The organism is Granulicatella elegans ATCC 700633, assembly GCF_000162475.2.
GTDB classification, from domain to species: Bacteria; Bacillota; Bacilli; order Lactobacillales; family Aerococcaceae; genus Granulicatella; species Granulicatella elegans.
Genome location: NZ_KI391971.1, coordinates 480,725 through 538,395, shown reverse-complemented (window position 1 = coordinate 538,395; position 57,671 = coordinate 480,725). Strand labels below are relative to the sequence as shown.

General features: G+C 33.0%; 51 protein-coding genes and 1 pseudogene (1 of these 52 cut by a window edge). 7 read left to right on the top strand and 45 right to left on the bottom strand.

Features of this window, described 5'->3' with window-relative positions:
• The 7 genes from HMPREF0446_RS02485 to HMPREF0446_RS02455 form a co-directional block, all read right to left on the bottom strand.
• Positions 1-255 carry the beginning of a nucleotidyl transferase AbiEii/AbiGii toxin family protein gene (locus tag HMPREF0446_RS02485; RefSeq protein ID WP_006702985.1) on the bottom strand. The gene continues 579 nt to the left of window position 1, outside the view, so the window shows 255 of its 834 coding nt (coding positions 1-255); the start codon lies at positions 253-255; its stop codon lies beyond the left edge, outside the window.
• Positions 248-844 (bottom strand): type IV toxin-antitoxin system AbiEi family antitoxin domain-containing protein, encoded by a 597-nt coding sequence (locus tag HMPREF0446_RS02480; RefSeq protein WP_040507458.1) that lies wholly within the window; start codon positions 842-844, stop codon positions 248-250. The genes HMPREF0446_RS02485 and HMPREF0446_RS02480 overlap by 8 nt, the downstream gene beginning before the upstream one ends.
• Positions 845-1,263: 419 nt before the next feature.
• Positions 1,264-3,684 carry a phenylalanine--tRNA ligase subunit beta gene (gene pheT, locus HMPREF0446_RS02475; protein ID WP_006702987.1) on the bottom strand — a complete coding sequence of 807 codons (2,421 nt, stop codon included), beginning with the start codon at positions 3,682-3,684 and terminating at the stop codon, positions 1,264-1,266.
• Positions 3,685-3,696: 12 nt separating this feature from the next.
• Positions 3,697-4,746 carry a phenylalanine--tRNA ligase subunit alpha gene (gene pheS / locus HMPREF0446_RS02470; RefSeq protein ID WP_006702988.1) on the bottom strand — a complete coding sequence of 350 codons (1,050 nt, stop codon included), beginning with the start codon at positions 4,744-4,746 and terminating at the stop codon, positions 3,697-3,699.
• 360 nt (positions 4,747-5,106) lie between these two features.
• Positions 5,107-5,316, bottom strand: a complete 210-nt coding sequence (locus HMPREF0446_RS02465; RefSeq protein ID WP_006702989.1) for a hypothetical protein — start codon at positions 5,314-5,316, stop codon at positions 5,107-5,109.
• Positions 5,317-5,324: 8 nt separating this feature from the next.
• Positions 5,325-5,864, bottom strand: coding sequence for an NUDIX hydrolase (locus tag HMPREF0446_RS02460; RefSeq protein ID WP_020991295.1), 540 nt, complete (start codon positions 5,862-5,864; stop codon positions 5,325-5,327).
• Positions 5,865-5,953: 89 nt separating this feature from the next.
• On the bottom strand, positions 5,954-8,194 hold the full coding sequence (locus HMPREF0446_RS02455) for a peptidoglycan D,D-transpeptidase FtsI family protein (RefSeq protein ID WP_006702991.1): 2,241 nt from the start codon (positions 8,192-8,194) through the stop codon (positions 5,954-5,956).
• A gap of 205 nt (positions 8,195-8,399) precedes the next feature.
• Here HMPREF0446_RS02455 and HMPREF0446_RS02450 point away from each other — a divergent pair, with 205 nt between their 5' ends.
• Entirely contained in the window at positions 8,400-9,302 is a 903-nt protein-coding gene (locus tag HMPREF0446_RS02450) for a TDT family transporter (protein WP_006702992.1), read from the top strand.
• 53 nt (positions 9,303-9,355) lie between these two features.
• Here the strand turns inward: HMPREF0446_RS02450 and HMPREF0446_RS02445 are convergent, their stop codons facing one another.
• The 4 genes from HMPREF0446_RS02445 to HMPREF0446_RS02430 form a co-directional block, all read right to left on the bottom strand.
• Positions 9,356-9,802: an endolytic transglycosylase MltG gene (locus HMPREF0446_RS02445; protein WP_006702993.1), complete on the bottom strand. Its 447-nt coding sequence runs from the start codon at positions 9,800-9,802 to the stop codon at positions 9,356-9,358.
• A gap of 11 nt (positions 9,803-9,813) precedes the next feature.
• Positions 9,814-10,332, bottom strand: coding sequence for a helix-turn-helix domain-containing protein (locus tag HMPREF0446_RS02440; RefSeq protein WP_006702994.1), 519 nt, complete (start codon positions 10,330-10,332; stop codon positions 9,814-9,816).
• Positions 10,333-10,475: 143 nt separating this feature from the next.
• A complete protein-coding gene (locus HMPREF0446_RS02435) occupies positions 10,476-11,669 on the bottom strand; it encodes a toxic anion resistance protein (RefSeq protein WP_006702995.1) in 1,194 nt (397 codons plus the stop codon).
• Between the two features lie 12 nt (positions 11,670-11,681).
• A complete protein-coding gene (locus HMPREF0446_RS02430) occupies positions 11,682-12,365 on the bottom strand; it encodes a 5-bromo-4-chloroindolyl phosphate hydrolysis family protein (RefSeq protein WP_006702996.1) in 684 nt (227 codons plus the stop codon).
• 341 nt (positions 12,366-12,706) lie between these two features.
• Between HMPREF0446_RS02430 and HMPREF0446_RS02425 the strand changes: the two genes are divergently transcribed.
• From HMPREF0446_RS02425 to HMPREF0446_RS08120, 3 genes are all read left to right on the top strand, one after another.
• Entirely contained in the window at positions 12,707-13,339 is a 633-nt protein-coding gene (locus HMPREF0446_RS02425) for a thioredoxin family protein (protein ID WP_006702997.1), read from the top strand.
• A 267-nt stretch (positions 13,340-13,606) separates the two neighbouring features.
• Positions 13,607-14,026 carry a thioredoxin family protein gene (locus HMPREF0446_RS02420; RefSeq protein ID WP_244875063.1) on the top strand — a complete coding sequence of 140 codons (420 nt, stop codon included), beginning with the start codon at positions 13,607-13,609 and terminating at the stop codon, positions 14,024-14,026.
• Between the two features lie 480 nt (positions 14,027-14,506).
• Positions 14,507-14,977, top strand: a complete 471-nt coding sequence (locus HMPREF0446_RS08120; RefSeq protein ID WP_006702999.1) for a thioredoxin family protein — start codon at positions 14,507-14,509, stop codon at positions 14,975-14,977.
• A gap of 302 nt (positions 14,978-15,279) precedes the next feature.
• Here HMPREF0446_RS08120 and HMPREF0446_RS02405 read toward each other — a convergent pair whose 3' ends face one another.
• The 7 genes from HMPREF0446_RS02405 to HMPREF0446_RS02375 all read right to left on the bottom strand — a co-directional run bounded on the left by HMPREF0446_RS02405 (position 15,280) and on the right by HMPREF0446_RS02375 (position 23,395).
• Complete coding sequence (locus tag HMPREF0446_RS02405; protein ID WP_006703000.1) at positions 15,280-17,901, bottom strand: YfhO family protein; 2,622 nt, start codon at positions 17,899-17,901, stop codon at positions 15,280-15,282.
• Entirely contained in the window at positions 17,894-18,835 is a 942-nt protein-coding gene (pgfS, locus tag HMPREF0446_RS02400) for a glycosyltransferase PgfS (RefSeq protein WP_006703001.1), read from the bottom strand. Before pgfS ends, HMPREF0446_RS02405 begins: the two co-directional genes overlap by 8 nt.
• A gap of 137 nt (positions 18,836-18,972) precedes the next feature.
• On the bottom strand, positions 18,973-19,602 hold the full coding sequence (locus HMPREF0446_RS02395) for a TIGR01906 family membrane protein (protein ID WP_006703002.1): 630 nt from the start codon (positions 19,600-19,602) through the stop codon (positions 18,973-18,975).
• A gap of 2 nt (positions 19,603-19,604) precedes the next feature.
• Entirely contained in the window at positions 19,605-20,384 is a 780-nt protein-coding gene (locus HMPREF0446_RS02390) for a TIGR01457 family HAD-type hydrolase (protein ID WP_006703003.1), read from the bottom strand.
• 2 nt (positions 20,385-20,386) lie between these two features.
• Positions 20,387-21,178, bottom strand: a complete 792-nt coding sequence (locus HMPREF0446_RS08115; protein WP_006703004.1) for a YutD family protein — start codon at positions 21,176-21,178, stop codon at positions 20,387-20,389.
• A gap of 16 nt (positions 21,179-21,194) precedes the next feature.
• Positions 21,195-21,683 (bottom strand): Cys-tRNA(Pro) deacylase, encoded by a 489-nt coding sequence (gene ybaK, locus HMPREF0446_RS02380; RefSeq protein ID WP_006703005.1) that lies wholly within the window; start codon positions 21,681-21,683, stop codon positions 21,195-21,197.
• Positions 21,684-21,817: 134 nt separating this feature from the next.
• The gene (locus HMPREF0446_RS02375; protein ID WP_006703006.1) at positions 21,818-23,395 is read right to left on the bottom strand and encodes a peptide chain release factor 3; all 1,578 of its coding nucleotides are present in this window, start codon (positions 23,393-23,395) and stop codon (positions 21,818-21,820) included.
• A gap of 192 nt (positions 23,396-23,587) precedes the next feature.
• Here HMPREF0446_RS02375 and nrdI point away from each other — a divergent pair, with 192 nt between their 5' ends.
• Positions 23,588-24,052: a class Ib ribonucleoside-diphosphate reductase assembly flavoprotein NrdI gene (gene nrdI / locus HMPREF0446_RS02370; protein ID WP_006703007.1), complete on the top strand. Its 465-nt coding sequence runs from the start codon at positions 23,588-23,590 to the stop codon at positions 24,050-24,052.
• Positions 24,053-24,089: 37 nt separating this feature from the next.
• On the opposite strand, the gene HMPREF0446_RS02365 is transcribed toward nrdI, so the two are convergent.
• From HMPREF0446_RS02365 to pta, 9 genes are all read right to left on the bottom strand, one after another.
• On the bottom strand, positions 24,090-24,773 hold the full coding sequence (locus HMPREF0446_RS02365; RefSeq protein ID WP_006703008.1) for a hypothetical protein: 684 nt from the start codon (positions 24,771-24,773) through the stop codon (positions 24,090-24,092).
• A 145-nt stretch (positions 24,774-24,918) separates the two neighbouring features.
• A complete protein-coding gene (locus tag HMPREF0446_RS08610) occupies positions 24,919-26,109 on the bottom strand; it encodes a DUF1542 domain-containing protein (protein WP_020991293.1) in 1,191 nt (396 codons plus the stop codon).
• Positions 26,110-26,174: 65 nt separating this feature from the next.
• Complete coding sequence (locus HMPREF0446_RS02355; protein WP_020991292.1) at positions 26,175-29,561, bottom strand: DUF1542 domain-containing protein; 3,387 nt, start codon at positions 29,559-29,561, stop codon at positions 26,175-26,177.
• Between the two features lie 162 nt (positions 29,562-29,723).
• Positions 29,724-31,574 carry a translational GTPase TypA gene (gene typA / locus HMPREF0446_RS02350; RefSeq protein WP_020991291.1) on the bottom strand — a complete coding sequence of 617 codons (1,851 nt, stop codon included), beginning with the start codon at positions 31,572-31,574 and terminating at the stop codon, positions 29,724-29,726.
• Between the two features lie 193 nt (positions 31,575-31,767).
• A complete protein-coding gene (proC, locus tag HMPREF0446_RS02345; RefSeq protein ID WP_006703012.1) occupies positions 31,768-32,565 on the bottom strand; it encodes a pyrroline-5-carboxylate reductase in 798 nt (265 codons plus the stop codon).
• 1 nt (position 32,566) lies between these two features.
• Complete coding sequence (locus tag HMPREF0446_RS02340) at positions 32,567-33,814, bottom strand: glutamate-5-semialdehyde dehydrogenase (protein WP_040507451.1); 1,248 nt, start codon at positions 33,812-33,814, stop codon at positions 32,567-32,569.
• A 10-nt stretch (positions 33,815-33,824) separates the two neighbouring features.
• Positions 33,825-34,931, bottom strand: coding sequence for a glutamate 5-kinase (gene proB / locus HMPREF0446_RS02335; protein WP_006703014.1), 1,107 nt, complete (start codon positions 34,929-34,931; stop codon positions 33,825-33,827).
• A gap of 20 nt (positions 34,932-34,951) precedes the next feature.
• Complete coding sequence (gene polA, locus HMPREF0446_RS02330; RefSeq protein WP_040507448.1) at positions 34,952-37,606, bottom strand: DNA polymerase I; 2,655 nt, start codon at positions 37,604-37,606, stop codon at positions 34,952-34,954.
• A 689-nt stretch (positions 37,607-38,295) separates the two neighbouring features.
• Positions 38,296-39,279: a phosphate acetyltransferase gene (gene pta, locus HMPREF0446_RS02320; protein ID WP_006703016.1), complete on the bottom strand. Its 984-nt coding sequence runs from the start codon at positions 39,277-39,279 to the stop codon at positions 38,296-38,298.
• A gap of 203 nt (positions 39,280-39,482) precedes the next feature.
• Here pta and HMPREF0446_RS02315 point away from each other — a divergent pair, with 203 nt between their 5' ends.
• Both HMPREF0446_RS02315 and HMPREF0446_RS02310 read left to right on the top strand, forming a co-directional pair.
• The gene (locus HMPREF0446_RS02315) at positions 39,483-40,253 is read left to right on the top strand and encodes a threonine/serine exporter family protein (protein ID WP_006703017.1); all 771 of its coding nucleotides are present in this window, start codon (positions 39,483-39,485) and stop codon (positions 40,251-40,253) included.
• Positions 40,250-40,687: a threonine/serine exporter family protein gene (locus tag HMPREF0446_RS02310; RefSeq protein ID WP_006703018.1), complete on the top strand. Its 438-nt coding sequence runs from the start codon at positions 40,250-40,252 to the stop codon at positions 40,685-40,687. Before HMPREF0446_RS02315 ends, HMPREF0446_RS02310 begins: the two co-directional genes overlap by 4 nt.
• 26 nt (positions 40,688-40,713) lie before the next feature.
• Here HMPREF0446_RS02310 and HMPREF0446_RS02305 read toward each other — a convergent pair whose 3' ends face one another.
• From HMPREF0446_RS02305 to HMPREF0446_RS08545, 18 genes and pseudogenes are all read right to left on the bottom strand, one after another.
• Positions 40,714-41,361, bottom strand: a complete 648-nt coding sequence (locus HMPREF0446_RS02305) for a DivIVA domain-containing protein (RefSeq protein ID WP_006703019.1) — start codon at positions 41,359-41,361, stop codon at positions 40,714-40,716.
• 14 nt (positions 41,362-41,375) lie between these two features.
• Positions 41,376-42,164: a YlmH family RNA-binding protein gene (locus tag HMPREF0446_RS02300; RefSeq protein ID WP_006703020.1), complete on the bottom strand. Its 789-nt coding sequence runs from the start codon at positions 42,162-42,164 to the stop codon at positions 41,376-41,378.
• Between the two features lie 12 nt (positions 42,165-42,176).
• Positions 42,177-42,440 (bottom strand): YggT family protein, encoded by a 264-nt coding sequence (locus HMPREF0446_RS02295; protein ID WP_006703021.1) that lies wholly within the window; start codon positions 42,438-42,440, stop codon positions 42,177-42,179.
• A gap of 35 nt (positions 42,441-42,475) precedes the next feature.
• Positions 42,476-42,904, bottom strand: a complete 429-nt coding sequence (locus HMPREF0446_RS02290) for a cell division protein SepF (protein WP_020991290.1) — start codon at positions 42,902-42,904, stop codon at positions 42,476-42,478.
• A 10-nt stretch (positions 42,905-42,914) separates the two neighbouring features.
• Positions 42,915-43,568, bottom strand: a complete 654-nt coding sequence (locus tag HMPREF0446_RS02285) for a YggS family pyridoxal phosphate-dependent enzyme (RefSeq protein WP_040507792.1) — start codon at positions 43,566-43,568, stop codon at positions 42,915-42,917.
• A gap of 5 nt (positions 43,569-43,573) precedes the next feature.
• Entirely contained in the window at positions 43,574-44,863 is a 1,290-nt protein-coding gene (gene ftsZ / locus HMPREF0446_RS02280; RefSeq protein WP_006703024.1) for a cell division protein FtsZ, read from the bottom strand.
• A 23-nt stretch (positions 44,864-44,886) separates the two neighbouring features.
• The gene (gene ftsA, locus HMPREF0446_RS02275) at positions 44,887-46,212 is read right to left on the bottom strand and encodes a cell division protein FtsA (protein ID WP_006703025.1); all 1,326 of its coding nucleotides are present in this window, start codon (positions 46,210-46,212) and stop codon (positions 44,887-44,889) included.
• 126 nt (positions 46,213-46,338) lie between these two features.
• Positions 46,339-47,133, bottom strand: coding sequence for a cell division protein FtsQ/DivIB (locus HMPREF0446_RS02270; protein WP_006703026.1), 795 nt, complete (start codon positions 47,131-47,133; stop codon positions 46,339-46,341).
• 20 nt (positions 47,134-47,153) lie between these two features.
• Positions 47,154-48,251 carry an undecaprenyldiphospho-muramoylpentapeptide beta-N-acetylglucosaminyltransferase gene (gene murG, locus HMPREF0446_RS02265; RefSeq protein ID WP_006703027.1) on the bottom strand — a complete coding sequence of 366 codons (1,098 nt, stop codon included), beginning with the start codon at positions 48,249-48,251 and terminating at the stop codon, positions 47,154-47,156.
• 17 nt (positions 48,252-48,268) lie between these two features.
• Complete coding sequence (gene murD / locus HMPREF0446_RS02260; protein WP_006703028.1) at positions 48,269-49,630, bottom strand: UDP-N-acetylmuramoyl-L-alanine--D-glutamate ligase; 1,362 nt, start codon at positions 49,628-49,630, stop codon at positions 48,269-48,271.
• 84 nt (positions 49,631-49,714) lie between these two features.
• Positions 49,715-50,677 (bottom strand): phospho-N-acetylmuramoyl-pentapeptide-transferase, encoded by a 963-nt coding sequence (gene mraY / locus HMPREF0446_RS02255; RefSeq protein WP_006703029.1) that lies wholly within the window; start codon positions 50,675-50,677, stop codon positions 49,715-49,717.
• 10 nt (positions 50,678-50,687) lie between these two features.
• Positions 50,688-52,175 (bottom strand): UDP-N-acetylmuramoyl-L-alanyl-D-glutamate--2,6-diaminopimelate ligase, encoded by a 1,488-nt coding sequence (locus HMPREF0446_RS02250; protein WP_006703030.1) that lies wholly within the window; start codon positions 52,173-52,175, stop codon positions 50,688-50,690.
• Between the two features lie 17 nt (positions 52,176-52,192).
• A complete protein-coding gene (locus HMPREF0446_RS02245; RefSeq protein WP_006703031.1) occupies positions 52,193-53,983 on the bottom strand; it encodes a peptidoglycan D,D-transpeptidase FtsI family protein in 1,791 nt (596 codons plus the stop codon).
• Positions 53,980-54,354, bottom strand: coding sequence for a cell division protein FtsL (ftsL, locus tag HMPREF0446_RS02240; RefSeq protein WP_006703032.1), 375 nt, complete (start codon positions 54,352-54,354; stop codon positions 53,980-53,982). The genes HMPREF0446_RS02245 and ftsL overlap by 4 nt, the downstream gene beginning before the upstream one ends.
• Before the next feature lie 22 nt (positions 54,355-54,376).
• Entirely contained in the window at positions 54,377-55,318 is a 942-nt protein-coding gene (gene rsmH, locus HMPREF0446_RS02235; protein WP_006703033.1) for a 16S rRNA (cytosine(1402)-N(4))-methyltransferase RsmH, read from the bottom strand.
• Positions 55,319-55,336: 18 nt separating this feature from the next.
• Positions 55,337-55,768 (bottom strand): division/cell wall cluster transcriptional repressor MraZ, encoded by a 432-nt coding sequence (gene mraZ, locus HMPREF0446_RS02230; protein WP_006703034.1) that lies wholly within the window; start codon positions 55,766-55,768, stop codon positions 55,337-55,339.
• A gap of 279 nt (positions 55,769-56,047) precedes the next feature.
• A complete protein-coding gene (locus HMPREF0446_RS02225; RefSeq protein ID WP_006703035.1) occupies positions 56,048-56,428 on the bottom strand; it encodes a DUF3397 family protein in 381 nt (126 codons plus the stop codon).
• Between the two features lie 207 nt (positions 56,429-56,635).
• A pseudogene (locus HMPREF0446_RS08545) lies at positions 56,636-57,671 on the bottom strand (DUF1542 domain-containing protein); the annotation flags it as partial.

The following is a 57,671-nucleotide window of genomic DNA, read 5'->3' as shown; positions in this document are numbered from 1 at the left end:
AATTCGTTTTAATTCTACAGTTTCTATAGTAAATCCCTTAACTAAAAAATCAATATCTTGTGTAGATCTATTTTGAACACCTAAAGAATAAGTTAATAACATACCACCTTTAAGCATAAAATTTTCTCTATGTATACTAATAGAAATTAACTTTAAAAATTCATCAAAGAAAAATTTACTTAATACCAAATTGTAATTTAAATCAAGTTCCTTTGCTTTATTCCTTAATTTTTGAGTTATACTTTCTTTATTCATATACAATCACCTCAAGTATGTCCTCTATTTTTTTTGATATTCCTAAATTCTGAGCATATTTCCTCAGTTTCCATACATCTTTAGAATCATTCTTAATATATAGATTCCAAGCTTTTGAAAATATCTCTGGATCCTGATTTTTTCTATCTCTTACTAAGTCGCAAATCGTCCTCTCCATATCATACGCACACACAATATTTCCCATATCCGTTTTAATTTCAGCTTTACCTAGCTCATACCATTCTTTTTTCACTTGATGAACAATAACCGAATTTTTAATGCGCCATGCATTGTAACCTTGCTTTACTGTTACTTCGTTAGAAAATGGCAATCTATCTGTTAGTCTATGCAAATATAGTGCTGTTTGATAGGAATAAATGCAAGCCTTATTTTGAAGTTGAAAGAAATAAAGTTCATCATAATTATCAAAATTTGGATCAAAGTAAACACCTCTTGTTACTCTTTCTAGCTCTCCTTTTTTCACCAAATTCGTAAGATACCATGAATCAATTTTATTATCTGTTAATTCCTTTGCCGTTATGATTCCCTTGTTCTGTTTTATTAATTCTCTTATTTTATATTCATTCACTGCTACCACTTCCTTTTGTGCTTTATTATATTCAAAGTAACGCACAAAAACAAGTTTAAATGTTTTAAATTTTTATTTAATTAACCTTGTATAGAGTATACTTTTCGATTATTTCATTATATTCGTACCTTCATATTATTTCGTCCTCTCTCTATTTTTTGAAATTACATTTCACTCTTTATATACGAAAAAAGGCCGAAAAATATTTTTTATTCAAGAAATTTTTTTGTTTTTAACGTTACAAGCGGAGGAATAAAAGAACTTTTCTTAATAGCAAACACAAAAAAATCCAGTTAAAACTGGATTTTTTTGTTTTAGGAAAATTCGAGACCTAGGCTCGAATTTTAGCCATGAGACTCGCAGAGCGAGGCTGCTGGCGTCCTTGCTATTCAAGAAAAGTTCTTTTATTCCGTAGCGCCTTATCGAATAGTTACATCATCCAATGCAACTAAGGCTGTTTGGATACGATCCATTGCTTGTTTAATTTCTTCCTCTTGTAAAGTAGCTTCTTTATTTAAGAAACGAATCGAATAAGCTAATGATTGATACCCTTCTTGTACATGCTCTCCTTTATAAACGTCGAATAAAGTAACTGATTGTAAATATTGACCAGCCTGTTCTTTAATGACTGCTTCTAATGTTGCATGCGCCATTGATACAGGAACTAATAACGCAATATCACGTGTCATTGATGGGAATTTTGGTACAGATTGAATCACACGTTCTTGTAATCCTTCTGCTAATAAAGGTTCCACTAATAATTCAAATACAAATGTATCTGATAAATCTAATTCTTTTTGAATCACTGGATGAATTTTTCCAATAAATCCAATTAATTCTTCGCCTAAATAAATATAAGCTGTTTGACCTGGATGTAATTGCCCAATCGCATCTGTTGCAACAAAACGAATACGATCACTACAGTTTAATTCTGCAAAATAAGCTTCTAATACTCCTTTTAATGCGAAGAAATCAACAGGTTGTGCTGGTGATTGCCATGAAGCATGACCCCATTCTCCTGTTACTGCAGCTCCAATCACTTCTCTTTCCTGGAAATCTTCAGAACCGTCTTTACCAATAGAGAATACTTTCCCTACTTCAAATAAACGAACATTTTGTTGTGAACGAGCGACATTATATTGTAATGCTTCCAATAAACTTGGTAACATTGACTGTCTTAATTCACTTCTTTCTTCACTCATCGGTAAGTCTAAACGAATACTTGGTCTTTCTTCTACTGTAAACCAATGAGATTTTTCAGGAGTTGTTAACGCATAAGAGTACGATTGAGATAAGCCTGCTCCTTGCATAAATTGACGAGTCCAACGAACAAAGCGTTGTTTCTCAGTTAATCCACCTTGTGTACTTGCAGTTGTTGGTAATGTAGAAGGAATTTTATCATATCCATAAATACGTCCTACTTCTTCCACTAAATCTGCTTCAATTGAAATATCAAATCTCCAAGCAGGAACTGTCACATGGAATACTCCTTCTTCTTCTTTTGTAGGATAAGCTAATTGTTTAAATACTTGTAATACTTCTTCTGTTGAAAGGCTAGTTCCTAAAACATGATTTAAGCGTTCTAATGAAATTGAAACAACTGGTAACTCTAATGTTAGTGATTGCGCAGAAGCAACTCCTTCAACTACTTCACCATCTCCTAATTCAGCAATTAATGCTGCAGCTCTCTTACCAGCTTGTAAAATTGTCGCTTTATTAATTCCTTTTTCAAAACGGCTACTTGATTCACTTCTTAAATTATGTTTTTGAGAAGCTAAACGAATCGCTTTTGGCTCAAATAATGCTGATTCTAATGCAACAGTCGTTGTAGTTTCAATAATTTCTGAATCTAATCCACCCATTACACCAGCTAAGGCAACTGGTTTTTCTCCATCTGTAATGACAATTTCATTACTTAATGTACGTTCAACACCATCTAATGTTACTAATGTTTCGCACTCTTTTGCACGACGAACATGAATTTGTTTTGAATTTAAACGATCATAATCAAATGCATGTAATGGTTGTCCATATTCCATTAAAACATAGTTTGTAACGTCAACGATATTATTAATTGGACGAACACCTGCTGCAATTAATCGATTTTGCATCCATTGTGGACTTGGTTTTACGGTCACATTTTTAATAATTTGTAAGTGATAAGCTGGAGTATCTACTTCATCTTCAACCGATACTGTCATCCATGGATCTAATGAAGACGAACCTCCTTCTAAAAATTCATCTGGTGTTAATGTATTTTCTAAATTATAAATAGCACCAATTTCATGAACAGAACCTCTTATACTTAAAGCATCTGCACGGTTAGCTGTAATATCTAATTCCACAATCGCACTATCTAATGCTAATGCTTTAACAGCATCCATTCCAACTTCAATCGCATCATCTTCAAATACATAAATGCCTTGCTCATATTCTTTTGGTACTAATGAAGAAGGTAATCCTAACTCTTGAAGAGAACAAATCATCCCTTGAGATACGACTCCTCTTAATTTTCCACGCTTAATTTTATGACCACCAGCAATACGTGCTCCATGAGTTGCTACGATAATTTTTTGTCCTTTAGCAATATTTGGTGCACCACAAACAATTTGTAATGGTTCTTCTTCAGCAACATCTACGGTTACGACATGTAAATGATCTGAATCTGGATGATCCACTACTTCTAATGCACGACCTACGACTAAACCACTTAGTCCTTCACCTGGAACAGATACACTATCTACCTCAATCCCAGTACGTGACATTTTTTCCCCTAATTCTTGAGGAGTAATTGAACTTAAATCTAAATATTCATTTAACCATTCATACGATAATTTCATATTCTCTTCTCCTTACTTCGTAAATTGATTTAAGAAACGAACATCATTCGTATAAAGTGAACGAATATCTTCGATTCCATATTTCAACATTGCAATACGGTCTTGTCCTAATCCAAAGGCAAATCCACCATAAACGCTTGAATCCACTCCAGCAGCTTCTAATACATTCGGGTGAACCATTCCAGAACCTAAAATTTCAATCCAACCTGTTCCTTTACAAATTGAACAACCTTGTCCACCACATTTGAAACAGGTAATATCTACTTCTAAAGAAGGCTCCGTAAATGGGAAGTAACTTGGACGTAGGCGAACTTCACGCTCTTGACCAAATAACTCTTTGGCAAATGCAGCTAATGTTCCTTTTAAGTCTGCCATTGTAATATGTTTATCAATTACTAATCCTTCGATTTGATAGAATTGATGGGAGTGAGTTGCATCATCATTATCACGTCTAAATACACGCCCTGGACTAATCATTTTTAATGGTCCTTTAGAGAAATCATGTTTTTCCATCGTTCTTGCTTGAACTGGTGAAGTTTGCGTACGTAATAAATACTCAGGTGTAATATAAAATGTATCTTGCATATCACGAGCAGGATGATCTTTTGGTAAGTTCATCATTTCGAAGTTATAGTGATCTGATTCTACTTCTGGACCTTCTACTACTTGATATCCTAATCCAATGAAAAAATCTTCCACTTCATCACTAACGTGACTTAATACGTGTTTTGTACCGACTGTCATTGGACGACCTGGCATAGTAACATCGATTGTTTCTTTACGTAAAGATTCTACTAATGCTTTTGCTTCTAAGTCTGCTTTAATACTAGCAATTTTTTCTTCAATCACACTACGTAATTCGTTTGCTAAAGCTCCTACTTGTGGACGTTCTTCAGGAACGATATTTTTAATATTTTTTAAAACTTCCGTAATAGGTCCTTTTTTTCCTAATTGTTGCACACGAATTTGTTCAACTTCTTTTAAAGTTTGAACGGTTTCTAATGCAGCTAATACATCTTGACGAATCGCATCAAATTGTTGTTTCATTTCTGCTAAATTCATTTTGTTTCCTCCTATAAATCATTTTAATAAACAAAAAGTCCCTTACAATTCCTAAAAATTGTAAGGGACGAACTTTATCGCGGTACCACCCTCATTCCTGCATTGCAGGCACTCGGCGTTATTAACGGTAACGAACCGATCCATTATTCATCTTATCGAATCCCAATGGCGACTTCGGAAGTGAAAAGTTGTAGATTTTCATGAAAGGCTTTCAGTCGCTGACCTTTCTCCCTAATAATGAAATTTTCTAAAACCCTTTTCCATCAATGTCTTTAAATATATGTGTTATTTTATCAAAGCTCTTATAAATTGTCTAGCCTTAAATGATGTTCTAAATTAGAATCTAATATTTCCATCATTTTATAAGAAGATTTGAACTCCGATTGCTACAATAATCAGTACAATCATCGCAATCATCCAAATCGTTAAAAAGCGATTATATCTTTCTAAAAAAGGCTTTTTAGGAACTGGTGAATCATTCCATTCAATCTCTTCACTATTTTGAGACCTTTTTTGCTCTACTACATGTTCTCTCAAAGCTTTTCGCGTTAATAATGGTTCTTTCGACATATTTTCTCCTATTGATGCAATGCTGCATATTGAACAGCAATAATCGTTTTGGCATCCGTGATTTCTCCATTATGGATTTTCTGAATCACTTCTTCCACTGGAATCCACTCAATTGAAACAAATTCATCTTCATCTAATGGTGCTGCATTTTCTAAATGCTGAATTCCTTTTGCTTCATAAAGATGAATTTTTTCATTACAATATCCAGGAGTTGGTACTAAATCAACTACTTTTTTCCATTCATTTGCACTTAATTGCGCTTCTTCTTCTAACTCTCTTTTTGCGGCTTCTAATGGGCTTTCTCCATCGTGGTCTAATTTACCTGCTGGAATTTCTAATGTATGAGCTTCAATAGCTTTGCGATATTGACGTACTAATAAAATCTTTCCCACATGAACAACAAGAACTGCTACTGCTCCATTATGTAATACGATGTCTCTCGTTGATTGTTTTCCATTTGGAAGAGAGACTACATGGTGTTCAACTGTAAAAATACCACCTTTGTACTTCACTTCTTTTTGTACGGTTACTTCTGTAAAATCATTCATAATCACGCCTCCTTAATAGTATTATATCTTGTCTATTCATTTTATCAATAAAAAAAGGCTTTTGAAAACTCAAAAACCTTTTTTATTGATTATTGTCCTTGTCTTCTTACTGGAGCTACAGGAACAGTCGTATTTTGTTGTTGTCGTACTGTTGCAGCTTGAGTATTTTGTTGGACTTGTGCATTCGCTGCTTGTTGTGCTGGACGATTTCCTGCTTGAGTATTTGTTTGTCCATTAGCAGTTGTAGAATTTGTTGATGAAGTTGAACTTTCTTGGTGGAAGTATGCATCATACACTTGTTTTGTAATTCCAGCTGCAAAGTCTCCAGGAATTCCATTTGAAAAATATGGTGCAACTACTGATACAACAATTTCAGGATTATCAGAAGGAGCATAAGAAGCAAATGTAGAGTTCTCTACTTCCTTTTGTTTAAATTGTGGTAATGGTCCATCGTAGAACGCTTCTACTGTACCTGTTTTACCAGAAACAGAAGGCGTATAATTTCTAAATGTATAAGCTGAAGTTCCGTTTGCTCCATGCGTTACACGATATAATCCCTCTTTAATATGATCAATTAATCCTGCTTCTACTTGGAGAGAATTCATAATTTTTGTTGGAACAACTGTCTCTAAATCACCAATTCCTCCATCTTTACCTGTTGAATGAATTTCTTTTACTAAACGAGGTGCAATACGTGTTCCTCCATTGGCAATAGTAGCCATATATTGAGCTAATTGTAATGGCGTATATAAGTCAAACTGACCGAACGCAAAGTCCAGTGCAGAGAAGGCAGCACCTGTACCACCATTATATCCTTTTCCTTCATTAGGTAAGTCAATTCCTGTACGAACCCCTAAACCAAATTGGGCATAATACTCACGTAATTTATCAAATACGTTAAGATTAATATTTAATTTTCCACCTTTTTTATACTCATATTGTCCACCCATTCTCATGGCTAACTTAATCATATAAACGTTAGAAGAACGCTCAATCGCATCTAAATCTGTTACAGGAATACTACCATTACGGTTGAATACAGAACTTTTCGGTTTAGAAGCTTCAAACTCAATTGGTTCATCGACAATCGTATTATCTTCTCTTGTAATAACTCCATCCATATATCCAGAAATAACTGTTGCCGCTTTTACAGCTGACCCCATCCCAAAGGCACCATTAATAGCTCCTAAGGCATCATCTTCAATTCCAGTTACTTGATAATTTTCATTATATTTTTTCTTTTTACCAGTAATTCCTAAAACATCTCCGGATTTTGGATTCATTGCAACAACATACACTCGGTCTGCAGTGGCATCTGATAATCCTTCTACAGCTTTAGTAACAATATCTTCCAATTTCTTTTGAAAATCCGTATCAATTGTCATCACTAAATTGGAACCAGCTTTTCCACCATAACGTTCTTCGTGGTTAACCACTTCTCCACGATTATTCGTTTGGCTTTGAACCACTGTTTCTGTTCCACTTAAAACTGATTCATATTGTTCTTCTAAATAACTTGTACCTACACGATCATTTAATGAATACCCTAGAGTTAATAAAGAACGCACTCTATCAGAAGGTAAACCTGTTGTTTCAGAAGATACAGAACCTAGAATTGTCTTCAACATATCTCCCATTGGGTATTCACGATCCCAATCTGAATCAATGTCAATCCCTTTTAACTCTCCAAGACGTTCACTAATACGAGCAACTTCTTGTTCTGTTACAGAATCATTTTTAATCGTAACGGTTGATAAGGCATAGGCACTATTCATCTTCGTAAAAATAGCAATTGCTTGTTTTTCACTATCAGAATAATTGATTTGTTCTTCTGTAATATGATCTAACTGCATCTCATAAGTCTTACTATTCGATAAGCCTTCTTTGGATGCTTTCTTTTTCTCTTCTGCTGTTAATAGCTTACTAGCTTCCTCCGGATGAGTTGCAAACCAATAATCTTTTAAATCTCTCTCTCTTAATTTACTAGTATCTACTGTAATAAACTCCGTTAATTTTTTAGCGGTTTCCAACATACTTGCTGTTGTAGCATCTGACGAACGTGTATAGTTCACTGCTAATTTTGGTTTATTTCCTACTAAAACTTTTCCTTTACTATCATAAATAGAACCCCTTGGAACTGCTTTTTTTGCAGTAGAAGTTTCTGTACGTTTCACTAAGGCGATGAAATCATCCCCTTTGACTAATTGAACATACGCTAATCGTCCGATTAATGCCATAAAAGAAAAAAACACAATAAAAAATAATAAATTTAATCGAAATGGAATATGTGATTTTTTCTTTATAGGACGATTTTTTCTTTTGTTAATCATGTATTCACATCCATCTTTTAATATTCACTGCTCCATTATAGCATAATTTAGAATTGGTTTAATAATAAATCTATCAGATTTTAAAATAATTTAACGAAATAAAATGGATTTTTAATCACTCTCTTTTTAAGAAAGTTACAAATTTAAATGTTCCTGCATTCTATTTTGTGATATACTTTTCATAAAAAGTTTATTGGAGGATGTTATGAAAAAGTTACCTTTAGCCTTTTCTGGTTGCCTTCTTGGGTTAGCTGGCGCTGGAAATCTTATATCCGACTCAATCCCTGAGTTATCTCATACATTAAGTATCATGGGACTAGTCTTATGGATTTATTTTCTTGTTACACATTTACTAGATTGGAAAGAAGCCCAACAAGAATTAAAGAAACCACCTGTTTTATCAGGAATGGCTACTTTCCCTATGGCAGGAATGATTTTAGCTACTTATGTTCTACGTACAGTTCCAAGTGTATCTCTATTAGCACAAGTTCTTTGGTGGTTCTCATTCCTATTAGATATTGGACTAATTACTTATTTTACAATTCAATTATTAACTTCAAAAGAAAAAATTTATGCTACGCCATCTTGGACCGTTTTATATGTCGGAATTGCTGTTGCTGCTTTAACCTATCCAGTTGTAGGAATTATTCAAATAGCCTATGCAACGATTCTATTTGGATTTCTCTTAACCTTTTATTTATACCCACGTATTTATAAAGATTTAAAGCAAAAGCCACTTCCTACAATATTATTAGGACAAGAAGGAATCTATTGTGCTCCTTTTTCCTTATTACTAGCATCATTAGTCCGTGTATGGGGACAACAGTTGCCAACATGGGGATTAATCATGATGATGATCGCATCTCAGGTATTTTTCTTATTTGTTTTAAGTCGTTTACCTTATATCTTAAAACATGGATTTCAACCTGCATTTTCAGCTTTAACATTCCCAACCATTGTTACTGCAACTTCCCTAAAAATGGCTCAAGGAATAATACAAAATTCCCTATTGAATTTATTTGTTACTGTCGAAATTCTCATTAGCTTAACCATTTTAATTTTTGTCTTATTTAGTTATCTAATCTGGGCGAAAAAATCTTCAATATAAAACAAGAAAAGAGGTAAACACTATTTTAAGTGTCTACCTCTTATTTTTATAAATTAACGTAAAGCTCCAATTGTCCGAGCAATTTCTTCAAAACTACTATTTGGTTGGATTTCAAATGTTCCTGCCAAAATATTTTCTGCAATATTATTTTCTAATAAATAATCTACAAATGCTTTAGAATCAGTGATAACTCCTGCTTCTTGTAATTTACGAGCAACATCACTTGAAACTTCTCCACTTTCAACTGTAATTGTTACAGGTTTATCTGCAACTTTAGCAGTTGTTTTAGTAGTTGTTTCAGTTGTTTGTGTAGCTTGCGTTGTAGCTGCAGTTGTTTCTTCAGTCGTTTTAACAGTATCTGTTACTAATGGTAAATGAACACTATCTAATTGACTTTTCAATGATTCAGGAACAAATGGCCATGCCACAGTTGCTAAAGCTAAGAAAATTGCTGATAAAAGGAAACCTACACCTAAAGAGCGAAATTTTGTTTTACTCATATTACCCCTCCTTAATGTGATCCTGATTCAAAATAGCTATCAATTACTAATTGAACAGTTGAAACTGGAACATTTAATTGTTCGGCAATTTCTTCATAAGAAGCACCATGACTAAATAGAGTCAAGATATGTTTACGAGTGATACTATGTAACTCTTCTTCCTCTTCTTCATGTTGTGAAAAAGTTGGTTCAGTAAATGTTGGTGTTGGTTCAAATACTGGTTGAACTTCCTCTTCTTTTTCTTCAAATCTTGGAGTGAAAGTTGGTTCTGGCTCAACTACTGGTTGTGGAATAAATGTAAATTCTGGTTCAGGTTGAGGAGTATGCTCAACAGGAGCACGATAAATAGGTGTTCCTTCCAACTCTTGAATTTTTTTCTTTAAAGAATACACTTCTCGATTTAATTCTAATAAGCCTTCACTTAATTCATCTAATTCATCTTCATATTGATTGTCTTTTAAGAACAATGAAATGAATAAGAAAAATACTGCTAAAGCTAATAATGCTACTACTACGATCCAAACGTGCATTTTCTCACCTCATTAAAAAATTTATTTATCTCTATTGTAAATAATGTTTGAAAAAATCGCAAGTTTATTTTATTACAAGCAGATTACAACTTTACTACTGAATCGTAATTTAAACTTGTAACTCTATCTAGCATTCCATTCTATTAATCTTGATGAATTTGTTTTTCTTTATGACTTAATACTAATAATTTTTGTCTTAAATCTTCTTCCATATTTGTTAATTCGACTTCCGCTTTTCTTCTTCTTGCTCTACCTTCTTGTTGAATCTTCAACGTTTCTTCTAATGTTTCAATTAAATCTTTTTGAGTTTTTTGTAATGTTTCTAAATCAATAATGCCTCGTTCATTTTCACGAGCAGTTTCAATTGTAGAAATTTTCAACATTTCTGAATTTTTTTGAATTAATTGATTTGTTGTTTCTGACACTTGTCTTTGTGCCGTTACGGCATCTTTTTGGCGTAATAATGTCATCGCAATTGCAATTTGGTTTTTCCATAATGGAATGGTTGTTGTAATCGATGATTGAATTTTTTCAGCTAATGCTTGGTTTGTATTTTGAATTAAACGAATTTGTGGTGCTTGTTGAATCGTCATTTGTCTCGTTAATTTCAAGTCATGATTTCTTTTTTCTAAGCGGTCTAGGAATTGTTCTAAGTCATTTACGACTTGTACATCCATTTGGTCTCCTGTTACACGTGCTTTTTCTAAAGCTTCAGGAATTAATGTCTCTTGTAATTCAACTAATTTTAATTCTCCCGCTGCAATATAAATATTTAAAGCATCAAAGAAATCTTTATTGCGTTGATATAATTGTTCCAATGATAAATTATCATTTAATAATCCATTTTTTTCATGGTCTAAACGAATCGCAATTTTATCGACTTGTGAGCCCACTTCTTGATATTTGGCTTGCATTTCATAAATACTCTTCTTAATTTTTCCAAAGAATTTTTGGAAGAATCCTTGATTTTCAGCTACTAAATCATTTGGGTCTGTTTCATTTAAACGCTCCATTAAGTCATTTAAAATATCCCCAATTTCTCCTGTATCTTTTGCTTGCACATGAGAAAGCATTTGATGAGAAAATTCCCCTAATTGTTTTTGAGCTGCAGCTCCATAACTAATAATCGCTTGTAAATTTGTTTCATCAATCTGCTTTGCTAATGCACGAGCTTGTTCTTGATGTTTTTCATCCAATGTATCGATTAATTTCTTTGGACTTGCTTCTGTTTGTGTTGCTGGAAAATCGTGAGACACTTCTGATAATGGAGTTACACTCACTTGTTCTCCAAATGGATTTTGAATTAAATCTTCTACTGTTGTTTGTTTTTCTGTCATGTATATTTCCTCCTAGAAATCTTCAAATTCTTCTTTTTGAGATTGCTTTTGAATATATTCCTTTTCTAAATTTAAATCACTAAAATCTTGTGCTTGGAATTTTTGATAGTCCGCTTCAATCTGTAGACAACAGTCATCTATGAAGTCCATTGTTTGATCCAACATTTGGTAAGTTTCCTGTGTTTTAGAAATATGTTGTTCGATTTCAATATATTTTCCCATCATTTCTTCTAAACCTGGCAAATACGTATTTAAAAATTTATCAACGGCATGTAATCGTTCCGGATGTTGGACAATTTCCTTGAAATAATCTTTTAAAACAGTGACGATTTGATAACGATTCGCAATCGCTTCTAGTTTATTATTTTGTTTTGTATAAGCTTCGATTTGTTGAATTTGAGTTTTTGCTCGATTCATTTTTTCTCTAAAGAAAGCAACATCACTTTCTGTTAAACCTGCTTTGTCATAAATTTCTTTTTGCTTCTCTGATGGGCCTTTTAATTCCTTTTCCTTCTGTAAATATGTTTTCCAATTTGGTGGATTCATTTCTTTACGGAATAGTACATAGAAAAATATTCCATAACATAATAAAATAAATAGAAACATTTCTGCAGAACTATGCATTCTTACAAAAACTCTTGAACTGACTGCTACAAAGAAAAATAGCTTAATAGCTTGAATAATATGTTTCTTCATAAGACTTCTCCTTTATCAACTCTCTTAGGAAAATTATAGCATATTCTCATCCCACGACAATGGGACAAAAGTATGATTTCGTAATTTCTCTAAATAAATACTATAGAAAAAATTTTGTAGTAGCAAAGGACGCCAGCAGCTTCGCATTGAGAATCTCATGGCTAAAATTTGAGCCTAGGGTCTCAAATTTTCCTCTAATAAAATCTGATTTATCAGCTTTTATTACTGCTAGTACAAGATTTTTTTCTTTAATATTTATTACGCTCTTCTTTTTAAAACGTTTTCAAATAAAGAGTTTTATATTATAATGTAAGTATAAAATAATAAAGGAGTTGGTTTTAATGTGTAAGATTAAGTCTTTGACGAAAGATGATAAATTGTTTTCAATCCTTCTTATTTGCTTTTTGCTATTTGATTATTTTATTAGTGGAAAATCCTTACTTTGGATTCTCTATTCATTTTTCATAGCAACAGGAGCTTACTATTTAGTATCTAAATCTCCTCTAAGTAATAAATTTTCTACTTTAGCAAAGAACATAATTGCTATTTGCTTAATGATTCTTTTAATCGCTCCTCCATTATTTATTTCTAAAAATAACTCTTGGATTTACCGAACAACTGAATATATGCAAGCAACACGTCATTTTGTAGAACTAGATAATTCAAGAATTCAAGAAAATATGAAGGATTTAAAGAGACAGCTTCGTTTTGTTTATGTTGGACGTGAAACTTGTCCGTATTGTAGGGAATTTGCTCCAAAATTAAAACAGACTGCAGGAAGTATTAATGCTACAATTTATTATATTAATACGGAAAATAAGACGGAAGAATTAGCGAAATTTGCAGAACAATATCATATTGATTCTATCCCTACTTTACTAATCTTTAAAGACGGTCAATTACAAGAAACTTTATCAAACAGCAGCGATATCAGCCTAAATGATTTAAAAGAATTTCTACAGAACCATAAGTAAATATTAAAGAAAAAAATTTTGTAACTTGCAAAGGGTGTGGGTGTAATGACTAAAGTTAAATTTTTAACTAAAGGGGATTGTATATTCTTAATTATTCTTTTAGCTTATATGATATTTAATTATTTCGTTAGTGAATTTTCACTACTATGGATTTTTTTACAATTTCTTGTAGCATCTGGATATTATTTTCTATTCCTAAAAGATCATTTTTTTAAAACTTGGAGCCCACGAAAAAAATTAATCGCATCCTATATTGGTGTTATTATAATGTTATGTTTTGTTAATCCTCGTATTCTTGTTTCAAATGACAATACTTTAGTTTATCGTTCTACTGAATATGTTCAGGCAACACGTCATTTTGTCCAACTAGAAAATTCGACTATTCAGAATGAAATGGATACTCAAAAGAGACAGATTCGTTTTGTTTATGTTGGACGTGAATCTTGTCCGTATTGTAGGGAGTTTGCTCCAAAATTAAGAAAGGCTGCTAGAAGTATTAATGCTACAATTTATTATATTGATACAGAAAATAAGACGGATGAATTAGCAAAGTTTGCAGAACAGTATCATATTGATTCTATTCCTACTTTATTAGTTTTTAAAGACGGTCAATTACAAGAAACTTTATCAAACAGTAGCGATATCAACCTAAACGACCTCAAAGAATTTTTTAAGAACCATAAGTAAATATTAAAGAAAAAAATTTTGTAACTTGCAAAGGACGCCAGCAGCTTCGCAAAGCGAATCTCATGGCTAAAAATTGAGCCTTGGTCTCAATTTTTACTCTAATAAAAACTGTTAAAACAGATTTTATTACTGCTAGTACAAAATTTTTTTCTTTAATATTTATTATCATTTCTAAACTATTTTTCGTCAAAGTACACTATACATGACATATAGACTCCTATCTTCCATCCTTGAACATTTACAAAAGAATCAAATCATGCTATAAATGTATATTATAAATTTTAAAAAGGAATGTATCTATTGTATAAAATTAATAACTTAACAAAAAATCAAAAATTATTTATAGTACTTGCCATTGTTATAGCATTGCTCCAGTATTTTTCCGGAAATTTTTCTTTATTTTTTACTTTTTTTAACATTCTTGTATTTCTAGGAATGTACTATTTACTTTTTATACATCCTACTGTTAGCAAATCAAGTATGAAAAAGAAAACTCTTATTGTTTTTGGTTATATTGTCATCATGATATCTTTTGTTAATCTATTCTTATTAATAAATCCTAATTTAATGTTTCGTTCAAGTGTGAATGTAGTAGCAACAAAACAATTTGTTAAAATAGATTCTACTAATATTCAAAATGATATAGAAAATAAAAAGAAAAAGATTAACTTTATCTACGTAGGTAGCGAAACTTGTTCAATTTGTAAAGAATTTGGACCAAAATTAAAACAAGCTGCTAAAGAGACAAATAGTACCATTTACTATATTGATACAGATAAGAAAACTGATTCATTAACGAAATTTATCGATCAATCTCAAATACAAACAATTCCAACTTTATTAGTTTTCAAAGATGGGCAATTACAACAAACTTTATTAATTGACGAAAATACGAGAATAGACTATCTTAAAGAATTTTTACACAATCATAAATATAATAGTATCGAATAACGAAAACCGACTTCTAAAAGTTAGCTATCTAACTAATAGAAGTCGGTATTTTTTCCATCTAGTCTAGTTATAGAAACATTAAATCCATTTCTTATAAATCAATCCTAGGTTAATATTATTTTTTTATTATTATAAAATTAAGATAAGACTTATATTAGTAGCAAACGTAAAAGAAGCCACAACAATTTGTGGCTTCTTTTACTGGAAACTTTGAGACCCAGGCTCAAAGTTTAGCCATGAGATTCGCTTTGCGAAGCTGCTGGCGTCCATTGCTACATATATTAAAGTCATATTCTAAAACATTAAATCCATTTCTTGTAAATTAAACCTAGGAATACAAAAAGTGAAACGATAGAAATCCCTACTCCTATCTTCCATCCTTCAGGTATGAAACTTAATTCAATTGTATGTTCCCCATTCGTAATTGCAAAACCTAGTAAACTATTCCAAATTTTTCTTGTTTCAACGACTTTTCCATCGACTTTTACAGTCCATCCTTTATCGTATGGAATCGAAGTAAACATAACACTACTATCATCTGTAATCGTAACTGTTCCACGAATATGAGAGTTATCCCAATGAGTTAATTGAATTGCTTGATTTTGGCGTTCTTGAATAAATTGATTTGCAACTGAACGATAAGTTTTTGCTAATCTAACGCCAGTAAAAGTATATTCTTCATCTGTATTCACTTCAATCTTAAATTCAATAGACTTTCCTTGGGACTGCGAAGCAATATTTACTAATTGAGTCGCTTGATAATTATTTAAGAAGTGATATTCCTCTCCATTGAGATACATCTTAATATTATTTTTATCATTTTTTGAAAAGCGTGTTGGTAAAGTTACCCAATACTCTTCATCTGTTTGAGGAGTAAAACGGTACGTTATGCTAGCTGGTTTTGACGAATCAATTCTTTGATACGTCTCTGCTCTTTCAACTGCTAAAAAATTATCAGTTGTAATTTCATTTGCTGCTAACATCTCCAAATATTTAGAGTCTTCTCCTAATTGAGCTTCTGTAATTTTATTATAGTTTTGAATCGGTTGATTCATTCTTAATTCTAATGAAGCTAATTTTTCATTCACTCCAAATGCTATTGGAAGAGTTTGTGGAATTTGAAATACCTCTGTTCTCTCCTCTTCATAAATTACAGGAGTATTTTCTGTAATATCTAAACGAGTCGCATATTTTCCAAACACATACATTTTACTTGTATCTGGATAATCCTTCGTATAGACCGGTTTAGGCGTCATCCAATATTTTAAACTGAATAATGCATCACTTAATGGTGTTCCATAATAGTAAGTCGTTGCATTAATCCCGTTATTTCCTAATTGTTCAAATAAATCTCTTGTTGAATTTTCCAAATTAGAACTAAACACCGACATTCCAGGATAATCCGCCATAAATGGATCATTTTTACTTAAATGGAAGCTTCCATGAATACGATAAAATTCTTTATCATTTGGGCGAATTGGAGCTACTGCTGTTTGTAATTGTTTTACAGCATCTTGATATTTATACGCATCCGTATACCCTACTCTCGATTGAACAATCGTTGCATTCATCATTAATTCAATTGCGGTTACTGCTGCCAAAAAGGCCCATCTTTTATGAATTTGTGGCCACACTAAAATAGATAACATCACAAAAATCAATGCCAATGTCGCAATTTTTTGTGGAACAATTAAGAAGGAATACTGTCTTGTCATCACTAAAATGAAAATTAAAATCATGACTCCAGCGACTATTAATGATTTTTTCCAATTTAATTGCTCGACTTCTCTTAAGGATAAATAAGCTAGATAAACGAAGAAAAATGCCATAATCCAAGAAAATCGATAGAAGAATCCTGCCGGATTTTGTCCCATATGCCATAATTTACTTGTAAATTCATGAACACAAGATAGGATAAAAACAATTAAGACACCTAAAGAAGCTATTTTTTCTCTTTTTTGAATGTTAGAACTTAAGAAATAATAAACTGTTCCTATCATTCCTAGCGTTCCCACATAAATATTCGGTAAATTTGGGCCTGCTGGCCAAGAAGAATTATCAAATGCTCCTAAAAATAATTTAGAAAAAATATCAAAAGGATCAATTTGTAATTTCCATTCAAATAATAATTTACTTTCAAGTCCACCTTTAGTAGAAACTAAGCTCATTAAAATTGGAACAATAATAAAGGCCACTAAACCAACTGCTAAAATAGAATATAAGCCTAGTTGAAGCAATTGAATAAACCCTTGTTTAAACGTTCTATCTTTTGATTTGAATAAATAAAACAATGCATAGATGACTACAAAAATACAAATCATATACCCCATGTAAAAATGCAGTAATAAAGCTAAAGCTAACAATAGGACATAGCGTTTGGCACCTGTTCTATCCAACACTTCTTCTACACCCATTAATACAAGTGGCAACATAATCATCCCATCATAAAAGATAGGATTCATTTGATAACTGACATTAAAACCATTCAGAGCATACAAACTTCCAAATATAGGAAGAAATTCAGGATTTTTTTCTAAACCATTATATCGCTTCACAAAAAAATGTGTCCAAGTAAGTCCCATTACTCCATATCGAAGACCAATGGTTAACATAACTGCCCATTGAAAATTTTGTTCTGAAAAGAAGAAATACAATACATTAAATGGACTAATTAAATTAAATCCCCAAATACCCAGCATTCCTCCGCCAATGGATTTTGAAAAGGAATAGAAAAAGCTATTCCAATCCCCATTTAAGAAGAAATGTTTCAAATAAGCATATAAACCAATATATTGCGCATTAAAATCTACTGCCATTAGTGATTTTGCACCAAATGGGAAAAATCCATTAATAATCCACGAAACAAGCATAATGCCAATTGGTAGGAAGAAACTCGTTAAGTAAACTACTTTCTTTTTACTCATCTTTCTCCTCCTCAAAATTCGTTTTATCCACTAAATAATGAGGACGTTTTTTCACTTCATAATAAATTTTCCCGATATATTCTCCTAAAACTCCAATAGAGATTAACTGAATTCCACCTAGTAAAACAACTGCAAAAATCGTTGTAAAATAACCACTCACTAAGGAAGTTGGATCAATCATATATTTAATGAACATCCACACGATATATAGCACAGATATTAATAAACAACCTAATCCCAAATTAATACACGCACGTAATGGTTTATCATTAAACGATAAAATCCCTTGAATAGCATAATTCCATGAAAATTTTAAGGAATATTTTGTTTCTCCTATTTCACGAACATGATTTTCATATTCAATTACTTTTTCCTTGAACCCAATCCATGAGAAAAGCCCTTTTGAAAAACGATTGTATTCATTCAATGATAAAATCGCTCGTACTGCTTTTCGACTAAATAAGCGAAACTCAGAAATTCCATCCGTTAAAGGTGTATCCATTAGTCGATTGGCTAATTTATAAAAACGATTCGCTAGAAAAGTACGAAATTGACTTTCACCTGTTCTTGTTCTACGACCACTGACGACATCATAGCCTTCTCGATAAGCTTCAATCATTTGCGGAACAAGTGCAGGTGGATGCTGTAAATCCCCATCCATTAAAATAACGGCTTCCCCCGTTGCGTATTGTAATCCAGCAATTGTTCCAGCTTCTTTCCCAAAATTACGACTAAAACTCAAATAGCGAACTCTCTCATCAATTTTGGCAATTTCTACTATTTTTTCAAAAGTTTTATCCTTACTTCCATCATCAATTAAAATAATTTCAAATTCTTCTTTTGTTTGTTGATTTAGTACACGAACTAATTCACTGTACATTTTTTCAATCATTCTTTCCTCGTTATAAAAAGGAATTACTACTGATATTTTCATATTTTCTCCTTGATAAATATAATCTTCCTAAATATCATACCATGTTTTAATTTTTTTGAGTATTAAAACAACAAAAAACTATCAATCGTCCTAAGTTTCCCTCTAATGATTGATAGTTTCTAAAGTATATTTTTAAATTAAAAGTGTTCTTGTTTTTTAATCCATCTCCGTATCCCTATAATTCCAAAGACAAGCCATAGAAATACAATTAAAAAGCAAATCATAAAAAATTCTTCTGGCAATACTTCGATAATTGGATCTAATTTTGGATCAAATATCCATGCTGAATTATGGAAAAATAATTCATGGAATTTTACAAAAATAACATCAAAAAAGCTCACTAAACAGACGACAAATAATAGTGTTGCATACAATATTCCTTTTAAAGGAGTAAGTAATAGGAATAATTTTCTTTCTTTTTTCAACCTTCTTATCAAAACAAGTGAAACAATCGTAGAAATCACTGCAATAACAAAATTAATCATAAATAAACGTTTCACTTCTTCAAAGTGAAATAATCCTTGAGGAGAACTTGGAAAATCTGGCATGACTAATTCCTTAATCCAAGGTCTTGTTAAATAAGAAATTAAAACATGATAATTTTCCATTAATTTTGCTGTAGAAATTCCACTGTGCTGTTCTAAGCCAAATAATAAAATGACTCCTCGAAATAGTGGTTCAAAAAAGATGACAAAGGTAATCGCTGTACTTAATAAGAACAGTGCTAAAACGATAGAAAAACTCCATCTTCTAATGTTTGTTGACATTCCTATACCTTCCACTCACTTAAATTATTCACTAGATGCGTAGGCTGTGCTACTCCTTCTAAATCTTCTCTTGTAGAGAATCCTGTTAAAACCATTAATGTATCCATTCCATACTGAATTCCAGCTTGAATATCTGTTTGGTAGTTATCTCCAACCATTGCAATATCTTCTTTAGTAAAATGTTGCTCAGGATATTGTTGATTTAAATAGTTTAAAGCGGATTCCATAATAATACTACTTGGTTTTCCCATCACAATTGGCTCTTGTTGTGTTGACATTTTTAAAAATGCTGTAATAGAACCTGATCCTGGAATAAATCCTTTTTCACTTGGAAGATTAGAGTCGATATTTGTTACAACAAATTTTGCTCCCGCACGAATGGCTAAAGTGGCCGCTTCTAATTCAGCATAAGTTGTATCACGATTTAGTGACTGTAAAACAACATCTGGATTTTCCCCTACAAGTTCATATCCTCTTTCTACTGCTTGAGATTTTAATGCTTCTTCTCCGACAATCATTAATTTTTTGCCAAAGTTTTGACTTTCTAAAAAGTCCATAGCTGCTACTCCACTTGTATAGACTTCATTTTTAGTCACTTCTACTCCATAATTTTCTCTCAAATTATCAGCAACTTGTTGTGGAGTTTTGGTAGCATTATTCGTTACAAATAAAAATGGAATATTGGCTTCCTGCAAGCGACGAATAAAGTCTTCTGCTGTTGGAATACGTTCTTTTCCTTTATACATTGTTCCATCTAAATCAATAAAATATGCTTTATACATGCTTATTTCCCTCTTTTTTGTGGTTTTTCTCGAATATCAAATCTCTTATTAGGATGATTATTTTTTTGTTTCATTGGTGTATTTTTTTGATATTTTGTTTGTTCCACTTCTTTTATTGAGAAATTACGTCCTTGACGTTTATTTTTCAATGTTTGTGGCGAAGATTGCTTATTATCCATATGCAAACTTTCTTTATGCGTCATTTCTTTCAACCCAAAATCTTGTTTTGGTGATTCTTTCATATCAAAATTACGTTTTTTAGGTGTAAAACGATTATTTTTTTGCGTATTTCCTTTAAAGTTCTTATCTTCCACTCGTTCATTATTAAAACGCTTATTATTTCTTTTTTGTTGTTTATTTTTTGGACGTTTTGGAATTCCTTCATCTTCTAGAGCTACTGGTTTTACGTTTGGATCTCTCTTTAATACAAAATAACGACATCCAAAATTACAAAATTCATATATATAATCTTGTAGGTAAGCAATATCCTTATCTGGAGTTGATAGTCTATTTTTTGACTCATAAAATCCTTTTAGACGTAATTTTTCATGTCCCCAATCTCCAACAATATACTCATATTTGTCAAAAATATCTTGATAACGTGCATTAAAGGCATCTAATTCAAAACCTTCACGATAATCTTCAACAATTTCATAATGTACTTCTTTAATTTTCACATGAGTTTCGTCTACCCAAAATACGACACGTTCTACTTCCTGTTCTTGAGGTGCGACGATTTCTTCTAAAACTTCATTTAATTCATTCACAGTTGTTTCTTCTTTTACTTCGCTCATATAAATTCCTTTCTTCTTAATTTTCTAGATTGTCAAACCATTCTGCTCTAGTTAGCTGTTGTAAATCTTGTGGTGTTAATTCCATTTGTATTCCTCTCTTACCTGCTGAAACTCGAATCGTCTCTTGTTCTTTAGCACGTAAGTCAATATAAGTTGGAAAACTTTTCTTCATTCCCACAGGTGAACAGCCACCTCTAATATATCCTGTTAAACTTTCTAATTGAGATACTGGGATTAGCTCTACTTTTTTGTTTTTAGATGCTTTTGCTAAAGCTTTTAAATTTAATTCATGGTTAGCTGCAACACAAGCTACTAAATAACCTGTTTTATCTCCGTGTAATACAATTGTTTTATATACTTGCTCCACTGAAATGCCCATTTGTTCACTCACATGAACGGCATCCAAATGTTCTTCGTCCCATTCATATTCAAAAATTTGATACTGAACTTTTTGACGTTCTACCATACGAATGGCATTTGTTTTTATATTAGCTTTCTTTTTCATAATCTCCAACTCCTACTGCATTAGTGTATCATATTTTCGCTTGAAAATCAGTTAGATTTCCCTAAAACATTCCTTACACAAAAGAAAACCGTAGAGAAAGAAACATTCTCGTTCTTCCTCTACGGCTATTTTAATTAGAATAATGATTTTAATTCAATCGATGGATGTTTGTCTTTAAACCAATTTAACGCAAATTGATTTTCAAATAAGAATACTGGTTGGTCAAATCTGTCTCGACATAATAAGTTACGACTTGAAGACATATTTGGATCTAAGTCTGCTTCATCAATCCAACGAGCAATTTTACTTCCGATTGGGGTCATCACTACTTCCGCATTATATTCATTCATTAAACGGTATTGAAATACTTCAAATTGTAGTTGACCAACAGCTCCAAGAATATATTCACCAGTATGGTAAGTTTTATATAATTGGATGGCTCCTTCTTGCACTAACTGCTCAATTCCCTTATGGAATGATTTTTGTTTCATCACATTTTTTGCAGCCACTTTATTGAATAATTCCGGTGTAAATTGTGGCAGTGGTTCAAATTGAATTGCTTGTTTACCACTATAAATCGTATCTCCAATTTGGAAATTTCCTGTATCGTATAACCCGATAATATCCCCAGCAACTGCTGCTTTGACGGTTTCACGAGAATCTGCCATAAATTGCGTTGTATGAGATAATTTCATTTTCTTTTGAGAACGATTTACGGTAATATCCATTCCCGGTGTAAATTCTCCTGAACAAATTCTGACAAAGGCAATACGATCTCGGTGAGCCGGATTCATATTTGCTTGAATTTTGAAAATAAATCCACTAAATTGTTCTTCTAATGGTTCAACTTTTTCTCCAGATTCTGTTTTCTTAGCTGAAGGACTTGGTGCAAAATCCACAAAGGCATCTAAAAATGTTTGTACACCAAAACCTGTTAAGGCAGATCCGAAGAATACTGGTGTTAATTTTCCATTCGCAATCGCTTCTTCACTAAAATCATTTCCTGCTTCTAATAATAATTGAGCATCTTCAATGGCTTGTTCATATAAAGTTGATTGTTTGAACGCATAATCCCCTTCAACTTCTCCATCTTCATTTAATGGTAAGAAGTCATTATCCCCATTTTCTTCAGGATGCATTAGTTCTACACGCTTATTATAAATATCGTATAGCCCTAAAAATGTTTTTCCCATCCCCATTGGCCAGTTCATTGGATAAGCATCAATACCTAATACTTCTTCTAATTCGGCAATCAACTCTAATGGTTCACGACCATCACGGTCTAATTTATTAATAAATGTAAAAATTGGAATCCCACGCATACTACAAACTTCGAATAATTTCTTCGTTTGAGGCTCAATCCCTTTGGCACTGTCAATAACCATGACTGCACTATCTACCGCCATTAATGTACGATACGTATCTTCAGAGAAATCTTCGTGCCCTGGCGTATCTACGATATTAATATGGTTTCCATCATATTCCACTTGCATCACAGAACTTGTTACAGAAATCCCACGTTGTTTTTCAATTTCCATCCAGTCTGATTTTGCGAATTTACCAGTCTTTTTCCCTTTAACAGTACCGGCTTGACGAATCGCTCCACCATATAATAGTAATTGTTCAGTAATCGTTGTTTTCCCCGCATCCGGGTGAGAAATAATAGCAAAAGTCTTACGTGAAGAAACTTCTGCAGCTAATTGATTTGACATGTATATATCTCCACTTCTATATTTTTTCTTAAACGTTTCTTTAGTATTATAGCCGATTTTGCAGTTTTTGAAAAGCAAGGTCTTATGCATTTTCACATTTACAAGAAATTAAAATTCTTTATCATTCCATCCTATACTCCATTGGTTTTATCATTTTTTTGTGCTATCATACTTACATCAAGGAGGGATCATATGACTCAATCATTAACCATTGCATATATTAGTTTAACAGGCAATACTTATAGTTTTGTCACAAAATTAGTCGAGTATTTTAAATTTCAACAATCCTCTTTACAAATCCAATTAATCAATGTTAAAGACATCATTCGGGATCATACAGAATTTTTTGAATTAGAACAACCTACGATTGCATTTCTTCCAACTTATTTAGAAGGTGGAAATGGCGTAGATACAGGCTATACTGAAATTCTCACCAATCCTCTCGGAGACTTTCTTGCCTACAATAACAATTACAAAAAATGCTTCGGCATTGTCGGTAGTGGAAATCGAAACTTTAACAAGCAATTTTGTTTAACCGCTCGCCAGTATTCTGAGCGATTCCACTTCCCTGTATTAGATGAATTTGAATTACGTGGCACTCAAAGAGATATCGAACGAATTGGACAAATGATACTTGAAAAATTGAATACTATATAGAAAACGAGACGATTAAATCGTCTCGTTTTTTTACTCTTTATGAAATCGTCCATGTCCCCATCTTTTTAGTACTAGATTTTAAAGCGTTAGCGATTGAAGCATCAACTTCTAAACTTTCTAATTCTTTTGGAATCACAATTTTTTCTAAGAAAATAGTTGATTCATCTACAAATCCTTCTTGTATAAATCTATTATCCTTTAGAACATACTGTGTAGCAATTCTACTAGCTGAAGAAACTGTATCCCGTATTTCTAATAGATTTTTCGATAGTTTATAAGAATCATTCCCCATTTGAACATAAATAAAATTTCTATCCTTTCCTAGATAAACGATTCCTTCTTGAAGTTGAGTCTTTTGATACAATTGGTCAGGATATTGATTGGGATTATTTTTTCTACGATAACTTTCCTGTTCAACAACAGAATAATGTTCTTTTGAAAATGGCTTTCGTACATACTCACGCACAGCTGGGGTTAGTTGGCTCATCCACTGAATGGTAGAATGGTAGTTTACAAAATTTCTCCCTAAATATATTCCAGTTGGAATGATTAAAAAAATTGCTAATAGAAGACTAATAATCTTTTGCTTTTTATTCGCATACAAAAGCATCACCAGCAAAAAGAATAATGTTAAAGCTATTCCAATAACTCCTAACCAAAACTTGTCATAGTAAAAATTTTCAGCATCTATAAATGTTTGATATACATCTACTTCATTCATAAAATTCTCCCCTTTAATACCATTCATTATACTTCTAACAGGAATTCTTGAAAAGGATCTATACAAATATATTTATAAAAAAATCCTGTCGGTGATTTCTCACCAACAGGATTTGTCGAATCATTATAGAACTTTTATTCTAATATTACTCTTCTTCTTTTTTCTTTGATGTAGCTACAAGACCTAGACTTGCTAACACAGTCATTGCTACTGAACCAAAGATTGAAATTTCATTACCCGTACCAGTATTTGGTAATACTTTTTGATTTGAAGCTTTTGATTCTTGAGATGTATTTGAAGGATTTTCTTTTACATCTTCCGTTTGAGTTACAGTAGGTTGTTCTGAATTATTAGAAGGTACTACTTTTGGTTTTGAATCTTCTTGAGTATTATTTTGTTGTTTATCCTCTTTAAAGCTTTCAACAACTTCAACTGGGACAAATACCGTTACTTCTGTTCCATCAGGTAATCTTAAAGTTACTTTAGCAAATGTTCTACCTAATGTATTTATATCAGGTAAGTCTACACTAATGACTGTAACACTCTCCGGTAAGTTTAGTTTAGCAATGATATCAGCTTGAGTAATTGCTTTACCAACTTCAACTTTTACGACTCCTGTAATAGATGCTTGAATGTAGGCTTCAATGTTGAAAGTTGGGCGATCATAAACTAGTGATTTTTGATCTAATTGATATAAGAAAGTACGTAAAACTTTTTCTAATTCTGCTTTTGTTCTTGCTTTATCAATGGCAGTTAATGCTTCTTGTTTTAAACGTTCAACTTCAACAATTGCTTTTGCCTTTTCTTCAGCTGATAAGTTTGGATTTGCTTTAATACTTGCAATTTTTTCAGCTGCAGCAGCTTCTACCGCTGCTTTCGCTTCATTCACATCTTTTTTTCCGAATGGATTCACTGCTTTAATCGCTGCTTCGCCTTTTGCTTCTGCATCATTTACAGCCTCTTGCGTTGCTGCTTTTTGGATGGCTTCTACTGCTTCATTATATGCTTTTTCTACAGCAGTTTTTGCTGCAGCTTTTTCCTCAACTGATAAAGTAGTATTCTTATCGATTTCTGCTAACTTGGCATCTTTTATCACTTTGATTGCTGCCAAGGCTTTTTCTTTTCCAACTGGATTCACTGCTTTAATTGCTGCTTCACCTTTTGCTTGTGCAGCATTTACAGCTTCTTGCGTTGTCGCTTTTTGGATTGCTTCTACTGCTTCAATTGCTGCTTTGGCTACTTCTGCTTTGGCTGCGGCTTTTTCGTCATCTGATAAGCTAGTATTCTTGTCGATTTCTGCTAATTTAGCTTCTGCTGCTGTTTGAATGGCTTCCAATGCTTTTTCTTTACCGATTGGATTTACTGCTTTAATCGCTGTTTCGCCTTTTGCTTGTGTAGCATTTACAGCTTCTTGTGTTCTGCTTTTTGGATGCCTTCTACTGCTTCGATTGCTGCTTTGGCTACTTCTGCTTTGGCTGCGGCTTTTTCGTCATCTGATAAGCTAGTATTCTTATCGATTTCTGCTAATTTAGCTTCTGCTGCTGTTTGAATGGCTTCCAATGCTTTTTCTTTACCAATTGGATTTACTGCTTTAATCGCTGATTCGCCTTTTGCTTGTGCAGCATTTACAGCTTCTTGTATTTCTGCTTTTTGGATGCCTTCTACTGCTTCGATTGCTGCTTTGGCTACTTCTGCTTTGGCTGCGGCTTTTTCTTCAGTTGATAAGTTTTTGTTCTTATCGATTTCTGCTAATTTAGCTTCTGTTGTTGTTTGAATAGCTTCCAAGGCCTTTTCTTTTCCTACTGGATTCACTGCTTTAATCGCTGTTTCACCTTCTGCTTTGGCTGCATCTACTACGTCTTGTGTAGTTGCATTTTGGATTGCTTCTACTGCTTTAATTGCTGCTTTTGCTACTTCTGCTTTGGCTGTAGCTTTTTCTTCAGCTGATAATTTATCATTCTTATCGATTTCTGCAATTTTTTCTTCTGCTGCTTTTTGAATAGCATCTAATACTTTTTCTTTGCCGATTGGATTTACTGCTTTAATCGCTTTTTCACCTTCTGCTTTAGCTGCATCTACTGCGTCTTTTGAATCTGCTTTTTTAATAGCTTCTACTGCTTCAATAGCTGCTTTTGCTACCTCTGCTTTTGCCGCTGATTTTTCTTCATCAGATAACTTAGTATTATTATCAATTTCTTGTTCTTTCGCTGCTTTTTCAGCATTAATAGCTGTAATTGCTGTTTCTTTTTCGATAGCTAGTTTTCCATTTTCTTTTGCAGAGTTGATACCCTCTTCAGTTGTTGCATTATCAATAGCATCTGTTGCATCTTTTGCTTCTTTAGCTACTTTTGCTTTTTCTTCCGCCTTTTGTTCTTGCGTTAAGCTTGTACTAGCTTCAATAGCATCCGTCGCTTTTTTAGCAGCATCTGCAATTTCTTTTTTAGCAGCATCTCTGTCAATATCTTTCAATGACTCTGCCGCTTTATCTAAAGCTGTTTTCGCTGCATCTACTTTTGCTTGAGCTGCTTGAACTTCTGCTTTAGATGCATTATTTTCTTTTGCTAATACTGCTGCAGCTTCATTTTTAGCCACTTCTAATTGATCTTTTAATTTTTCAAATTCTGCTTCATATACTTTAATACTATCTGCTGTTTTTCCAGTTGTATCAACTTTTTTCAACGCATCAGAGTCTGTTTTTAATTTAGCTTTTTCTTCTGTTGTTGCTGCTACAATTAAACCATCTTTAGCTTGTTGTAAAGCTGTTTTTTTGGCATTTACTTTCTCTAAAGCTGCAGATACTTGTTCTGGTGTTGCGTTTTCATCATTAATCACTGTCAAAGCTGCTGCTATTTCAGTTTTTGCTGCTTCTTTTGCAGCATTATACGCTTTTGCAGTATCAGTTGTTTTTCCAGGAGTTAGATCTTCATTCACTAAAGCATCTAATTCAGCTTTTGAATTCGTTAATCCTGTTTTATCAGTTTTCAAGCTTGATTGTTTAGCTAACAAATCTTGTAAAGCTTGCTTGAAATTAGGTGTTCTAGCAGCAGGATTTGCTAATAGTGCTTTAACTTTTTCTAATTCTGCTTCATAATCTTGAATTGTTTGAGAAGTTTTACCATTTTTATCTGCTGATTCTGTAGCTTTTAATTTATCATAAATTCTTTGTAAAAGATTTCTCGCTACATTACTAGTATCTTGAGCAATAGAAAAATCTAATCCCGTAACAGGTACTGAATATTTTTCATCCCATGCTTGATAACTCATCCCTGTACGATTTTGATCAGCTAAACTAATTCTAACTTTATAATGATCTGCACCTTTAGGTAATGCAATAAGCTTACTTGTAAATGTACCTGATTCACCATTAGGCAAATTCTCTGGTTTTGCCATTAATTTTTCTGCTTCACTTTTTCCAATAAAATCTACACGTTTAGTATTATCTACACCACTATCTATTGTAGTAGTATTCGGCGTATTAGAAATTTTAATTTTTGCTTTATTTTTCCCATCCGTTGCTTTTGTAACAATTTTTTTGTCATCATTTGCGTCTTTTGAGGGATCAAAAGTTGTTTCATATACTAATGTTTCTTGATTTCCTGTAATACTATATACTTGAACTTTATAGTTAGCTTTAGAACCATCACTATCTCCAACATAACCTGGCTTAAACTTAACTATTACATCAGAACCATCTAAAGTTGAATAAGCTGTAAATGTTTTTTCAATCCCTTTATATCTAGCAACATTCTTGGTAACTCCTCCAGCTACTCCAGTTGGTTTATATACACTACCATCCCAAGCTGTTTCATCTCTATTTGCTCTAGTTATACTCTTTGAAAGTAGTAAAGTGTACTCTGTTCTTCTATCAAATGCTTGCTCTTGTAACCAAACAGTATCATCTAAAGTTGAGTTAATTGTTTCTAAAGGATAAACACCTTCTGCAGTTTTTCTAGCAATAGCAAATTTACCACCCTCAACTGCTTTCCATCCACCAAATTCATCAATTTCTTTAACAGTACCTACTTCAACATCTTTTGTTGCACCAATACTATCAATATCTTTAATTTTATCATTATTTTCGATATGTTCTGCTAATTCTTTTAATTTTTGAATTAATTCAGCTAAACTAGCATTCTCAGATGGTGCAGTATATGTTTGGTTCGCAGATGGGTCATCATTTGTAGTAGCCGTATCCGCGCGGAATAGCTTATTTTTATTCAATGCTTTTCCATTACGTTCATCTCTAGAACCTGAGTTGGCAATCGAGTTAGATTCTGAAGCTTTCTCAGTATTTGTTGCTTTTTTACCTACAGTAGCTTTTCCATTTGTCGTATCTACTGCTGGTGCTTCTTTTTTCTCTTCTGGTTTTGTTTGTAATTTTGTTGTTGCTACAATTAAATTAGCGTGTGCTTGTGATAATTCAGCTTGTGTTTTTGCATTGTTTAATACAGATTTTGCTTCACCTAAAGCTGTTTTTAATTGATTCACACTATCTTCTGTTTTATTAGCGTATGTACCTTTAGCAAACTTGTCTTCAATTTCTTCAATAAGTCTTGTTAAGCTTATTTTATCTAAAGTTTCTTCAGTATGATTTTCATTTTTCTTTGCTTCTTCTTTATTTGTAACAGTATTGTGTTCTCCATTTACATGTTGAACTTCACTCGCAGAAACTGCAGCACTACCCATGAATAAATACAAGGATGCAATCGCTACTGATGCAGCCCCAAAACTTACTTTTCTAATCGAATAACGTAATTGTTTTTCTTGATATTCTTTACTTTGAAACAATAATATCTCCTCCTTGTTTTGAAATCGTTGTCATTTATATTCTATAATAAATAATATTCACAATACAAATGATAACCTTTATTGTGAAATTTTTTTAGTTTAGAAATACAAAAAACGTGACTCTTTGGCATTCCAAAAAGTCACGCTTAATTATTCTAACTATTAATTATTCTCAGCTTCTGCTTGTTTTTTACGTTTATTTGCTTTTTCACGCTCACCTTTGTTTAAGATTTGTTTTCTTAAACGAATAGTTTCTGGTGTGATTTCGCAATATTCATCATCTGATAAGAATTCTAATGATTCTTCTAATGATAATTTCTTCGGTGTTTTAATCACAGAAGTTTGGTCTTTCGTTGCTGAACGAATATTTGTTTGTTGTTTTGCTTTCGTAATATTAACCGCTAAGTCATTTTCACGAGAGTGTTCCCCAACAATCATTCCTTCATAAATTTCTGTACCTGGTTCAGTAAAGATAACTCCACGGTCTTCTACACCCATAATTCCGTAAGTTGTTGATTTACCAGTATCTGTAGATACTAATGCACCATTTCTACGTCCGCCAATATTTGCAGCAATATATGGTAAATATTGATCGAATGTGTGGTTCATAATTCCGTATCCACGAGTCATTGATAAGAACTCTGTTGTATATCCTAATAATCCACGAGCTGGTACTAAGAATACGATACGAACTTGTCCATTTTCACTATGTTGCATATCTTGCATTTCACCTTTACGGTTACTTAATGATTCAATAATTGAACCCATATATTCTTCTGGAGTATCAATTTGTACACGTTCAAATGGTTCACATTTTACGCCATCAATTTCTTTAATAATTACTTCTGGACGAGATACTTGTAATTCATATCCTTCACGACGCATATTTTCAATTAAAATTGATAAGTGTAATTCTCCACGCCCTGATACAATCCATGCATCTGGTGAATCCGTTGGTTCTACTTTTAAAGATACGTCTGTTTGTAATTCACGCATTAAACGTTCTTCGATTTTACGTGCTGTTACGTATTTTCCTTCACGTCCTGCAAATGGTGAGTTATTTGTCAAGAATGTCATTTGTAATGTTGGTTCATCAATGTGTAACACTGGTAATGATTCTTGTACATCTACTGGTGTTACAGTTTCCCCAACGAAGATATCTTCCATTCCTGAAACAGCGATTAAGTCTCCTGCTTTTGCTTCATTGATCTCTAAACGGTTTAAGCCGAAGAAACCAAATAATTTTGTAACACGGAAGTTTTTCTTCGTTCCATCTAATTTTAATAGAGATACTTGGTCCCCAACTTTTACAGTTCCACGGAATACACGACCGATACCAATACGTCCTACATAATCATTATAGTCTAATAATGATACTTGGAATTGTAAAGGCTCATCTGAATTATCAATTGGTGCTGGAATATGTTCAATAATTGTATCGAATAAATAGTCCATTGTTGGTTCTTGGTCTGCAGGATTATCTGACATACTAGAAGTTCCGTTTAGGGCTGAAGCATAAACTACAGGGAATTCTAATTGATCATCATCTGCTCCTAATTCGATAAATAATTCTAATACTTCATCGACTACTTCTTCTGGACGAGCAGCGTCACGGTCGATTTTATTCACTACTACGATTGGTGTTAAATGTTGTTCCAATGCTTTTTTCAATACAAAACGTGTTTGAGGCATTGTTCCTTCATAAGCATCTACAACTAAAACTACACCGTCTACCATTTTCATGATACGTTCTACTTCTCCACCGAAGTCCGCGTGTCCTGGTGTATCCATGATGTTAATACGAGTACCTTTATATTGAACAGCAGTATTTTTTGCTAAAATCGTAATACCACGTTCACGTTCAATATCATTTGAGTCCATTGCACGTTCTGATAATTCTGTACGTGCATCTAATGTTTCTGATTGTTTTAATAATTCGTCTACTAATGTTGTTTTACCATGGTCAACGTGAGCGATAATGGCAATATTACGAATATCATTTCTTAATTTCATGTTTTCCTCCAATTTGTAACAAAATGAAAGTGATGGAATACGCTTAAAAATGGAATTTCCATCACTCAAACCTCTTTTCAACTCAGAAATTATACTACAAAAATCTCACAAACTCAATTCATATGATTATTTAACACATAGTTTTGTACTATTTTTTTCACATCGAGTAAGAATTGATTTCATTTTAACTTCTTTACTTGCCTAATTCTTCTGTTCTTTGTTTAGCACATCTAGTCGCTTCGATGATACTAGATCTAAATCCTGTTTGTTCTAATGAAATTACTCCAGCTATTGTTGATCCTCCTGGGCTGCAAACTTTTTCTTTTAAAATAGCTGGATGCTCCTTCGTTTCACCAACCATACTTGCGGATCCTTTTACTGTTTGAGTCGCTAATTGCAGCGCAACTTCTCTAGATAAGCCCATACTCACTCCTGCTTCTGCTAATGCTTCAATAAAGATATAAACAAAAGCTGGGCCACAACCTGCTAATGCTGTAGCAGCATCGATTTGAGATTCCGGTAATTCTATTAGTAAACCTGCACTTTGAAGCAAACGAACAAATTCCTCTTTATACGATGTAGTCACATTTTTCCCAAGAGAAAAACTAATCACACCTTCTGCTACTTGTAGTGGTGTATTTGGCATCATACGAATCCAACGATGACGCGTATCTGTCATTGACTCTAATTGTTCTAAAGTCACTCCAGCAGCCATACTAATCAATAGGATAGACTCTCGTTGGTGTAAAATCTTCTTATTTTCTTCTAATAACTCTTGAATTTGATTTGGTTTTACTCCTAAAAAAATCACATTTGCTTGTTCAAAAACTTGTCTATTAGTAACTGCTGTAGCGTTTAATTTTTCTGCTAAATTTACTGCCTTTTCATGAGTACGGTTAGCAAGTAATAGTTGATAAGTTTCATGTTTAGCCGCAATTGTCGCAATGACGCTTCCCATATTTCCTAAACCGATGATTCCAATCGTTTTCATCTTATCTCACCTGACCTTCTCCATACACAATGTATTTATAAGTTGTCATTTCTTTTAACCCCATTGGCCCTCTAGCATGTAATTTTTGAGTGGAAATTCCCATTTCACATCCCAAGCCAAATTCTCCACCATCAGTAAATCGAGTAGAAGCATTCACATAAACCGCAGCACTATCCACTCTTGTTGTAAAGAATTCAATCGCATCATCTGATTCTGAAATAATCGCATCGGAATGATGAGTACTATGCGTTTCAATATGACCCACTGCTTCTTCAATCGAACTTACAACTTTTACAGCCATAATATAATCAGAAAACTCCGTATCAAAATCTTCTTTTTGAGCTTTCACTCCTGAAATGTATTGAGCTGCTTTTTCATCCACTCTTAACTCAACCGCTGGAGTATGATTGTCCACTAAAGTTGCTTTTAATAATGGTAAAAATTGAGGTGCAATAGCTTCATGAACCACACAAACTTCCATCGCATTACATACAGATGGACGACTCATTTTAGCATTTTTGACTATTTTTATTGCTTTAGCTAAATCTGCATCTTTATCAATATAAATGTGCACAATTCCTGTGCCTGTTTCAATAACCGGGACAATCGCATTTTCAATAACTGCACGAATTAATCCAGCTCCACCTCGAGGAATTAACACATCGATATAGCCTTTTGCTTTCATTAATGCCATCGCACTTTCTCGACTCGTATCACTGACTAATTGAATACATTCTGGAGAAATACTTGTTTTGGCTAATCCTTTTTTTAAGGCTGTCACAATAGCAAAAGCACTTTGATATGCTTCCTTGCCACCTCTTAATACAACCGCATTTCCACTCTTAATCGATAATGCTACTGCATCTGATGTAACATTTGGTCTGCTCTCATAAATAATTCCAATCACACCAAATGGCACTCTTTTCTTCTTAATTTGAATATTTTGTGCGCCGACTGTTTCTTCAATGACTTCTCCAACTGGATCTGATAATTGAGCTACTTGTTGAATACCTTCAACCATTGATTGGATTCTAGATTCATCCAATCTCAAACGATCCAACATCACGTCAGAGATATGTCCCTTAGCTTTTTCTAAGTCTATTGCATTTGCTTTTAAAATAGCATCTGTATCTTCTAACAAAGCTAGCGCCATTGCTTCTAATGCTTCATTTTTTGACTTTGTTGAAGCAATATTGATTTCTTTTTTAAATTGATTCACAGTTTCTAACAATTGTTGTGTGGTCAATATGCATGCCTCCTTAAAATTCTTGTTCTAATAATTCTAATTCTCCAGAAATGGTCATCCAATCATCTCGATGAATGACAATCCCTTTACGATTATTTTTCGATAATTGTTGTGCAATAGCATATTTACTTAAGCGAGTTTGTCCTTTTCCAATTATTTGATAATGTTCATCTACAACTGTCACAATTTCGGATTCATAAAACTCTCCCTCAACTGCTTTCACACCCGAGATTAATAAGCTTTTACCTTCTTCTTGTAGAGCTTGTTTTGCGCCAGCATCAACGACTAATTTTCCTTTACTTTTCGCATATAAAGCAAGCCATTGTTTATGAGTTTTCATCACTTTTTCTTGCGCTGTAAAATACGTTCCATCCACCGTTTGGTGAGCTGCTTCAATCAACGCTTGTTCTTTTAAGGATGAACAAATATAAACTGGAACACCCGCCATTGTCGCAATCGTTGCTGCTTTAATTTTCGTATACATTCCGCCAGTTCCATTGCTAGAACCAGCTCCACCTGCCATTTCTACTAATTCTTTAGTAATTTCATCAATCTTATCGAATCGTTTTGCCTTTGGATTTTTTGAAGGATTATCATTATATACGCCATCAACATCTGTTAATAGGACTAATAAATCTGCTTGGACCATAGCAGCTACTTGAGCACTTAAAGTATCGTTATCCCCAACTTTTAATTCTTCAATTGACACTGTATCATTTTCATTAATAATTGGAATCGCATGACGCGTTAATAATACAGATAACGCTTGATGAGCATTATTGTAACGACGTTTATCAACAAAATCATCTTGCGTTAATAAAATTTGTGCTGAAACAATGCCTTTCATTAATAAATTAGACGTATATTCTTCTAATAATAAACCTTGCCCCACTGCAGCAGAAGCTTGTTTATCTGCAATCTTTGTTGGACGTTTTTTAAATCCTAAAGAAGAGAACCCTGCAGCAATCGCCCCAGAAGAAACTAAAATTAATTCATGTCCTTCTTCATGTAACGTAGCTAGTTGTTGCGTAATAGCTTTAACTTTTGCTCGTGACAAGCTTCCATCCGGATTCGTTAATGAACTTGTTCCTACTTTGAAAACAATTCTTTTATACTTCATAGTTTCTCCTCTCATCAACTTTATTTTGCTTCATACCAGTTATTACCAATATTACTATCTGCTTTTAATGGCACAGATAAGCTTACCGCATTTTCCATGACTTCTTCTACTAAGCTTTGTAAACTTTCAACTTCTTCTTCTGGTACTTCAAAAATTAATTCATCGTGTACTTGTAATAATAATTTTGCTTGGAAATTTCGTTCTGTCAACTCTCTATCTAACTCAATCATGGCTACTTTTAAGATGTCTGCAGCAGTTCCTTGAATCGGTGAATTCATCGCTGTTCTTTCTGCAAATGAACGAATGTTAAAATTGCTCGAATGAATTTCTGGTAAATAACGACGGCGATGGAACAATGTTTCTACATAATCATTTTGACGTGCTTCCGCTACAATAGTTTCCATATAGTCTTTGACTCCTTGGAATTCTTCTAAATAGCGATCAATAAATTCTTTGGCTTTTTTACGTGGAATATTCAGATTTTGAGAGAGCCCATAATCACTAATTCCATACACAATTCCAAAGTTAACAGCCTTCGCCTGTCTTCTCATACTACTTGTCACTTCTTCAGGATTTTGTATTCCAAATACACGCATCGCTGTATTCGTGTGAATATCTATATTATTTTTAAATGCTTCAATCATATGCACATCATTTGCCATATGTGCTAATACACGTAACTCAATTTGTGAGTAGTCACTGGAAAGTAGTTTCCATTCAGGATGACTTGGTAAAAATGCTGAACGAACTTGTCGTCCTTCTTCTGTACGAATTGGAATATTTTGTAAGTTTGGATCTTGAGAACTTAGACGACCTGTTTGCGTTAAGTTTTGTACGAAACGTGTATGAATTTTACCTTTTTCATCAATATAAGTTTGTAATCCTTCAACATATGTTGAATTTAATTTTGCTAATTGTCGATATTCTAAAATGCACTCAACAATTGGAGATTGGGAAGCTAGCTTTTCTAATACATCGACTGCTGTCGAATATCCCGTTTTTGTTTTCTTAATGACTGGTAAATTCATTTTCTCAAACAAAATAACACCCAACTGTTTTGGAGAATTAATATTAAATTCCTCTCCTGCTAATTCATAAATTGTTTGTTCAATTTCTTTTAATCGTTCTTCAAACTGTAGTCCCATTTCGATTAGACGATTCTGATCTACTCGAATCCCTTGAATTTCCATACGAGCTAATATATCACTCAACGGTAATTCCATTTCCCAATATAACTGAGCTTGTTCATTTTCATCCAATTGTTTTAATAAACGTTTCGGAGCAGTCGCTAATACATAAATTTTTGCAGCTAAATGATTCCAAAATACTTCTTTTTCTTCTGGAACTTTTATTTTAACGCCTTTTCCATATACTTCTTCATCGGTCTTCAATAATGAAATACCAAATCGTTTCGCTACGTCATAAATTTCATTGACTATTTCATTGGCATCCACTAGATAGGCTAATAGAGACACATCATATGTTGCTCCTGCTACTGTTAACCCAAAACGGTTTGCGAATACTTTCATTGCTTTCGTATCAAACATCGTTTTCTCAATGGTTTCATCTGCTAACCATTGTTTAAATGCTTCAGACTGAACAGCTGATTCAATAGAAGTAACATACACTTGTTTTTCCGTTCCGAATGCGACTGCTAAGACTGGAGCAATATGATAGTTGTTATCAAATGATTCAAAATGAACCGTTGTTGCATCTTTCAATTCTTTTCCTGAAATAGTATCAATCCATTGAACGTTTAGACTATCAACACTTTCTTCCTGAACAACTTGCCCACCTTTTTTATTGAGCAAATCTTTTTGGAATGATTGGAAACTCATTTCTTTATAAAAATCTATTAGTTCTTCGATACTTTCTTCTTTTCGAAGGGTATCTGCTACGGTAATTTCTAATGGAGAATTGATGTCTATTCTTGCTAATGTTTTACTTAAAAAGGCTAATTCTTTATCTTGAATTAAATTGTCTTTTAACTTACTTTTTTTCATTTCTTCGACATGTTCATAAATTCCTTCTACACTTCCGTATTCTTGAAGTAATTTAATGGCGGTTTTTTCACCCACTTTTGTTACGCCTGGGTAATTATCTGATGAGTCGCCCATTAGTCCTTTCATGTCGATAATTTGTTCTGGTGTTAGTCCATATTTTTCGTTGATAAAAGCTGGAGTATATTCGACTAATTCGCTTACTCCTTTTGTAGTTATTTTAACGGTAATTTCTGGAGTTGCTAATTGAATTAAGTCTTTGTCTCCAGATAAAACGACTACTTCAAATCCTTCTTTAGATGCTTGGTAAGCTAATGTTCCAATAATGTCGTCGGCTTCATATTGGTTTAAGCGATAATGTGGGATTCCCCATGCGTCTAATAAAACGTTGAAGTATGGCATTTGTTCTTTGAATTCTGATGGTGTTTTTGCTCTGCCACCTTTGTATTCTGCATACATTTCTGTACGGAAAGTTGTTTTTCCTGCATCCCAAGCTACTAATACATGGGTAGGATTTTCTTGTTCTAAGATTGTTTTGAACATTCGGTGGAATGAATACAATGCGTTTGTGTGTAATCCGTTTTGGTTTTTAAATCGGTTTAGATCTAAGATGGAATAAAAGGCACGAAAAGCTAAGCTGCTGCCATCTACTAGTAATAATTTTTGTTTCACGATAAGCTCCTCAATTCTTCACAATGTTATTTTCAGTGTACCATATTTTTATAAAAATTTGCATTGATAGCCTATTACAGAATAAAAAGCAAGAAGCAAAAATATTTTTGTTTGTGAGGTCGCCAGTAGCCCCTGGCGGGTCTCTTGGCTAAAATTTGAGCCTTGGTCTCAAATTTTACCTGTAATGGAAGCCAGCCTTGGCTTCCATTACTTTCACTACATAAAATATTTTTGCTTCTTGCTTTTACATGATTTTGACGTTCTTTCAGTAGCATGATTACTAACATAATTAAAGTAAGTAGTAAAAATACTTTCTATTCGTGAGGCCGCCAGTAGCCCCATGCGAGTCTCTTGGCTAAAAATCGAGTCTTGGTAATATTTTAGTAACAACATGTATAAACGAAAGAAACATAACAGAAAATCTAGTCAAGTACTTATACAAACAATTTAGAAACGAAACAATCATAACAGAAACCCTAGACTAAACTTTTCCCGTAGCAGTAGTAATAGAAGCTGGTTTACCAGATTCTATTACCGGAAAAATTGAGACCTTAGGCTCAATTTTTAGCAATGAGACTCGCAATAGCGAGGCTGCTTGCGCCGTTGCTACATTTGAAAAGTTTAGTCTAGGGTTTCTGTATGCGACAAAAAAAGCATGAAACGATTGTTCCATGCTTTCGTTATTTTTTAAATTATGCTTCCATTAAAGCTTGGTTTGCTGTAATGATCGCTAATTTATAAACATCTTCTTCATTACATCCACGAGATAAATCAGAAATTGGTTTGTTTAATCCTTGTAAGATTGGTCCAATTGCTTCAAAGTTACCGAAACGTTGTGCAATTTTATAACCAATATTTCCTGATTGAATTTCAGGGAATACAAATACTGTAGCTTCCCCTGCAACTGGTGAATCTGGAGCTTTTTGTTTACCAACACTTGGAACAAATGCAGCATCAAATTGTAATTCTCCATCAATATTGTAATTAGGAGCTAATTCTTTCGCAATACGAGCAGCTTCTGCTACTTTTAATGCTTCCTCAGATTTTGCAGAACCTTTAGTTGAGAAACTTAATAAAGCAACATTTGGTTCAATCCCAAATAATTCTGCAGTTTTAGCTGATTCAACAGCAATTTCAGCTAATTCTTGCGCATTTGGATTAATGTTAATAGCGCAATCAGAGAATAAATATTTCTTAGATTTATCACTATTAATCATGATAAATGCACCACTTGTGCGTGATACACCTGGTTTTGTTTTAATAATTTGTAAAGCTGGACGTACAGTGTCTCCAGTAGAGTGAACTGCACCAGATACTAAACCATCTGCTAATCCCATATGTACCATCATTGTTCCAAAATAAGTCACATCTTTTAATAATTCACGAGCAGCTTCTGGAGTAGCCTTTCCTTTACGACGTTCTACAAAACTTTCTACTACTGCATCAAAGTTTTCATAAGTTTCTGGATCAATAACAGTAATATCATGTAAATTAAATCCACGTCTTTGCGCTACTTCTTCAATTTCATCTTTTTTACCTAATAAAATAGGATGACATAATTCATCTGCTTTCAAACGTACAACAGCACCTAAAATACGAGGTTCGCTTCCTTCTGGGAAAACAATTTTTAATCCTTTCCCTTTAATCTTGCCTGACAATTCTTCAAATAGTTCCACAACTATCCCTCCAATTATTTTCTATCACTATGATACAACAAATTCCTTCTAAAAAACAGTACTAAGTTGAATATTAAAAGAATATTCTTCAAATTTTCATATCTGTTATAGTCTAATGATTAACACAGTTCAAAAGAAAGACTTGTTTACACACTTTAAACTTGTGGTATACTAAACTTATTAAGTTTTAAAGGAGATTCATCATGCGAGAATACGCTAAAAAATTGATGGATACTGCCATGCTTGCAGGGCAAATTATGTTAGAATGCAATGCAGAGAGTTATCGTGTAGAAGAAACGATGAATTATATTTTATCTACTTCTCATTTTGCAACTTGTGAAGCCTTCGCGAACGCAACAGGAATTTTTGCAACTTTAGACGATGATTGCATTGATTGTATTACTGAAATCCGTCGTGTTCCAAATCGAGATACAAATTTAAATCGAATTTATAAAGTAAATACAATTTCACGTCAATTAGTCAGTGGTGAAATTGATATTGATACTGCTTATGAAAAATTTCAAAATTTGAAAGAATCAGATTATCCTACATGGTTAAAAGATGTCGGATTATTACTGATGTGTGGATGTTATGCAGCGCTTTATGGAGCAACTTTATTAGAAATGTTTGTTGCAGGTATTGCTGCAATTGTTTTACCTTTTGTTTATAAACTTGATGCCAAACTTGGGCTTGGAATGTTTATTACTAACTTAGTTTCTATTATTCCAATAGTCATTATCATTTGCTTTTTACAAGCTAATGTCTTTCCATCTATTCATATTGGAATTCCTATTATTGGAGCAATTATGCCAGCAGTTCCTGGAACAGCTATTACAAATGCCATTCGTGATACTTTACGCGGAGATTATAATTCCGGTACAGCTCGTGCTGTAGAAGCTGCAGTCACTGCTCTATCCATTTCCATTGCTGTAGCAATTGGTCTATTAGTTGGAGGAGGTGTGAATCCATTATGATGTTTCAAGTTATTAGTTCAGTCATTGCTGTTTATTTCAGTAGCATTGTATTCGAAGTTCCTAAACGTTTAATCAAATATACCGCGCTAATTGGTGGAATTGGTTGGTGGATTTATCTTTTATTTTTAGAAAGTGCAGGAATGGAGCTTTCTACATATTATAGTGGTCTAACTGTAGCTTTTCTTTCACATATAGCAGCAAGATTTTTTAAAGCTCCAGTAACCGTGTTCTTTATTCCTGGATTTTTCCCACTAGTTCCCGGTGCTGGAATGTATCGAACAGCTTATGCATTCTTAACAGGAGATTCCGTTAAAGCTCATTATTATTTATCTAGTACAATCGCTGTAGCAGGTATGATTGCTCTAGCAATTTTTACAGTAGATTCTCTATTTAGACTTCACTCAATATGGAAAAAACATACAAAAAAAACGTGATACCTTCTTAGTATCACGTTTTTTGTTTATTCGAATCCACCTACAGTAATAACTTCATCTGTTGGAAGAATAATTTCTTGTTGATTTGAAGTAGGTTCTTCAAAAGTTGGTACAACTTCTGGAGTTACTTCTGGTGTAAATAATTGTTCATTTTTCTTAGCACGACCAGCTAAAATTGTATCAATCGATGGTGCTGATACTTCAATTTTAGAATGGCTATTTAATAATAAATCCCATTCTTCATTTTTAATCATTTCTAATTGAGATTCCACCATAATTTGTAATCTTTGACGGAACATACGTGTTTCTTTCTTCAATGCATCTGTTTCACGATTAATTTCAGTTGCTTTTTCTGCAGCTTCTTTTAATAATCTTTCAGCTTCTTTCTCAGCTTCAAAAATAATGATTTCAGCATCTTTACGTGCATTTTCTTTTAAACGATCTGCAGCTTCTTGAGCTACGATGATTGACTTATTCAATGTTTCTTGAATTGAATTGAAGTATGAAACTTTTTCTTCATTGAATTTTACACGTTTTTCTAAATCTTTGTTTTCACGAATTAATTGTTCAACCGTACGAATGACTTCATCTAAATAATCATTTACTTCTTCAGGGTCATATCCTTTAAATTTTGTAGGAAATTCCTTATTATGAATTTCGATTGGTGTTAACATAATTCCAACTCCTCTTATTTGTTTTTCTCGAGCAGACCTATTTCAAGTTTTATTTTATCCTTTTTTGTCCGTCCCTCAATATTTTTTATCTGTATTCTACCATACCCTCTTATGGAAATAATATCAAGTAATTCTATCATAAAATCAGGACGAATTTCTTCAGCCCAGTTAACTTTTACTTTATTACTCTCTACTAATTCCTTCGAACGCTGTCTAGAAATATGAAAAATAGATGCAATTAATGTATCCAATCGTAATGAAGACACAATTGCGGTTGTATATGTCCAATGATCAATCGGTAAAATTAATTCTGTATATTCTTTTTCATCTATTCGAATACTAATTTTTCCAACTTTTTGAAAATTTTGTTTCAAATAAGGTAACATTTGTTTCGTCAGCAATAATTGCCAACGAATCCCATCAGAAATAATATCTCCTAATTGGTCACGGTCTATTCCTAAGCCTACCAAAGAACCAAGAATTTGTCCATGACTAATTGAAGAAAATTTAATTGGATAATGAATTTCTATCAATTCAACATCGAACTCTTCTGTTGTTGGTGCATAAAAATCTGGATAAATCATACATCTTTTTCTCTCAGCAGCAATATATCCACCTTCAAACTGAAATTTAATGTCATCATATTGACCAACAATCGCTTCAACAATAAATTGTTGACGTGGATCTAAAAATGGTGTCAATATTGGTGCATACTGTTCTTGACAAGAAGTAACCCAAGATTCTACTTTTCGAATAAAATCTTGTTCTTCTTTTCTAAAATGTTGAAATATAGACGTATCCATAACTATCACCTATTAAAATATAAATTTAGCAATTTGAATAATGCCTAGTTTTACAAACTGTAAAAATAAAATTCCAAAAATAGCTGAAAAACCAAACATTCCAATTCTTATTTTATCAAAATAAGATAAATATGGTTCACACAACGCTTGAAGCCATCTTGCTAATTTAGTATTTTGCGCTTGTGGTAACCAAGTTAATACAATATAAATTGTAATTAACAATATATAAAGATCAATTGCCCGTAATAATAAACGGATTAATTGAAATAATAACATATCTTTCTCCTTAACATAAATATATTCCCATTAAATTAATAAGAAGAATCCTCATTCTCAACAAAAGAACCTTGCACTTGATAATTTGGCGGAGAACAGATATAAATATCCTCTCTAATTTGTTGGACATCTCCATTGATGGCATAAGTCACTCCCACTACAAAATCAATGACTCTTTTAGCATCTGCAACTTCCATTTTTCTAAAATTAATGATAACTGCTTCACCTTTTAATAAAGCATCCGCAATTCTTTCTGCTTCCGTATAAACAGAAGGCTCCATGACAAAAATTTTTGATACTTTTTTATTTTGTTGAGCTTGTTGAAAAGAAACAACATTAGAAGGTGTTCTTCTATATTCTTGAACATTGGATGAATCATTTCCTTCTTCATACATTTCTTCTTCTACCTCATGATAGCCATCATCTGGATCTAAAAATGTTTTAAATTGATTCCAAAACCCCATACTACTCCTCCTATTCAAACCAAGCAGTACCAATTCTAATAAAGTGTGCACCTTCTTCAATTGCAATGGGATAATCTTGACTCATCCCCATGCTTAATTTTAGCGTGGACGTACTTTGTATTTTTTTTGAAACTTCTTTTAACTCATGAAAATAGTGACGAATTTCTTCTTCATTAGCTTCAAATGGTGCCATTGTCATGAAGCCAATGATGTCAATTTTTTCATATTGTTTTGCGGCTTCAAATGCTTCAAATACTCCTGCTTTTGTAAAACCATGCTTTGATTCTTCGCCTGAAACATTCACTTCTAAAAAACATTTCAATGGTGAATCTAATCGTTTTTCAATCTCTTCCATAATCGATAGACGATCAATCGCATGAAAATATTGAATTCGATTAACAATTTGCTTCACTTTTCTTTTTTGTAATGGACCAATTAGATGCCAAACAATATCCTCTTGTGGAAATACTTCTTGACGTTCTAATAACTTCTCAACACGATTCTCCGCAAAATGCCGAAATCCAAGAGAATAAACTTCTTGGATTTCTTCATTCGTACGATTTTTAGTTACTATAATTGGACATACTTCTTGTACATCTCTAGAAACTTTATCGCATGATTGTTGAATGCGAGTGACAATTTGTTCTGCATTACTTTTAATCATGGTCATTAGTTTCTGTTTCTTCTTCTGAAGAATGGTGGTGTGTCTAAAGTATCATCAGATTCATATTTTGTTTCAACTGGAGCTTCTACAAAACTCTTTTGAGCAAATGGAGAATCTGTTTCTGTTGTAGTTTCACGAACAGTTGCTTCACGACGAATATCCCAATCCCCAAAAATATCTTTTTCAGGTTGTTTTTCTTCAACTACTGCTTTTTTCTTTGGTGTTACTTGTTTTTCTTGGAATGTTTGAGGATTATTTCCAATTTCTTTTGTTGAAGCAGGTGTTGTAGGTGTTAATGTTGGACGACTAGAACGAGCTACTGACTTTTTTGTACCTTTGTGTTCTTCATCAATACCAGTCGCAATAACTGTTACAATTACTTCATCTCCAAGATTTTCATTAATAGATGTACCAAAGATAATGTTTACATCATTTGTTGCAGCTGCTGCTACGATATCAGAAGCATCTTGTGCTTCAAATAATGTTAAATCAGATCCACCTGTAATGTTTAATAAGATTTGTTCTGCTCCATCAATTGATACTTCTAATAATGGAGAAGAGATAGCTTTTTTAGTAGCTTCTGCTGTACGGTTTTCACCACTAGCAACCCCAATACCCATTAATGCAGAACCTTGATCTTTCATCACTGTTTTAACGTCAGCAAAGTCTAAGTTTACATAGCCAGGTGCAATAATTAAATCAGAAATACCTTGTACACCTTGACGTAATACATTATCTGCTTCACGGAAGGCTTCTAACATAGGAGTCTTTTTATCCACGATTTCTAATAAACGGTTATTTGAAATTGTTACTAATGTATCCACATTAGCTTTCATTTGTGCAACACCTTCTGCTGCATAACGACCACGTTTTGGTCCTTCGAAACTAAATGGGCGAGTCACAACCCCAACAGTTAATGCTCCTAATTCTTTTGCAATACGAGCTACGATTGGTGCTGCACCAGTACCAGTTCCTCCACCCATACCGGCTGTAACGAAAATTAAATCTGCTCCAGATAAAGCTTCACGAATACGTTCTTCACTTTCTTCTGCTGCTTTTAAACCGATATCAGGTAATGAACCTGCACCTAAACCTTTTGTCAATTTAGGCCCTAATTGGATTTTAGTTTCTGCTTTAGAATTAGCTAAAGCTTGTGTATCTGTATTGGCAACAATAAATTCTACGCCTTGAACGCCTTCAGCAATCATACGGTTAACAGCATTATTACCTGCTCCCCCTACACCAATGACTTTAATTACTGCGCCTTCTAAATTTGTATCAAATTCGAATTCCATTCTTTTTCCTCCTTAGATTCGTACTAGTCTATAAACATTTTGAAGAAATTTTTAACTTTATCTCCAAAATTTTCTGATTCAGTTTCTTGTGTTGCTTCCACTTCAGTTTTTGGTTTTTCAACCGGTTGTGGAGTTGGTTCTACAACTGGACGGCTAGGGTTCGTTAGAGGTGTTACTCTCTTTTCAGTTGTTAATTTACCTTTTTGGGCAATACGATGCACATCATCTAATGATGCAGCATATTGAATTAATCCCATACTTGTTGCATAAATTGGATTTCTCATTCCCATTTGTTCAGGAATATATGTTTTCACATTTACTCCAAAAATTTCTTGAGCTAATTCAAGAACTCCTGCCATAGAAGATGCTCCACCAGTTAAAACAATCCCTCCAGGTAAACTTAATGCATCTACTTGATCTAAAGCACGTTTAATTGTTTCAAAAATTTGAACTTCTCTCGCTTCAATAATTTCTGATAAATAATGTTCATCCACTTTAACAGGATCTTTTTTCCCAATTGTTTCAACTGGGAAGAATTCTTCATCAGAAGTTTCAGTAGAAATAGCATAGCCATACTCACGTTTAATACGTTCTGCATTTTCATAGCTTGCATTTAAAATAACTGAAATATCTTTTGTTACGAAATCTCCACCTTCTTGGTCTACATAAGAGAATTTTAATTGATGATCATGCATTACTGACGCACTAGTTTGTCCACCGCCCATATCAATTAGAATTGTACCAAACTCACGTTCACCTGCAGACATTGCTACTTGGCTAATAGCAAGAGGTTGAATAACCATTTCTTCAATATTTAATCCTGCTTTATCAATACAACGTTTGATATTATGTACAATTGTTTTTGGTCCAGTAATCATGCTTGCGTATAATTCTAATCGAACACCAATCATTCCACGAGGATCTTTAATTCCATCAAATCCATCAACGATAAATTCTTCTGGGATAACTGAAATAATTTCTCTTTCAGGAGCAACTGAACGAACTTTTGCTGCCGAAATAACATTATGTACATCAATATCCGTAATTTCACGATTTTCACTTGAAACAGCAATCATGCCATGACATGGTTCAATCGAAATTTGATTACTTGGGATTCCTACAATAACATCTTGAATTTGAATATTTGCTTTTTGTTCTGCTTGTTTAACGGCTTTTTTAATAGATTCAACTGTTTCGTCGATATCTACAATTACTCCCCGACTTAGTCCTTGAGATTTTTCATTTCCGACTCCAATAATGTTTAATTGTCCACGAATATATTCAGCAACAACAACTTTAATTGAAGTGGTTCCAATATCTAAACTCACATAAATTCCTTGATTTTTCACGTTTATTGAAACCTCCTACTAATATTTTTTCATTCACATTTTATAAATAACTATACTGATTTATTTTAACATATTTCTTTACTGTTAAGAAAACATTTGTATATTTTCTTAATAAATTTTTTCAATTTATTGGGCATTCACATCAGGTGTGTAAAAAATTCCAACTTCCATATCAATCGTTCCTGATTTTTTTGGTAATTGTTTTAAAATACTTGGATAATAATTTAACTTTTCACCAATATCTTTTAATGTCCCAATCACTTTCATTCCATCCTTCATTTTTAAATGAAGTTTTAACGGTTTTTGTTCAGGATCTACATATTGAATTTGACGAATATTACTAATCACACTTGGAGAAGTTTTCTCCAATTGATTGGCTAATTGAATTCTCGATTCTTCTGTGAAGTTCACTAATTCTGGATATTTTTCTTTATTCGTTAATTCTTCTACTGAAATCGACTGAGCATCTGCTAATAACTCTTTATATTGCCCATCTTCAACATAATAACCAATGGCAGGATTTTCTAAAATCGTTAACTGGATTGTATTCAATCCTGACAATGTTACAGAAACATCTTTAATTTTAGGGTTTTGAGCGGTTAATCTTTTTCGAATGATTTCATGTTCTGATAAAATTCCCCAGATACTCTTTCCTTTTTTGATTCCTGCTTGATCTTGAATCATTTCAACTGATACTTGTCGATTTCCATATACATATATAGCTTTTGGTTTTGATAAAGGAGAAATAAAATAAATACTCCAGAACATACTAGCTAGAAAAATCCACCATAAAAATTTCATTTCTAAACGATTAAAATGGAAAAATTGTTTTATTGGTTGAAAAAGATTTTTTTTCGGAATCTCCTCTTTTATCTCTATAGGAGGAGGCGAAGAAGTTGAAGTTTTTTTAAAAAATTTCATAAGACTCCTCCATTTTCTTTCTACATTATTTCATGAATCATACTTGTTAATCTTGAACTTGCATCTGTAATTCCCATCTTCTTAGCAGAAGCAGCCATTGCTTCTTTTTTATGACAATCTAATAAAATGTCATCAATTTCAGCTAACATTGTTTGAGCATTCAATTCTTTTTCTAAAATCATTGATGCTGCACCTTGATCAACTAATGAACGAGCATTTGCTTCTTGATGATTATTTGTTACATATGGACTTGGAATTAAAATACTTGCTAATCCTAATGCTGTTAATTCTGTTAAAGTTGTTGCGCCACTACGGCATACAACTAAATCCACATTTTGGAATAATTGTGGCATATCTTTAATATACGGAAAAACAGAAACGTTTGGCAATGATTTTTCCAATTTTGTAATCTGATTGTTGATTTTGTCATAATGCACTTCTCCTGTAACCATTATGACATGATAATTTTTATCCGCAAATCCTTCTAAAGCCTCAACAAACACTTCATTCATTCGCTCTGAACCACGACTACCACCGAAAATTACTACGATTGGTAAGTCTGTCTGAACTCCAATAGAAGCTAAGTATTCAGGATTTTTCTTAATTTCGACAACTTCCTGCCCTCTAGGATTTCCAGTTAAAACGACTTTATCACTGTAATATGCAAAATCTTTTTTCACATCTTCAAAGCAAATCGCAATTTTATTCACCCATTTTGCTAAAAATTTATTCGTTACTCCTGCAACACTATTTTGTTCATGAATAATGGTTGGAATTTTTAATAAACTTGCGGCAAATAATACAGGCGCACAAACATAGCCACCTGTACCGATGACAACATCAGGTTTAAATTCTTTTAAAATTTTTCTTGCTTTAATGACACTCGTTACCATATAGTAGGCTGTTTTTAAATTTTCTAATGAAAGCGAACGCTTTAACCCTTCGATTTTAATGGAGTCAAATGCATATCCTGCTTGTGGAACAATTTTACTTTCTAATCCACGTTTGGTTCCAATGTATAAATATTCTACATCTTCTTGTTTTTCTAAATATCTCATAAATGCAAGTGCAGGATAAATGTGACCTCCTGTACCTCCGCCAGATACGACAACTCTCATGAATCTTTTCCTCTTTCTTATAAATTCTCTACAATTCGAATAAATTCATCCCCACGAATTTCAAAATTCTTAAATTGATCCCAACTTGCACAAGCTGGAGATAATAAAATAATATCGTTTTCTTTACTAATTTCATAAGCCTTTTTAGTTGCTTCTTCTAATGTATTCACCACTTCAATAACAGGAATCCCTGCAACTTTCGCAGCTTCTTGTAATTTTTCTTTTGTTTCTCCATACAAAACAATTCCTGAAACAGCCGTTAAATCTGGAATTAATTCATCAAAACCATTTCCTCTATCTAAACCACCTGCGATTAAAATGACCGATTGATTTGTAAAGCTACGTAAGGCTGTTTGAGTTGCAATAATGTTCGTTGCTTTTGAATCATTGTAGAAACGTCTTTTATTCACTTCTTTTACAAATTGAGTACGATGTTTTACCCCATGGAAATTTTGAACAGCTTTTTTAATACCTTCATTTGTAGCTCCTGCTAATTTTGCAATCGCAACTGCTGCTAGTACATTTTCAACATTTTGTGTTCCAGGAACTTGAATCGTTGAAACTGGAATTACCTTCTCACCATTGAAGCAAATGTAATCACCTTCTACTGAAGCTCCAAATTCTAAAGAATTTTTTCTACTAAATGGAACTAGTGTTGCGTTTGTATGTTCTTCAATTAATGTAATCAATTCTGGATAATCAGCATTGTATACTAAATAATCGTCTTCCGTTTGATTTTTCGTCAATTGAAGTTTTGCTTTAATATATTCTTCTCGTGAACCATGATAATCTAAATGAGCGCTGAATATATTTACAATACACGCAATTTTCGGTTTGAATTGATCAATTCCCATTAATTGGAAACTACTTAATTCTGAAACATAAATATCTTCTTTTGTTGATTGTTCCGCTAATTGAGATAATGGAATTCCAATATTTCCTGCAGCATAAACATCACGTTCAGGGAAAGATTCTTTCAACATCAAGCTCGATAAGGTAGTTGTAGTCGTTTTCCCATTTGAACCAGTGATTCCAATGATTAAACCTTCTAATAAATGATAGGCAATTTCAACTTCTGTATATACTGGAATTCCTTTTTTCACAGCTGCTTCGACCATACAATTATGGTATGGAATTCCAGGGTTTTTCACAACAAAATCAAAATGTTCTTCTAATAAATCTACTGGATGTGAACCTGCTAAAACACGAATTCCTTCTTCAATTAAACTTTTTGCATCAGGATTTTCTTCTAATGGAATACGATCATTTACAGTTACAATCGCTCCTTGATGTAGTAATAATTTGGCCACAGCCACTCCACTTTTTGCTAATCCAATCACTAATACTCTTTTATGTTCAAATTTCTTTTCATTCAGCACCTAATATGCCCCCTAAATTAATTTCAATATGTATATGGCAGAATAAACTGCCGAAAAATATGTATGAAAAGCTAAAAAGCTTTTCTAAATCAATACTAATGTAATCAATGCTCCGATTAATCCAACTAAACTGAAGACTAAAACGATTTTCACTTCTTTCCATCCACACATTTCAAAATGATGGTGAATCGGACTCATTTTAAACACACGTTTTCCTGTTAATTTGAATGAGGTTACTTGAATAATAACGCTCGCTGTCTCTAATACAAATACAATCCCAATTCCTAGTAAACTCCACTCATGATGAAGCATTAAAGAAATGATTGCTAAACCTGCACCTAAAGCTAGAGAACCAACATCTCCCATAAAGATTTTAGCTGGCTTCCAATTGAACATTAAGAATCCAATTAATCCTCCAACTACACTAAAACAGAAGAATGCAATTTCTACTTGTTTTGAATGTAATGCTAAAAATGCATACGTTCCATAAGCAACAATAGATGTTGATGTCGCTAGTCCATCTAACCCATCTGTTAAATTTACCGCATTTGAAAATCCTGTAATCCAAATGATAGTAAAAATTGCAAATAAGACTAAACTATGTACTTCACCAAAAAATGGAATATAAATTAATGGAGTACGTCCACTTAATAAGAATAAAGCTACAAAAACTGCAGAACCTACTATTTGTAAAACAAATTTTTGATGACTTTTTAAGCCTTGATTTTGTTTTCTAAACACTTTAATAAAATCATCAAAAAATCCGATTCCACCAAAAAATACAAATCCAATGACGCCACTTAATAATGTGAAATTAAAATGTCCGAATAATCCTCCAAGAATTAAACTAACAATCCCAATCATCATTAAGAAGATAAACCCTCCCATCGTAGGTGTTCCACTTTTGGCTTTATGCCAAGATGGCCCATCTTCTAAAGTTGTTTGTCCAAACTGATTCATTCGCATAAATTGAATAAATTTAGGTTCCGCAAATACTGTTGCTAGTAATGTGGCTCCTAATACAAGTAATAATTGTAATGTCATCATTTTCTCCTTTTTATCTATTTCCTAATAATGATTCTACAACTTCGATTTCATTATAAGGATATTCTACTTCACCAATAATTTGATAAGCTTCTACCCCTTTTCCAGCAAGTAGCACAATATCTCCAGCACTCGCTAATTGAAGTGCTTTTTCAATGGCTTCTTCTCGTTTATCAATACATTCATAAGAAACAGATTTCTTATTAACTGCACTTAGCAATCCTTCATAAATATTTACTAATGGCTCTGTTCTAGGATTATCTGCTGTAAAGACTACATGGTCTGATTTAGTTAGAGCAATCCTTCCTAATTCTGGTCTCATACTAGAATCACGATTTCCTCCACTATGCCCTACAACTGTAATAATCTTCCCATGTGGAATTTGTGCTAAAGAATCTAATACATTTTCTAATCCATCCGGAGTATGAGCAAAGTCCACGATTACTTGAAAATCTTGTCCTTTATCAACAGATTGCATACGACCTGCTACACCTTGGAAAGCTTTCACCTTTTTCAATATTTCTTCTATAGAAATTCCATAAACATAAGCCACTGCAATTGCAGACAACATATTATAAACATTGAAAATTCCTAGTAATGGCATATCTACTAAGTAACGTTCATCATTTTGAATTACTAGTTCGAAGATTGTATGTCCATTTTCTGTACGAATATTTTCAGCTTTGAAGTCAGCTTCCTCATTAATTCCATAGCTAATCACTTGAACTGGAGTTGAATACTCAAACATTTGAAACTGTTCATCATCCGCATTTAAAACCGCTACTTTTGGCTTAGAATTTTCTCCAACATAATTCCCTAATTGAGAGAATAATAAACTTTTAGCATGCGCATATTGTTCCATTGTTTTGTGTAAGTCTAAATGTTCATGTGTTAAATTCGTAAAGACTACACAATCATAATCTAATCCCCAAACACGGCCTAATTGTAAGGCATGAGAAGAAACTTCCATCAAACAAGTCTCTCCACCAATCTCTTTTAACTCTTGGAAAGTTTCATGCAATGTTAAAATTTCTGGAGTTGTATTATGAGTCTGAATAATTTTTGGACCAATTTTACGATAAATTGTACCAATTAATGCAGTTGGTTTATTCGGTTTTTCCAATAATGCATCTATCATATGAGTGACTGTCGTTTTACCATTAGTTCCTGTAACACCAATCATTTGTAAAGATTGAGTTGGATATCCATAAAAATGATTTGCCAACAAAGCCATCACTCTTGTCACATCTTTAACATAAATTACTGGAGTATCCCCTACTTGATTTTTGATAGATTTACTAGCTACAAAGGCAACGGCACCTTTTTCTTTCGCAGCAGCAGCAAAGCGATGCCCATCTACTGTAACTCCATCAATACAGAAAAATAATGTATTTGGACGAACTTTTCTTGAATCTTGTGCTAAAAAATCAATTGTTACACCTGATAAATTACCTTCAATCTTTTTGAGATAAATTAATTGAGCTAATTCTGTAGCTAACATTTCTAAATTCCTCCTTTTTATTGCGTTAATCGACTATAATCTAACGCACGTTTCATCATTGGATTAAAAATCTCTTTAATTAAAGCACTACCTCCAGCTCCATAAGGGTTATTTTGAGGTTGCTTCAATGTAATATATAAAATATATTTTGGATCACTTGCAGGCGCAAATCCAACTACAGAATAAATATAATTACTTCCATACGAGTAATAAGTTCCTGTTTCAGGATTTACAAATTCGGCAGTTCCTGTTTTCGAAGCTATTTCCTCACCTTCAATATCAAACCCATTAGATGTTCCATCTTTCATAGTAGTTGCTTGACGTAAATATTCTAGAGTTTTTTTAGCTGTTTCCGGTTTAATTACTTGCCCTAAAGAATTTTCAGAAAAATTAACTGTAGTATTTGTTGCTGGTCTAAACTCATGATCCACAATTCTTAATTTTTTCATTTCTCCTTGATTCGCAATTGCTGTAAAAGCTTGTACCATTTGAAAAGCTGTTACAGAAATCCCTTGTCCAAAACCAGTCGACAATTGTTGTAAATAAGAATTATATGTATTCAATCCAGTAGCTTCATTTAAAAATCCTGATTGCGTACTTTGACCAAATCCAAATAAATCTAAATATTGCTTCCATTTTTCTACTCCAATTTTTTGAACTACATGAACAAAAGCAACGTTACTTGAGTGAGCTAAACCTTCTAAATAAGTGATTCTCCCCCAACCAACTTTATTATAGTCACGAACTAAATCTTTAAAAATCTGGATTTTACCAGATTCAGACTTTTCATTAGGGTCAAAAACTCCTTCATTAATAGCAGCAGCAAGAGCTAATACTTTCATAGTAGAACCTGGTTCATAAGCTTCATCCATTAATAGATTATTCCACATTGTACTAATGCCTTCTTTTGTTGTGCCATTAAACGTTGGTCTCTGAGTTGCAGCTACTATATTACCTGTCTTTGGATCCACTAACATTGCTGTTAATTGATTTGGTAAATACTTTTCAGTCACTTGCGAAACTAAAGATTCTAAATACGTTTGCATTTTTTTATCTAAAGTTAAATACAAATCATTCCCATCTTTAGGTTGCTCCGTAATTTTTTCACTTCCTGGAATAACATATCCATTACCATCTAATCGAGATACAAGTTCACCTGGTTTTCCTGTTAGCGTAGCATTATATGATGCTTCAATCCCCATTTTACCAACCAATTGTTCAACTGGTTTCCCGTCAACTTGTTGTTCTTCTACATCTGTATATCCAATTAAATGAGATGCGAAAATTCCATTTGGATAATAACGTGAAAGATTTTCCGTAAATTTAATACCAGGAAGTTCTTCCTTTTCAATTTTTTCTTTTGTTTCAACGGAAAGATTTTTTCCCGCATTCCCAAATTCTACTTGGGAAACATTTTTTTGAGATAAAATTTTTTCAATTTCTGGAGCCTTCATATCAATATATTTTGATAAAACTTGTGCAGTTTTCGAAAAATCTTGTACATAATCTTTTTTCCCTTTATCCCATTGATCTGTTAATACAGCAAACAAAGAATAATTCGTTGCATCTACAGCAATTGGACTACCACTTGCATCATAAATATTTCCACGTTTAGCCTTCAATAGTGTTGTATGCGTTAATTTCTTATCTAATTCATCTCTTAAATTAACACCATGACTTTGTCCCAGCACCATTATTTTAAAGAAGTGAAAAGAAAAAATGAGAAATAGGAAGAATGCGATTGCCATCAAGCAACGTATCGCAATCTTTCTATTTCCCAAATATTCCTTAAAATTATTCATTTTCATTGTCCAACATTCCTTACGTTATTTTGACCCATTTGTAACCCTTGTTCTTTTGCAATACGATTCACACGGTCATATTGTGATAATTCTTGCGCCGATTGTAATAACGTATCATTTTTTCTTTGCATCAATGTTGTATTAGTTTGTATATCTTGCAATTGACGATTTTTATTCGCCACTAACATTGAGCTAACAACTGTTAAAGTGCCTAATAATACAATTACTACAATTGAAATAATCATATTTCTTGTATAATTAACTTTTACTTTTTCTTGAGGAATAGCCGTTACTACTTTGTCGGAATAAGTATTCGGAAAGGCTTCTTTGACTGTTGTTGTAGAATTTACATCAACGATTTGTTCTGCTAATGCCATCAAAAAACGCCTCCTTTACTAATTATTTCACACGTTCAATCACTCGTAATTTTGCACTTTGTGATCTTGAGTTTTCTTGCATTTCTTCTTCTGTTGGCAAAATTGGTTTTCTTGTAATTAATTTAAAATTAGCACTTTCTAACTGTCCTGGTAAAATCGGTAAATTTTTAGGACCTTGTTCAACAGTGCTTTGTTGTTTAAACATCGTCTTCACAATACGATCTTCTAAAGAATGGAAAGAAATAACACTAATTCTTCCCCCAACTTCTAATAAATCAAAAGCTTGTTCTAATGAATCTTCCACTGCTGCTAATTCATCATTTACCGCAATACGAACTGCTTGGAAAATTCTTTTAGCAGGATGTCCACCTTTTCTTCTTGCAGCTGCAGGGATACTATCTCGAATAATATCTACCAATTCCCCTGTTGTTTCAATTCCATGGTCTTGTCGAATACGTTCAATATTTCTCGCAATTTGTTTAGAAAACTTTTCTTCTCCATAACGATAAAATATTCGAACTAACTCATCATAACTCCATTCATTGATAATCTCTTTTGCAGTTAACGGTGCCGTTTGATCCATTCTCATATCTAAGATAGCATTTTGATGATAACTAAACCCTCTCTCAATTTGATCCAATTGTGGAGAAGATACACCTAAGTCATACAAAATTCCATCTACTTTTTTGATTCCTAATTCATTTAATTTTTTCTGAATCATTCTAAAATTTGCATGAATGAACGTTACTTTACCTTCATCAATAAAATTTTTCAAACGGATTTTAGCATTATCAATGGCATTCATGTCTTGATCAAAACAATATAAATGTCCCGTTGTCAATTGACCTAATAAATATTCACTATGTCCTGCTCCACCTAATGTACAATCTACATAAATCCCATCTGGTTTTACTTCAAGATTATCCACTGTTTCATGTAGCAATACGGTTACATGTTTAAACATTCTTTATTAATATCCTTTCTAAAATCCAAAATCAGCCATTTGTTCTGCTAATTCTTCAAAATTCTCTTCAGTTTCAGCAATATAAGCTTTCCAACGTTCTTCATCCCAAATTTCAATTCGGTCATTCACACCAATAACACGACAGTTTTTCACTAAACCTGCATGTTCTCTTAAAGTAGGTGTGATATTAATTCTTCCTTGTTTATCAAATTCTACTTCACTAGCAGCAGAATTGAAGAAACGAGCAAATGCACGAGCGTCTTTTTTAGATTGAGGTAATTCACTCAACTTTTGACGAAGCAATTGCCATTGATCAAGAGGATAGCCGTATAAACAGCCGTCTAGTCCACGTGTTACAACAAAAGTGAATCCTAAATCTTCACGAAACTTCGCTGGAACAATCATTCGTCCCTTAGCATCAATTGTGTGTTGATATTCACCGATTAACATGCAGACTCCTCCTATCATTCATTAATTATCCATAGTTTACCACACTCCCCCACTTTTCACCACTTTTTTATGAAAAAAGTTAAAAAATATTTTAAATCCACCCCTTTTTTATATAAAATTAAAAACACTCTTCATTGTAGAACGTTCAAAAAGACTTATATATCAATATTTTTCATCAATTTATTACAATCCCACTTTTTTATCCTTACTTTGTATTTTTAAAATAAAAAAAGCACTTAATCAACTGACTAAGTGCTTCTCTAACTATTTCTAAAATTATTAACGGACAACTCCCCAAGAGAGTAATAAATAAAAACAATACTGAATGACTAACAACAGATGTCCCATTACAAATACCAAAAATTCTAATGAGAAAAATTGATATAAATATTGTCTCAACGAGAATTCATGGTTACCTTTTTTCACTAATAACAATGTTACTCCAATAATACAACTAAATAATATCATCCAAGGTAATTGAGAATATCCTAAAACTACTTGAGAAAAAATTTCAAAACTAACAACTAATAAAGGTAACATTACTTCTCTTATTGTTAGAAAGAATGAATCTGAAAAATAAATTCTTGTTCCAAAATAATATTTTAATACGGCATAACTGGCTATCGTTATGGTAATTAAAAGTGGTGCTAATAAAAACATTCTTTTCTCTCCTTTTCTGACTGTATTGTACACTAGAAACTCTTCTTCGTACAGCAGTTTCCTATTTAAAGCAATTGAACCTACCTCTTTTCTCCCTAAACAACCATACTACATTCCTTTTTTTATTTTTCATAATTGATTAACAATAGCACAAAAAGGCTAGCTTTAAGTTTAACACTTTTGCTAGCCTTCTTTGATGAAGTTATCTTATGCTTTTGTAAAAGTTACTACATAATCATAATGTGTTGCATTTTCTTGATTAATTCCTACAAAATATTCATCAGCAATTTTGTATCCTTTTCTTTCAAGCTCTGCTTTCTTTTGATCAATTTTTGATTTCAAAATAGACTTCAACGTTTGAGCTGGAACTTTTTGAGGGACTTCAACTTCATTTTTACTATCTAAATCATTGAAGAATCCAGGAATATCTTTCATCCCATCATAATTATAATAAATAGAAACTTTATTTTTTAGTTCATCAGCATTTCTTTCGCGAAGTGTTACACGTGGTTGATACACTGGTGCACTTCTAAACCCTGTATTTTCTGGTGTACTATTTCCATGCCCAATAACATTGTTATCTCCAATATTTGTTCCTTCTGGTCCGTTACCAGATAATCCTGAATTTGTGTAATCTGGTTTACCTTGGTCAACTCCAGGAGTATCAATCGTAATTAAATCATCTGAATATTTCTCCACTACAGCCGCTTGGTCATCTGTAGTTTTTGCTTGTTTCATTTCTTCTTTAGCTTTTTTAGTATATTCTTCTACTTTTAATTTAGCAGCTTCTTTTTCACTAGATGATAGACTACTTGAGTTAATTTCTTCTAATTTTATTTTTTTACGTGACTCTAACTCTGCGCCATTTTCTTCTAAACCTTTTTCAACATCATCTTTTGGTACATTTGGATTATTCTGATTATTTGAATCCGCTGGTGTTTCTGTTGTGCCTGACGCTGCTGGTTTTTCTTCCGATGGTTGCCCTGGTGTTGGTGTTTCTGTTACTCCTGAACCTGCTGGTTTTTCTTCTGCCGGTTGCGCTGGAGTTGGTGTTTCTGTTGCCCCTGGAGTTGCAGGTTTTTCTTCCGATGGTTGCGCTGGAGTTGGTGTTTCTGTTGCTCCTGGAGTTACAGGTTTTTCTTCCGATAGTTGCGCTGGAGTTGGTGTTTCTGTTGCTCCTGGAGTTGCAGTTTTTTCTTCCTCTGGTTGCGCTGGAGTTGGTGTTTCTGTTGCTCCTGGAGTT

Excerpts from the sequence above, each read along its gene's own strand:
- pheT (WP_006702987.1), bottom strand. The coding sequence starts at position 3,684 with ATGAAATTATCGTATGAATGGTTAAATGAATATTTAGATTTAAGTTCA.
- pheS (WP_006702988.1), bottom strand. The coding sequence starts at position 4,746 with ATGAATTTAGCAGAAATGAAACAACAATTTGATGCGATTCGTCAAGAT.
- HMPREF0446_RS02465 (WP_006702989.1), bottom strand. The coding sequence starts at position 5,316 with ATGTCGAAAGAACCATTATTAACGCGAAAAGCTTTGAGAGAACATGTA.
- HMPREF0446_RS02460 (WP_020991295.1), bottom strand. The coding sequence starts at position 5,864 with ATGAATGATTTTACAGAAGTAACCGTACAAAAAGAAGTGAAGTACAAA.
- HMPREF0446_RS02455 (WP_006702991.1), bottom strand. The coding sequence starts at position 8,194 with ATGATTAACAAAAGAAAAAATCGTCCTATAAAGAAAAAATCACATATT.
- HMPREF0446_RS02450 (WP_006702992.1), top strand. The coding sequence starts at position 8,400 with ATGAAAAAGTTACCTTTAGCCTTTTCTGGTTGCCTTCTTGGGTTAGCT.
- HMPREF0446_RS02445 (WP_006702993.1), bottom strand. The coding sequence starts at position 9,802 with ATGAGTAAAACAAAATTTCGCTCTTTAGGTGTAGGTTTCCTTTTATCA.
- HMPREF0446_RS02440 (WP_006702994.1), bottom strand. The coding sequence starts at position 10,332 with ATGCACGTTTGGATCGTAGTAGTAGCATTATTAGCTTTAGCAGTATTT.
- HMPREF0446_RS02435 (WP_006702995.1), bottom strand. The coding sequence starts at position 11,669 with ATGACAGAAAAACAAACAACAGTAGAAGATTTAATTCAAAATCCATTT.
- HMPREF0446_RS02430 (WP_006702996.1), bottom strand. The coding sequence starts at position 12,365 with ATGAAGAAACATATTATTCAAGCTATTAAGCTATTTTTCTTTGTAGCA.
- HMPREF0446_RS02425 (WP_006702997.1), top strand. The coding sequence starts at position 12,707 with ATGTGTAAGATTAAGTCTTTGACGAAAGATGATAAATTGTTTTCAATC.
- HMPREF0446_RS02420 (WP_244875063.1), top strand. The coding sequence starts at position 13,607 with ATGTTATGTTTTGTTAATCCTCGTATTCTTGTTTCAAATGACAATACT.
- HMPREF0446_RS08120 (WP_006702999.1), top strand. The coding sequence starts at position 14,507 with ATGAAAAAGAAAACTCTTATTGTTTTTGGTTATATTGTCATCATGATA.
- HMPREF0446_RS02405 (WP_006703000.1), bottom strand. The coding sequence starts at position 17,901 with ATGAGTAAAAAGAAAGTAGTTTACTTAACGAGTTTCTTCCTACCAATT.
- pgfS (WP_006703001.1), bottom strand. The coding sequence starts at position 18,835 with ATGAAAATATCAGTAGTAATTCCTTTTTATAACGAGGAAAGAATGATT.
- HMPREF0446_RS02395 (WP_006703002.1), bottom strand. The coding sequence starts at position 19,602 with ATGTCAACAAACATTAGAAGATGGAGTTTTTCTATCGTTTTAGCACTG.
- HMPREF0446_RS02390 (WP_006703003.1), bottom strand. The coding sequence starts at position 20,384 with ATGTATAAAGCATATTTTATTGATTTAGATGGAACAATGTATAAAGGA.
- HMPREF0446_RS08115 (WP_006703004.1), bottom strand. The coding sequence starts at position 21,178 with ATGAGCGAAGTAAAAGAAGAAACAACTGTGAATGAATTAAATGAAGTT.
- ybaK (WP_006703005.1), bottom strand. The coding sequence starts at position 21,683 with ATGAAAAAGAAAGCTAATATAAAAACAAATGCCATTCGTATGGTAGAA.
- HMPREF0446_RS02375 (WP_006703006.1), bottom strand. The coding sequence starts at position 23,395 with ATGTCAAATCAATTAGCTGCAGAAGTTTCTTCACGTAAGACTTTTGCT.
- nrdI (WP_006703007.1), top strand. The coding sequence starts at position 23,588 with ATGACTCAATCATTAACCATTGCATATATTAGTTTAACAGGCAATACT.
- HMPREF0446_RS02365 (WP_006703008.1), bottom strand. The coding sequence starts at position 24,773 with ATGAATGAAGTAGATGTATATCAAACATTTATAGATGCTGAAAATTTT.
- typA (WP_020991291.1), bottom strand. The coding sequence starts at position 31,574 with ATGAAATTAAGAAATGATATTCGTAATATTGCCATTATCGCTCACGTT.
- proC (WP_006703012.1), bottom strand. The coding sequence starts at position 32,565 with ATGAAAACGATTGGAATCATCGGTTTAGGAAATATGGGAAGCGTCATT.
- proB (WP_006703014.1), bottom strand. The coding sequence starts at position 34,931 with ATGAAGTATAAAAGAATTGTTTTCAAAGTAGGAACAAGTTCATTAACG.
- HMPREF0446_RS02315 (WP_006703017.1), top strand. The coding sequence starts at position 39,483 with ATGCGAGAATACGCTAAAAAATTGATGGATACTGCCATGCTTGCAGGG.
- HMPREF0446_RS02310 (WP_006703018.1), top strand. The coding sequence starts at position 40,250 with ATGATGTTTCAAGTTATTAGTTCAGTCATTGCTGTTTATTTCAGTAGC.
- HMPREF0446_RS02305 (WP_006703019.1), bottom strand. The coding sequence starts at position 41,361 with ATGTTAACACCAATCGAAATTCATAATAAGGAATTTCCTACAAAATTT.
- HMPREF0446_RS02300 (WP_006703020.1), bottom strand. The coding sequence starts at position 42,164 with ATGGATACGTCTATATTTCAACATTTTAGAAAAGAAGAACAAGATTTT.
- HMPREF0446_RS02295 (WP_006703021.1), bottom strand. The coding sequence starts at position 42,440 with ATGTTATTATTTCAATTAATCCGTTTATTATTACGGGCAATTGATCTT.
- HMPREF0446_RS02290 (WP_020991290.1), bottom strand. The coding sequence starts at position 42,904 with ATGGGGTTTTGGAATCAATTTAAAACATTTTTAGATCCAGATGATGGC.
- HMPREF0446_RS02285 (WP_040507792.1), bottom strand. The coding sequence starts at position 43,568 with ATGATTAAAAGTAATGCAGAACAAATTGTCACTCGCATTCAACAATCA.
- ftsZ (WP_006703024.1), bottom strand. The coding sequence starts at position 44,863 with ATGGAATTCGAATTTGATACAAATTTAGAAGGCGCAGTAATTAAAGTC.
- HMPREF0446_RS02270 (WP_006703026.1), bottom strand. The coding sequence starts at position 47,133 with ATGAAATTTTTTAAAAAAACTTCAACTTCTTCGCCTCCTCCTATAGAG.
- murG (WP_006703027.1), bottom strand. The coding sequence starts at position 48,251 with ATGAGAGTTGTCGTATCTGGCGGAGGTACAGGAGGTCACATTTATCCT.
- mraY (WP_006703029.1), bottom strand. The coding sequence starts at position 50,677 with ATGATGACATTACAATTATTACTTGTATTAGGAGCCACATTACTAGCA.
- HMPREF0446_RS02250 (WP_006703030.1), bottom strand. The coding sequence starts at position 52,175 with ATGTTAGCTACAGAATTAGCTCAATTAATTTATCTCAAAAAGATTGAA.
- HMPREF0446_RS02245 (WP_006703031.1), bottom strand. The coding sequence starts at position 53,983 with ATGAAAATGAATAATTTTAAGGAATATTTGGGAAATAGAAAGATTGCG.
- ftsL (WP_006703032.1), bottom strand. The coding sequence starts at position 54,354 with ATGGCATTAGCAGAACAAATCGTTGATGTAAATTCTACAACAACAGTC.
- rsmH (WP_006703033.1), bottom strand. The coding sequence starts at position 55,318 with ATGTTTAAACATGTAACCGTATTGCTACATGAAACAGTGGATAATCTT.
- mraZ (WP_006703034.1), bottom strand. The coding sequence starts at position 55,768 with ATGTTAATCGGTGAATATCAACACACAATTGATGCTAAGGGACGAATG.
- HMPREF0446_RS02225 (WP_006703035.1), bottom strand. The coding sequence starts at position 56,428 with ATGTTTTTATTAGCACCACTTTTAATTACCATAACGATAGCCAGTTAT.